37 protein-coding genes (2 of these 37 running past the window's edge) are annotated in these 57,671 nt (G+C 73.3%); 14 read left to right on the top strand and 23 right to left on the bottom strand.

Going from position 1 to position 57,671, the window contains the following annotated elements:
* Positions 1-898, bottom strand: partial view of a tannase/feruloyl esterase family alpha/beta hydrolase gene (locus K8Z49_RS48670; RefSeq protein WP_111833271.1) — the 5' portion only. It extends 764 nt beyond the left edge of the window; only the first 898 of its 1,662 coding nucleotides appear in the window; it begins with the start codon at positions 896-898; its stop codon lies beyond the left edge, outside the window.
* Positions 899-1,175: 277 nt separating this feature from the next.
* On the opposite strand from K8Z49_RS48670, the gene K8Z49_RS48665 reads away from it, so the two are divergent.
* Positions 1,176-1,856 carry a TetR/AcrR family transcriptional regulator gene (locus tag K8Z49_RS48665; protein ID WP_161790940.1) on the top strand — a complete coding sequence of 227 codons (681 nt, stop codon included), beginning with the start codon at positions 1,176-1,178 and terminating at the stop codon, positions 1,854-1,856.
* A gap of 207 nt (positions 1,857-2,063) precedes the next feature.
* Here the strand turns inward: K8Z49_RS48665 and K8Z49_RS48660 are convergent, their stop codons facing one another.
* A complete protein-coding gene (locus K8Z49_RS48660; protein ID WP_412517257.1) occupies positions 2,064-3,065 on the bottom strand; it encodes a non-reducing end alpha-L-arabinofuranosidase family hydrolase in 1,002 nt (333 codons plus the stop codon).
* 394 nt (positions 3,066-3,459) lie between these two features.
* On the opposite strand from K8Z49_RS48660, the gene K8Z49_RS48655 reads away from it, so the two are divergent.
* Positions 3,460-4,878, top strand: a complete 1,419-nt coding sequence (locus K8Z49_RS48655; RefSeq protein WP_412517256.1) for an endo-1,4-beta-xylanase — start codon at positions 3,460-3,462, stop codon at positions 4,876-4,878.
* A 59-nt stretch (positions 4,879-4,937) separates the two neighbouring features.
* Here the strand turns inward: K8Z49_RS48655 and ald are convergent, their stop codons facing one another.
* The 9 genes from ald to K8Z49_RS48610 form a co-directional block, all read right to left on the bottom strand.
* On the bottom strand, positions 4,938-6,059 hold the full coding sequence (ald, locus tag K8Z49_RS48650) for an alanine dehydrogenase (RefSeq protein ID WP_021593880.1): 1,122 nt from the start codon (positions 6,057-6,059) through the stop codon (positions 4,938-4,940).
* A gap of 116 nt (positions 6,060-6,175) precedes the next feature.
* Positions 6,176-7,879, bottom strand: coding sequence for an amidohydrolase (locus tag K8Z49_RS48645; RefSeq protein WP_412517255.1), 1,704 nt, complete (start codon positions 7,877-7,879; stop codon positions 6,176-6,178).
* Between the two features lie 234 nt (positions 7,880-8,113).
* Positions 8,114-9,067: an alpha/beta fold hydrolase gene (locus tag K8Z49_RS48640; protein ID WP_177287831.1), complete on the bottom strand. Its 954-nt coding sequence runs from the start codon at positions 9,065-9,067 to the stop codon at positions 8,114-8,116.
* A 4-nt stretch (positions 9,068-9,071) separates the two neighbouring features.
* Positions 9,072-10,118: an extracellular solute-binding protein gene (locus K8Z49_RS48635; RefSeq protein ID WP_075023231.1), complete on the bottom strand. Its 1,047-nt coding sequence runs from the start codon at positions 10,116-10,118 to the stop codon at positions 9,072-9,074.
* 70 nt (positions 10,119-10,188) lie between these two features.
* Positions 10,189-11,271, bottom strand: a complete 1,083-nt coding sequence (locus tag K8Z49_RS48630) for an ABC transporter ATP-binding protein (RefSeq protein WP_111833267.1) — start codon at positions 11,269-11,271, stop codon at positions 10,189-10,191.
* A complete protein-coding gene (locus K8Z49_RS48625; RefSeq protein ID WP_021593885.1) occupies positions 11,268-12,080 on the bottom strand; it encodes an ABC transporter permease in 813 nt (270 codons plus the stop codon). The genes K8Z49_RS48630 and K8Z49_RS48625 overlap by 4 nt, the downstream gene beginning before the upstream one ends.
* Complete coding sequence (locus K8Z49_RS48620; RefSeq protein WP_021593886.1) at positions 12,073-12,969, bottom strand: ABC transporter permease; 897 nt, start codon at positions 12,967-12,969, stop codon at positions 12,073-12,075. The genes K8Z49_RS48625 and K8Z49_RS48620 overlap by 8 nt, the downstream gene beginning before the upstream one ends.
* Complete coding sequence (locus K8Z49_RS48615) at positions 12,966-14,282, bottom strand: aspartate aminotransferase family protein (RefSeq protein WP_021593887.1); 1,317 nt, start codon at positions 14,280-14,282, stop codon at positions 12,966-12,968. The genes K8Z49_RS48620 and K8Z49_RS48615 overlap by 4 nt, the downstream gene beginning before the upstream one ends.
* Positions 14,283-14,296: 14 nt before the next feature.
* Positions 14,297-15,757 carry an NAD-dependent succinate-semialdehyde dehydrogenase gene (locus K8Z49_RS48610; RefSeq protein ID WP_412517254.1) on the bottom strand — a complete coding sequence of 487 codons (1,461 nt, stop codon included), beginning with the start codon at positions 15,755-15,757 and terminating at the stop codon, positions 14,297-14,299.
* A gap of 239 nt (positions 15,758-15,996) precedes the next feature.
* Between K8Z49_RS48610 and K8Z49_RS48605 the strand changes: the two genes are divergently transcribed.
* The 7 genes from K8Z49_RS48605 to K8Z49_RS48575 all read left to right on the top strand — a co-directional run bounded on the left by K8Z49_RS48605 (position 15,997) and on the right by K8Z49_RS48575 (position 22,887).
* Entirely contained in the window at positions 15,997-16,497 is a 501-nt protein-coding gene (locus K8Z49_RS48605; RefSeq protein WP_052357180.1) for a MarR family winged helix-turn-helix transcriptional regulator, read from the top strand.
* Positions 16,498-16,638: 141 nt separating this feature from the next.
* On the top strand, positions 16,639-17,592 hold the full coding sequence (locus K8Z49_RS48600) for a hydroxymethylglutaryl-CoA lyase (RefSeq protein WP_024933971.1): 954 nt from the start codon (positions 16,639-16,641) through the stop codon (positions 17,590-17,592).
* On the top strand, positions 17,576-18,313 hold the full coding sequence (locus tag K8Z49_RS48595; protein WP_024933970.1) for an enoyl-CoA hydratase/isomerase family protein: 738 nt from the start codon (positions 17,576-17,578) through the stop codon (positions 18,311-18,313). The genes K8Z49_RS48600 and K8Z49_RS48595 overlap by 17 nt, the downstream gene beginning before the upstream one ends.
* Positions 18,310-19,515 carry a CaiB/BaiF CoA transferase family protein gene (locus tag K8Z49_RS48590; protein ID WP_024933969.1) on the top strand — a complete coding sequence of 402 codons (1,206 nt, stop codon included), beginning with the start codon at positions 18,310-18,312 and terminating at the stop codon, positions 19,513-19,515. The genes K8Z49_RS48595 and K8Z49_RS48590 overlap by 4 nt, the downstream gene beginning before the upstream one ends.
* Complete coding sequence (locus tag K8Z49_RS48585) at positions 19,512-20,300, top strand: enoyl-CoA hydratase/isomerase family protein (RefSeq protein WP_024933968.1); 789 nt, start codon at positions 19,512-19,514, stop codon at positions 20,298-20,300. Before K8Z49_RS48590 ends, K8Z49_RS48585 begins: the two co-directional genes overlap by 4 nt.
* Before the next feature lie 5 nt (positions 20,301-20,305).
* Positions 20,306-21,931, top strand: a complete 1,626-nt coding sequence (locus K8Z49_RS48580) for a class I adenylate-forming enzyme family protein (RefSeq protein ID WP_021593895.1) — start codon at positions 20,306-20,308, stop codon at positions 21,929-21,931.
* Positions 21,928-22,887 carry an NAD(P)H-dependent flavin oxidoreductase gene (locus K8Z49_RS48575; protein ID WP_021593896.1) on the top strand — a complete coding sequence of 320 codons (960 nt, stop codon included), beginning with the start codon at positions 21,928-21,930 and terminating at the stop codon, positions 22,885-22,887. The genes K8Z49_RS48580 and K8Z49_RS48575 overlap by 4 nt, the downstream gene beginning before the upstream one ends.
* A gap of 48 nt (positions 22,888-22,935) precedes the next feature.
* On the opposite strand, the gene K8Z49_RS48570 is transcribed toward K8Z49_RS48575, so the two are convergent.
* The 3 genes from K8Z49_RS48570 to K8Z49_RS48560 all read right to left on the bottom strand — a co-directional run bounded on the left by K8Z49_RS48570 (position 22,936) and on the right by K8Z49_RS48560 (position 26,277).
* Positions 22,936-24,588: an ABC transporter permease gene (locus tag K8Z49_RS48570; protein ID WP_021593897.1), complete on the bottom strand. Its 1,653-nt coding sequence runs from the start codon at positions 24,586-24,588 to the stop codon at positions 22,936-22,938.
* Positions 24,585-25,511 (bottom strand): ABC transporter ATP-binding protein, encoded by a 927-nt coding sequence (locus K8Z49_RS48565; RefSeq protein ID WP_021593898.1) that lies wholly within the window; start codon positions 25,509-25,511, stop codon positions 24,585-24,587. The genes K8Z49_RS48570 and K8Z49_RS48565 overlap by 4 nt, the downstream gene beginning before the upstream one ends.
* Before the next feature lie 88 nt (positions 25,512-25,599).
* A complete protein-coding gene (locus tag K8Z49_RS48560; RefSeq protein WP_021593899.1) occupies positions 25,600-26,277 on the bottom strand; it encodes a TetR/AcrR family transcriptional regulator in 678 nt (225 codons plus the stop codon).
* An 89-nt stretch (positions 26,278-26,366) separates the two neighbouring features.
* Between K8Z49_RS48560 and K8Z49_RS48555 the strand changes: the two genes are divergently transcribed.
* The 3 genes from K8Z49_RS48555 to K8Z49_RS48545 are packed head-to-tail and all read left to right on the top strand — an operon-like array spanning position 26,367 to position 28,362.
* A complete protein-coding gene (locus K8Z49_RS48555) occupies positions 26,367-26,915 on the top strand; it encodes a TetR/AcrR family transcriptional regulator (RefSeq protein WP_412517253.1) in 549 nt (182 codons plus the stop codon).
* The gene (locus K8Z49_RS48550) at positions 26,912-27,631 is read left to right on the top strand and encodes an ABC transporter ATP-binding protein (RefSeq protein WP_021593901.1); all 720 of its coding nucleotides are present in this window, start codon (positions 26,912-26,914) and stop codon (positions 27,629-27,631) included. The genes K8Z49_RS48555 and K8Z49_RS48550 overlap by 4 nt, the downstream gene beginning before the upstream one ends.
* Complete coding sequence (locus tag K8Z49_RS48545) at positions 27,628-28,362, top strand: ABC transporter permease (RefSeq protein WP_021593902.1); 735 nt, start codon at positions 27,628-27,630, stop codon at positions 28,360-28,362. The genes K8Z49_RS48550 and K8Z49_RS48545 overlap by 4 nt, the downstream gene beginning before the upstream one ends.
* Before the next feature lie 25 nt (positions 28,363-28,387).
* Here K8Z49_RS48545 and K8Z49_RS48540 read toward each other — a convergent pair whose 3' ends face one another.
* The 9 genes from K8Z49_RS48540 to K8Z49_RS48500 all read right to left on the bottom strand — a co-directional run bounded on the left by K8Z49_RS48540 (position 28,388) and on the right by K8Z49_RS48500 (position 54,392).
* On the bottom strand, positions 28,388-29,173 hold the full coding sequence (locus K8Z49_RS48540; protein ID WP_075023218.1) for a thioesterase II family protein: 786 nt from the start codon (positions 29,171-29,173) through the stop codon (positions 28,388-28,390).
* Positions 29,170-30,258, bottom strand: a complete 1,089-nt coding sequence (locus tag K8Z49_RS48535) for an NAD-dependent epimerase/dehydratase family protein (RefSeq protein WP_412517252.1) — start codon at positions 30,256-30,258, stop codon at positions 29,170-29,172. The genes K8Z49_RS48540 and K8Z49_RS48535 overlap by 4 nt, the downstream gene beginning before the upstream one ends.
* Positions 30,255-35,777, bottom strand: coding sequence for an amino acid adenylation domain-containing protein (locus tag K8Z49_RS48530; protein WP_412517251.1), 5,523 nt, complete (start codon positions 35,775-35,777; stop codon positions 30,255-30,257). Before K8Z49_RS48530 ends, K8Z49_RS48535 begins: the two co-directional genes overlap by 4 nt.
* On the bottom strand, positions 35,774-47,302 hold the full coding sequence (locus K8Z49_RS48525; protein WP_412517250.1) for an amino acid adenylation domain-containing protein: 11,529 nt from the start codon (positions 47,300-47,302) through the stop codon (positions 35,774-35,776). Before K8Z49_RS48525 ends, K8Z49_RS48530 begins: the two co-directional genes overlap by 4 nt.
* A complete protein-coding gene (locus K8Z49_RS48520; RefSeq protein ID WP_412517249.1) occupies positions 47,295-49,634 on the bottom strand; it encodes an ATP-binding cassette domain-containing protein in 2,340 nt (779 codons plus the stop codon). The genes K8Z49_RS48525 and K8Z49_RS48520 overlap by 8 nt, the downstream gene beginning before the upstream one ends.
* Positions 49,631-50,587 (bottom strand): ABC transporter permease, encoded by a 957-nt coding sequence (locus K8Z49_RS48515; protein WP_024933963.1) that lies wholly within the window; start codon positions 50,585-50,587, stop codon positions 49,631-49,633. The genes K8Z49_RS48520 and K8Z49_RS48515 overlap by 4 nt, the downstream gene beginning before the upstream one ends.
* A 43-nt stretch (positions 50,588-50,630) precedes the next feature.
* Positions 50,631-52,223 carry an ABC transporter substrate-binding protein gene (locus K8Z49_RS48510; protein ID WP_412517248.1) on the bottom strand — a complete coding sequence of 531 codons (1,593 nt, stop codon included), beginning with the start codon at positions 52,221-52,223 and terminating at the stop codon, positions 50,631-50,633.
* Positions 52,224-52,341: 118 nt separating this feature from the next.
* Positions 52,342-53,622 carry a serine hydroxymethyltransferase gene (glyA, locus tag K8Z49_RS48505; protein WP_412517247.1) on the bottom strand — a complete coding sequence of 427 codons (1,281 nt, stop codon included), beginning with the start codon at positions 53,620-53,622 and terminating at the stop codon, positions 52,342-52,344.
* Positions 53,619-54,392 carry a TetR/AcrR family transcriptional regulator gene (locus tag K8Z49_RS48500; RefSeq protein WP_412517246.1) on the bottom strand — a complete coding sequence of 258 codons (774 nt, stop codon included), beginning with the start codon at positions 54,390-54,392 and terminating at the stop codon, positions 53,619-53,621. The genes glyA and K8Z49_RS48500 overlap by 4 nt, the downstream gene beginning before the upstream one ends.
* Before the next feature lie 356 nt (positions 54,393-54,748).
* Here K8Z49_RS48500 and K8Z49_RS48495 point away from each other — a divergent pair, with 356 nt between their 5' ends.
* Complete coding sequence (locus tag K8Z49_RS48495; protein WP_412517245.1) at positions 54,749-56,464, top strand: ABC transporter ATP-binding protein; 1,716 nt, start codon at positions 54,749-54,751, stop codon at positions 56,462-56,464.
* On the top strand, positions 56,461-57,671 hold the 5' portion of the coding sequence (locus tag K8Z49_RS48490; RefSeq protein ID WP_412517244.1) for an ABC transporter ATP-binding protein. It continues 532 nt past the right edge of the window; 1,211 of the gene's 1,743 nt are visible here — the first part of the coding sequence; its start codon is at positions 56,461-56,463; its stop codon lies beyond the right edge, outside the window. The genes K8Z49_RS48495 and K8Z49_RS48490 overlap by 4 nt, the downstream gene beginning before the upstream one ends.

Below are 57,671 nucleotides of genomic sequence, written 5' to 3'. Positions count from 1 at the left end.
AGTCGCAGCCGGCCTCATTCGAGATGACCTTGTCCCTGAGCCCGTCCCGGCCGTCGCACTTCGCTACAACGCTGTTGTAGAGGAGCGTCTGCTTTTCGGGCCCCGGGAACGCGCCGGGTCGGGACATCACCTGCGCGAGATACCCGAGATCCAGGATCTCGGCCATGTTGTTCCAGGCAGGGTAGGCGGAGATGACGCCATCGAAGGCGCCGGGCCACCGTTGCGCGACGATGAGGGCCTCGCGACCACCGGTCGACCCACCCGAGAAGTAGGACCGGCCGGGACCTGCGCCGTAGCCATGACGGATGAGGAACATGGCGGCGTCGCGGGTCTTCCTGAGCGCGTCACCGGCGGCGAAGTTCCGCACCGCCTCGTCGTTCACGCCGAAGGACCCGTCCAAAGACCCGGTGGGACCTGCTTGGTGCCCGGAGTCACTTGCGAACGTCGCATATCCGCGAGCCAGCGGCGCCAGCCGATCGGCGCGTCCAAATGGCACGTTCTGCGCGATGTCGGGAATCGTGCCGTTGTATCCGCCGCCACCGAACATCATCGCTTTGCGATTCCAGTCGACGGGCATGCCGATCCGCAGCTTGATGTTCGGCGCCGAGCGATCGACGGGGAGGAGCGCGGCGTCGACCCTGCAGTATTCGACCGTCTCGCCGCTCACGACCTGAGTGACAACACTCGCCGACTCGACACGGCCGCCCTTGGTCGGGAGGCTGATCGCCGACGCCGGGATCTCTCTACCCGCCAACTCTGTACACCTAGGCGTCGTGCCCGCCGCGGCGATGGACGGCGGCGGCGCGAGGACCACCGCCGCGCTCACTGACGCGATGACGAGCCCCAGTCCAGCACGGATCGAGTTCGACGTTCCACGAGCTCGCGGCGCTCGGCTCATTGCGGACACCTCCTGGAGGCTGGCACGCTGTGCCGTAAAATCACAACATGTCCGACACTGGGTGCCAGTGTGTCATGCGTCACAAGGACCCGCAAGTGTCCTGCCGAACCCGCCCCGCCGGGAGGACGAAGCCGGCCACGGTCCTCGCGGCGCCGCGGGGCGACTACCTCGCCTCGGCCGCCCCGGCCCCCGGCACGGCCTTCGTCCTCGCGGTCGGCGACTTTCGGTTACGCGGACTAGACTCGGCGTCACACCACGTCATAATGGGGGCCTGTCGGTGACTTCGCGGCGAGTACTTGAGACCAAGTACCGGATCTCGGAAACGGCAATGGCCTTGTTTCTCGAAGAGGGGTACGAGAACGTTACGGTCGAGGCTGTCGCGGAGGCGTCACGAGTGTCTCGGCGCACCGTATTCCGGCATTTCGAGAGCAAGGACGAACTCGCGTTTCCGGACCACAACGAACGCATCGGTCTCGTCCAGCGCTGTCTCGTCGAGTCCGATCCTGACGCGGATCCGGTAGAGGCCGTCATCGCGGCCACGGAGGAGTCTTTGCATGACTTCCTCAGCCGGCCGGAGCTCGTCCTCCGGCGATACAAGTTGACGCGCGTCGTCCCCGAACTACGGAAGCGGGAGGTCATTGAGCACGAACGATACGTGACGCTTACACGTGCGTTCCTGCGTGAGCGCCTCCCACCGGATACACCACCGTTCCAACCGATGGGCCTCGCGGCCCTCGTGGACGCGATCCACCGATCCGCTCTCGGAAACTGGGCGCGCAGCGGCGGCACGACCGACGCCATTGCCGAAGTGGCGGCGGGAATGGAATGGGTCCGTCGGCTCATGGTCCACGAGACGACTTTCTCCACCACCCCGCTACTTCTCGCGGTGCTCCCTGACGACCCACAAACCCGCCGCGTCCTCAGCTCACTGAAGAACACGGCGGAGGACCTGCTCTAGTACTCCGAGCCGCATTTAGAGATCGGTGAGTTCTCCTTGTCGGTGGTAGTGGCATCTTCGAGCACGGGCTTGGATCTTCATGGCGCTCGTCCTCGCCCCGCCGCCCGGCGACCGAGGGCGTCCTGCCTGCGGTGACCGTGGCGGGCTCGGCTTTTCGTCGTGCCCGCCACGCCAGGTCCACCCCCGAGCCGGACCCGTGTCACGCCGTCAACGCTGCCTCGTCAGCAGACCCGGCCGGTACGGCAGGAGGCCGTAGTCGCCGCCGGAGTTGGGGCTGCGCCCCTGGTAGAGCAACTGCAGATTGCACGGATCGATGGTGAAGGTCTGGTCGGCACTGGTGCGGATCAGTTCGCCATGGCTGATGTCGTTGGTCCAGGTCGCGCCGCTGTTCGCCTTGCCGGCGAAGGGGTTGCTCTCGGTCGCGGCCTGCGGTGTCCACGAGCCGTTCAGACTGGTGGCCGTGAACGAGCGGAAGTAGCGCCCCTGGGAGCCGATCGCCTCGACGAGCATGAGGTAGCGGTTCTGGTCCTGGAGCTTGTAGACCTGAACGGCCTCGAACAGGTTGTTGGTCGAATCGCTCATGACCACTGTCGAGGTCGTGCCGAAGCTGCCCGGGAAGTTCCCGATCGGCATACCGGCCCGGTAGATCTTGCCGTTGTCGCCGGCGAAGAAGAGGTACATGTTCGTGCCGTCACCGATGAGCGTCTGGTCGATGGGTCCCGTCCCGGAGCCGCTGATGCTCCCGGAGAAGAGCACCTGCTGCGATGACCAGCCGTTCGGGTTGGTGGGGTCGCTCGACGTCCGGTAGGAGAAGGCGGTCCCACCCCACTGGTAGGCGAGCACCCAGACGTTCTTCGGCGCGAAGTAGAAGAGCGTGGGAGCGACGGTGGCATTCGACATCCTGTTCTGGCTGGCAGAGGCCATCTCCGACCAGTCGCCGAACAGGCCGAAGTTCATGGAACCCCACGTCGTCCCCGTGTCGTGCGTCGTCGCATAGACGAGATGCCTGCCGTTGTAGGGGGCGACGGTGAAGTCCTTGAGCGAGACCCACCCCGACTTGGGCTGCGCGAGCGGGCCCGTCGACGTCCAGCGGTATGCCGACGGAAGATCACATGTCGGAGCGCGGTCACCGCCACGGGAGTCGACGAGCCGCCATTGCTGCTGGTTCTGGCCATGAGCGGCGCCCGCGCTCATCACGGACAGGAGCACCGACAGCAGGATCGATGCCAGGACCGCACAGGTCCTCACCATGTACTTCCTCCTTCCCTGCAATGTTAGCGCTAACATTTCCCGGCCGGTGAGACCTCCTCTCCATCGGGATCGGGGGGCGGTGGTGGTGGCCCGGAGTAAATACGAGACAGAGCGACATCGTCAAGGACTGCGGACTTCGAAAATGTTTCGGGCATAGACCTGCTGCTAGAACGCACATATGGCCGTCGTATGCGATGAAAACTTTCAAAACTATTGACGAGATCTTCGAGGCCTCGCACACTGAGGCCGCGACGCCCTGGTGGTGAGTGCGTTCCCGTGATGGGGCGCGGCGTCTGTTGCACGGCGGTGTCCCGTGCTTCCCCACCCCTCGTCCATTCACGGAGGAACAGACGTGCGTGCGAACGTCATACCCAAGTCCAGGATCAGGATCCGCAAGCGGGCCATCCTCGCAGGCGCCCTCGGGGTGCTCGCGACCGCGGCTCTGGTGGCCCCGTCTCCGGCGGCCGCCGCGGAGAGCACCCTGGGCGCCGCGGCGGCGCAGAACGGCCGCTACTTCGGCACCGCCATCGCCTCGGGCAAGCTCAACGACTCGGTGTACACCACGATCGCGAACCGCGAGTTCAACTCGGTGACCGCCGAGAACGAGATGAAGATCGACGCCACCGAACCCCAGCGGGGCCGGTTCGACTTCAGCGCCGGCGACCGCGTCTACAACTGGGCGGTCCAGAACGGCAAGCAGGTACGCGGCCACACCCTGGCCTGGCACTCCCAGCAACCCGGCTGGATGCAGAGCCTCGAGGGCGGCACGCTGCGCCAGGCGATGATCGACCACATCAACGGCGTCATGGCCCACTACACAGGCAAGATCGTCCAGTGGGACGTCGTGAACGAGGCCTTCGCCGACGGCGGCTCGGGAGCCCGCCGCGACTCCAACCTGCAGCGCACCGGCAACGACTGGATCGAGGTCGCCTTCCGCACCGCGCGCGCCGCCGACCCGGCCGCCAAGCTCTGCTACAACGACTACAACATCGAGAACTGGACCTGGGCCAAGACGCAGGCCGTGTACTCCATGGTCCGCGACTTCAAGCAGCGCGGCGTGCCCATCGACTGCGTCGGCTTCCAGTCCCACTTCAACAGCGGCAGCCCCTACAACGGGAACTTCCGCACCACCCTGCAGAGCTTCGCCGCCCTCGGCGTCGATGTCGCCATCACCGAGCTGGACATCCAGGGTGCGTCGGCCACGACCTACGCCAACGTGACCAACGACTGCCTGGCCGTCTCGCGCTGCCTCGGCATCACCGTCTGGGGCGTGCGCGACACCGACTCCTGGCGCTCGGAGCAGACACCGCTGCTGTTCGACGGCAACGGCAACAAGAAGGCCGCCTACACCGCGGTCCTCAACGCCCTCAACGGCGGCACGACGACGCCCCCTGACGGCGCCGGAACGATCAAGGGTGACGGCTCGGGCCGTTGCCTGGACGTGCCCAACGCCAGCACCACTGACGGCACCCAGGTCCAGCTGTGGGACTGCCACGGCGGCACCAACCAGCAGTGGACCTACACCGACGCGAGCGAGCTCAGGGTCTACGGCGACAAGTGCCTGGACGCCGCCGGCACCGGCAACGGCGCCAGGGTCCAGATCTACAGCTGCTGGGGCGGCGACAACCAGAAATGGCGCCTCAACTCCGACGGATCCGTCGTCGGCGTCCAGTCCGGCCTCTGCCTGGACGCGGCCGGCACCGCCAACGGCTCCGCGATCCAGCTCTACTCCTGCTGGAACGGCGGCAACCAGCGCTGGACCCGCACCTGACCCGCCACACGCGGAGCGCGGATCGATGAAGACCCGCGATGCCCGGCGCGGGGCTCGCCTCAGACGGTGTCCAGGACGCTGGGCAGCGCCCGGTGGTCGAGGCCGTGAGTCGCGGCGACCGAGGGTTCGATGAGGTCACCGGCGTGGGTGTTGAGCCCGCGGGCAAGGGCTGGGTCGGCGCGCAGAGCGCCTGCCCAGCCCTCATCGGCGATACGCGCGATGTAGGGCAGGGTGACGCCGGTGAGGGCGTGGGTTGAAGTAGCGGGCACGGCGCCGGGCATGTTGGCCACGCAGTAGAAGACCGTGTCGTGGACGCGGTAGGTGGGCTCTGCGTGGGTGGTCGGTTGCGAGTCGGCGAAGCAGCCGCCCTGATCGATGGCGATGTCGACCAGGACGGCGCCCGGCCTCATCCGGGCCACGAGGTCGGTGGAGACGAGTGTGGGGGCCTGCGCACCGGGGACGAGGACCGCGCCGATGACCAGGTCCGCGTCGAGCACCGCCTGCTCGATCCGATAGGCGGTGGAGACCACGGTGCGGACCCGCCCCTGGTACAGCGCGTCGGCGGCGCGGAGCCTGTCGATGTCGACGTCCAGCAGGGTGACGTCGGCGCCCATCCCCACGGCGATGGCGGTGGCGTTCATCCCGGAGACCCCTGCGCCGATCACCACGACCCGGGCGGCGGGTGTACCGGGGACACCGCCGGGCAGGACCCCGCGGCCACCGGCGGAGGACATGAGATGGTAGGCGCCCACCTGGGGGGCGAGGCGGCCGGCGACCTCGCTCATCGGGGCCAGCAGCGGCAGCGAGCCCGTGGCGGTCTTCACGGTCTCGTAGGCGATGGCGGTGACCTTCCTCTCCAGCAGCGCCTCTGTGCATTCCCGGGACGCGGCCAGGTGGAGGTAGGTGAAGAGGATCTGGCCGGGCCGCAGCCGCGGGTACTCGATCGGGACGGGCTCCTTCACCTTGAGGACGAGGTCGCTCTCGCCCCACACGTCGTCGGCGTGAGCGAGGATCTCGGCGCCGGCCGCGACGAAGTCCTCGTCGGTGATCGAGGAACCGGCGCCGGCGGAGCGCTCGATGACGACCTCGTGGCCATGGGCTGTGAGGGTGTGCACACCGGCCGGGGTGACGGCGACGCGGTACTCGTTGTTCTTCAGTTCCCGCGGAACACCGATTCTCATTCAATGCCCTTCCAGTTGTGGGCGGCACGCGACTGCGCACGGCCGTGCCTGCCGTGCCGTTCGGGGACCGGTCGCCCGGGGGAAGGCGCGTTCGGCGCCTCCCCCCGGGCGAGCGGCTAGTCGCGGCTGATCTCGTCGGCGACCTGGCAGCAGCATCGGCCGGGGTCCGTGCAGGTGTGGCCCGGCTTGCCTAGACCGGCGCGGGCGAAGGCCGCGGCGGCCGTCTTGGCCTCGGCGCCGTCTCCCCGCTCGTAGACGACCTTGCCGTCGACGACCGTGGCGGCCACCTTCATGTCGATGAGCTCGTGCGGGTCCCGGGTCAGCACGTCGCCGTCGACGACGCAGACGTCGGCGGCCATGCCGCGTTCCAGCGTGCCCTTCCACTTCTCGGCGTGATCCTGCCACGCGCCGGTGCGGGTGTAGGTCGCCAGCGCCTGCGGCGCGCTGATGCGCTCCGCCGTGCCCGCGACGCTGCCGTCCGCCCCTTCGCGGAGCTGCGCCGACATCACGCCCTGCAGCCAGTGGAACGCCACGACCGGCGCGTCCGACCCGGTGGTCACCCGCACTCCGGCCCCCAGCGCGCTGCGGTACGGCCACTGGTACTCGGTCAGCTCGGCTCCGATGATCTGTTCGAGCACCCGCCCCTGCAGGTACAGGATCTCGGCGTTCATGTTCGCGCCGATCCCGTTGCGCGCCATGGTCCGCAGCGTCCGCGCCGACGGGAAGTTGCAGTGGATCACGTAGTTGCGCAGGTCCTTCCGGCGCCAGTCGCGCCCCGCCGCCTTGACATATCCGGCGACGGTCGCGTCGGTCGTCGCGTCGCCGCACGAGTGCGTGCCGACCTGGAGCCCGGCGTCCGCGGCGAGCTTGATCATCTCGTGCAGGTTCGCGACCTGCTCGTCCGGCGACGCGCCCGCGATGGTCATGCTGCCCCGGGACCCGTCCAGGTAGGGCTCGTTCATCCAGGCCGTCCTGAACCTGGGGATGCCGTCGGCGAACACCTTGACGCCGACCACGTTCAGCATCCGGGGGTCGACGCCCTCCAGCGGCTCGTACGATTCGATCGCCTCGCGCATCGACTGCGGTGAGTTGCCGCCCCGCAGAAGCACGGTGATGCGCATGCGCAACGCATCCGCACGCTCCTTCTCCGCGTAGATGTCCAAGGGGGCCGAACCCGGCTCGGTGGCGCTGGTGACGCCCATGGTGTGGAGGAGGCTCACGGCGGCGTCGATCGCCTGTGAGCGCTCTTCCCGGCTGAAACCTGGCACGACGCGGGTCACCAGACCCTGCGCGGTCTCGCGGAACACGCCCGTGGGCTCGCCGTTCGCGTCCTTGTCGATGACGCCGCCGGTCGGCGGGACGGTGTCACGGGTGATGCCGGCCAGCCGCATCACCACCGAGTTCACCGACACCGCGTGCCCCGAGAAGTCGTTGAGGACCACCGGGTGGTCTCCCGAGACCGGATCGATGTCGGCGGCGACCGGCGCCCGCGGCAGCCGGAGCTCCTGCCATCCCCGGCCGCGGATCCACGAGTCGGAGGACGGCGCCTCCTCCGCCGCCGTGCGGATCACCGCGACCAGCTCCTCGATCGTCGCCGTGTCCACGCCGAGGTTGTAGGGCGGGACACTGAGGCCGAGCGAGGCGACGTGGTTGTGGGAGTCGTTGATGCCCGGCAGGACCGTGCCTCCGCCCGCGTCCAGCAGTTCGGTCCTGCGGCCCTTGAACCGGTCGATCTCCCGCTCGCTGCCGACGGCCAGGATCCGGCCGCCCCGGATGGCGACGGCCTGCGCCTTGCGGAAGTGCTCGTCCAGCAGCAGCACGCGGCCATTGTGAATGATCAGATCCGCGGGGCCCCGGGACGGGGACGCGTGCGCCGCCCCCGCCGGCAGCACCCCCGCCATTGTCGTACCGGCCGCCACAGCGGCGGCCCCACCCAAAACCTGACGACGGTTCATCTCCGGATTCATGCCGAATTCCTCCTTGGGGGCATGGGGAGTCGGAGGCCCCGGATCGGGGCCCCTCTGTGCTGGGGATCGGGGTAGGTCAGCCGTTGGCTAGACCAGGGTGCCGTCCGTGAATCTGGCACCTCGGAGGAACTGCAAGAGCTTGCGATTGAAGACGCTCGGTCGTTCCCACTGAGGGCTGTGACCGACTTCGGCGAAGGTCAGTGAGGAGGCGTTGGGCAGGTGCTCCAGCACCGTCCTGCCGAGCGAAGGGGGAATGTACAGGTCGGCGTCGCCCATGGTGAGCAGGGTCCTGGTACGCATGGTCCGCAGAACGTCCCAGGTGATCCGGTTGGTCAGCTTCGGGAACGGACTCGCCGGCCCGGGCCGCGAGAGTTCCACGATCTCCTCCCACTCGTGCACGCCTTGCGGGTTGGCCGCGCGGTAGGACGGCCCCAGTTCCCGGAAGGAATGCGGCAGCGCGTCGGCTCCCGGCGGCTGCAGCCGCCTGAGCGCGTCCCGGAACTCGGTCTCCTGGATCCCGATCTGGCTGTTGACCAGGGCGAGGCTGCGCAGCCGGCGGGGATGGGAGACCGCGAAGTCCGCGGCGACGAAGCCGCCGAGTGCCGCCCCGACCAGATGGAACCTGCCCAGTTCGAGGTGGTCGGCCAGCGCGAGCAGGTCGGCGACGGCCGGCTGGTCCTGCGGTGTCGCGGGCGACGACCGGTGGTGACCGCGCCGCGAGTAGGCGACCACCCGGTGACCGTCACGGGCCAGGACGGGCTGCTGGTATGGCCAGGCCAGGTCGCTCCCCGTGCCAGGGTGCAGGAGGACGACGGGCGTTCCGCCGCCGCCGGTGTCCCAGTACCAGAGCCTCCCGCCGGGTACTTCCACGAACCCCTCCGTGACCGGCACTTGTGCCGGCACGGGTTCGGGCTTCAGCGGATCCCGGGAGGGGCCCGCCGCCGCGGCGGGCCGCGCCATCAGCGGCACGGCGGCCGGTGCCGCCGCGGTGGCCGCCAGGAGCGCGGCCTTGAGAACGGTACGTCTCTCGGAGGTGGTCACGGGATCAGCCGATCTGCCATTTCGACCAGCGATCCACGACCGCGCTGTGGTTCTTGGCCCACCAGTCGGCATCGTTGTAGACCAGCTTGTCGGCGTGCTTCTTGTCGAACGCGTTGACCTGCTGCTGGAGATCGTTCAGCTGGGGTTCCGCCGTGACATTGGCCGGGCCCGCACCGGAGACCTGGGCGAAGGCCGCCGCCTGCTTCGGCTGGGACGCGAACCGGATCAGCTGCTCGCCCAGCTGCTTGTTGGGGCTGCCCTTGGGGATCACCAGCGCGTCCCAGCTGACCGGGACGGTGTCCCACACCGGCTTCCACTGGGTGCCTCCGGCTTGCAGGACCGAGTACGCGCGGGCGCTGACGACGAGCGTCAGGTCCGCCTGGTCGTCGACCATGAGCTGCTGCTGCTGGCCGTAGGTCTGCGCGAAGGTCAGGTCGGACCGGACGCGGTCGTACACGCCCAGCGCGCGGTCGACGTCCATCGGGTACAGGCGGTCCTTCGGGATGCCGTCGGCCAGCAGCGCGGCCTCCAGGACGCCGATCGCCGGGTCCTTGCCGAAGACGACGCGCTTCCCGGGGAACGCCTTCCGGTCGAAGAAGTCGGCCAGCTTGGTGGGCGGCTTGTCGCCGTAGGTCCGCTCGTTGTACATGAACAGCAACCCGAAGAACGCGGTCGGGACCCCGCACTCGGACAGCGTTCCCGGCGGGAAGGCGCCCTTCAGGTCGCCGACGTCGATCGGCTCGACGAGCTTGCCGCAGAACTCGCGCGGCAGGAACGCGTCGGTGTCCATGACGTCCCACGTCACCCTGCCGGCGTCCACCATGGCGCGAAGCTTGGCGTTGTCCGACGGGCCGTCGATCCTCACCGTTGCATCGGCCGACTTCTCGAAGGGACGCAGGAATCCCTTCTCCTGACCGTCCTGGTAGGCGCCCTTCCCGTACGAGACGAACGTCAGCGACTTACCGGCGCCAGCCCCGCCGGTGCCGCACGCGGTGAGCAAGGTTGCGAGCGCTCCGCCGACCGCGGCCAGCCAGAGCCCGTTTCTGCGCATGACGGCTTTCCCCTTTGATGCTGAAGGATTTCCTGAACTGAGGCGGGGGGCGGAGAGGGCCGACGCGTGGTCAACCGTCGGCGACCGCTCCTACCACGGACTCGGTGGCCGTCTCCTGACCGGCGCGGTGCCGCTGTCCTGGGACGACGGCCTGATCATCCGGATGCCAGCCGGCCACGACGGAGTCGCCCGGGGCGCCCGGCGCCCCGCTCCCGGCGAGCACCATCGCCGATCCGTGCGTGCCGTCCGCGAACCGCAGGCCGACCCGGTGGTGGCTTCCCGCGTAGCGGACCTCGGTGATGACCGCCTCGTGCCGCCGGTGCCCCGCCGGGACGGTGTCGCCGCCCGCGTGCAGCGCCATCCGCTCCGGGCGCACCACGATCGTGTCGCCGTCCCGCCCGGGGAAGGTGTTGGACTCGCCGAGGAACTGCGCGACGAACAGGGTGCTCGGGCGCTCGTAGAGCTCGGTGGGGGTGCCCACCTGCTCGATCTTTCCCTCGTTGAAGACCGCGATGTGGTCGGAGAGGGTGAGGGCCTCGTGCTGGTCGTGGGTCACGAAGATGAACGTCATGCCGAGTTCCCGGTGCATGCGGGCGATCTCGCCCTGCAACTGGTCGCGCAGCTTCTTGTCGAGCGCGCCGAGCGGCTCGTCCAGGAGCAGGGCGCGCGGCTGGTACACGACGGCCCGGGCGAGCGCCACCCGCTGCTGCTGCCCTCCGGACAGCTGCCTCGGCAGGCGGTCGGCGTACGCCTCAAGGCGGACCAGTTCGAGTACCTGCTCGACCTTGGCGGCGATCTCGCCCTTGGGCATCTTCCGCTGCTGCAGGGGGTAGGCGATGTTGCGCCGGACGCTCATGTGGGGGAACAAGGCGTACTGCTGGAAGACCACGCCGAGGTCGCGCCGGTGCGGTTTGACCCTCGACACGTCCCGCCCGTCGATGCTGATCGATCCCTCGGACAGCGAGGTGAAGCCGGCGATCATCATGAGCATCGTGGTCTTGCCCGACCCCGACGGCCCGAGGAAGGTCATGAACTCGCCGGGGGCGATGTTCAGCGTCACGTCGTCGACGGCGGGCCGGTCCTGTCCCGGGTAGACCTTGCTGACACCGCTGACGGCGATCTCATGGCTGCGGGACGTGCGCGGTTGGTTCATGACGTGCTCCGGTGCGCGGAAGGCTGTCGGCGGACGAGCAGGGGGACGAGCAGGACGAGTGTGGTCGCGACGACGATGAGGCTCGCCGCGGCGCCGATCGTGGGATCGATCTCGAGGGTGACCGAGTCGTACATCTGCACCGGCAGGGTCCGGATGTCGGGCGTCTGCAGGAACAGCGCGACCACGACCTCGTCGAGCGAGGTGACGAACGCGAACACGAACCCCGACCCCACGCCGGGCAGCACCAGCGGCAGGGTGACGCGGAAGAACGTGGTCATCCGGCTCGCCCCCAGGCTGGCCGAGGCGGTCTCCACGGTCCTGTCGTATCCGGCGAGGCTGGTGCCGACGGTGGTGACGACGAAGGGGACGGCGAGCACGGTGTGCGCGAGGACGAAGCCCGGCACCGTCCCGTTGAGCCGCCACTGGAGGAAGACGCCGTAGATGGCGATCGCCGTCACGATGCCGGGCACGATCATCGGCGCCATCGCCATCGAGCGCACCATGCCGCGGCCGCGCCAGAGGGTCCGGTCGAAGCCGAACGCGGCGGCGACGCCGATGACCGTGGCGACCACCGCGACCAGCAGGGCCACCTGGATCGACGTCAGCAGCGAGCCGACCCATTCGGGCGAGGAGAAGAAGCTGGCGTACCAGCGCAGCGACCAGTCCTCGGGCGGGAACCGGAAGGTCTCTCCGGCACTGAAGCTCATCGGGATGACCACGAGCGTCGGGCCGAGGAGGAGCACGGCGACGCCGGCCACCCAGATCCGCAGCGTCCAGCCGAGCCCGTGCTCGGAACGGGGGCTACGCACGGTCCACCGCCCCGCTCAGGCTCGCCGCGGGCCGGGCGATCCGGGAGACCGCGAACAGCACGAGCAACGTGACGACGAGCAGGACGCCCCCGAGGGCGCCGCCGCCGGCGAAGTCGGTCAGGTCACTGACCCGTGTCTCGATCACCTGGGAGATCAGCGCCTCCTGCGGCGAGCCGAGCAGCGAGGGAGTGATGTAGAAGCCGAGGGTCAGGATGAAGACCAGGGAGAACCCCGAGACCACGCCCGGCAGCGACAGCGGGATGTAGACGCTACGGAAGGCCTCCCACCTGGGCGCGCCGAGGCTGGCGGCGGCGTCGAGCAGCCTCCGGTCGATGGAGCTCATGGAGCTGTACAGCGGCAGCACCATGAACGGGAGCATCACCTGGACCATCGCCACGGTCACCCCCGTGACCGTCCCGAGCAGCACCACGCCGTCGATCCCCACCGCCGCGAAGGCCTTGTCGATCACTCCGCCGCGCTGCTCCAGCAGGTACCAGGCGAAGTTGCGGGCCATCACGCTGGTCCAGAACGGCAGCAGGACCAGCAGCAGGAGGATGCCGCGCGTCCTCGGCCCCACCCTGGTCAGCGCGTATGCGTACGGATAGGCGATGACCAGGGTGCAGAGACCGACGATCAGTCCGGTCTGCAACGTGCGGAGCAGCACGGTGAGGGACACGCGGTCGTCGAGGAGAGCGAGGTAGTTGTCCAGCCCGAGCTGCGGCTCGCTGACGCTTCGCCACACGATGAAGGCCAGCGGGTAGAAGAAGAAGACGAGGAGGATCGCGGTCACCGGCAGCAGCAGCCAGGACGCTCCCCGGCGCCTTCGCCCGGTTCGCCCGGCCGGAGAGGAGACCTCGGCCGGCCGCGCGGGCACGGTCGCGGTGCTCACGCCGGCGCCTCCTTGACCGACGGCGCTTCCGCGATGGCCGTGACGTGCTTGATCAGCACCCGTGCCAGCGTGTCCACCTGGTCCTCGGTGATCACCAGTGGAGGTGACAGCACGATGTTGGCGCCCGAGGCGCGCACGATGACCCCGTCGGCACGGGCACCGGCCTGCACCTGGGCGGCGTCGCGGTCGAGCTCGACGCCCAGCATCAGCCCGACCCCGCGGACCTCGCGGACGTGGCTCAGCTCTTCGAGCGGCCTGAGCGCTCGCAGCAGCCGCTCCCCCAGCTTCGTGGCGCGATCCAGCAGGCCCTCGCGCTCCAGGATGTCGATGTTGGCGAGCGCGACGGCCGAGCCCACGGGATGGCCGTTGTAGGTGAAGCCGTGGAGGAAGGGGGCGCCCTCGGCGAGCTCCAGCACCCGCCGTCCGATCAGGACGGCGCCCATGGGGATGTAACCGCTGGTGATGCCCTTCGCGGTGACGATCATGTCCGGCTCGATGCCGTACCGCTCGGCGGCGAACCAGTGACCGGTGCGGCCGAACGCCGTGACGATCTCATCGACGATGAGCAGGATGCCGTGGCGGCGCAGCACGTCCTGGACCCGCTCCCAGTAGCCGTCCGGCGGCGGCACCATGCCGCCCACGCCGAGCGCGGGCTCGCCGACGAACGCGGCGATGTTCTCCGCGCCGATCGCCGCGATCCGCTTCTCCAGCTCGGCGACGAGCACGTCGGTCGCGTTCGCGCCGTGCTCCAGCCCGTGGGGCTTGGCGAGGTACTCGACCCCGGGCATGAGCGGACCGTAGCCGGCGCGCAGCCGGTCCATCCCGGTGGCGGACAGGGATCCCGCGCCCATGCCGTGATACCCGCCCGTCCGGGCGAGGATGACGGTCCGCTCCGGGTGACCGGCGTGATGGTGCGCCAGCCGCGCGAGTTTGATGGCGGTCTCGTTGCCCTCCGATCCGCCGTTGGTGAAGAACACCCGCTCGATGCCCGCGGGGGCGAGCCGGAGGAGCCGCTCGGCGAGCCGGATGGACGGCTCGTTCGAGTAGTCCCCGAACGACGAGTAGAACTCCAGCTTCGCGATCTGCTCGGCGGCCACGGAGGCCAGTTCCCGGCGGCCGTGCCCGACCGGGCACTGCCAGAGACCACCGGTGCCGTCGATGAACGTCCGGCCGGTGACGTCCCACAGCGTGGCACCGTCGCCCCGGTCGATGACGAGCGGTTCCAAGGGCGCGCCGATGACGGTATGCGGGTGGATCACCGACCGCATGTCCGCCTGGGCGAGCTCCTGCGCATGCGCGGCGTTCTTGGTCATGGTTCCGCTCCTCCCTACAGCCGCACCGACACGGACTTGGGTTCGAGGTAGGCATCGATGCCCTCGCTGCCGCCCTCCCGTTCCTGGCCGCTGTTCTTCATGCCGCCGAAGGGGAGTTCGGGACGCACCGGGAAAGGCTCGTTGACGCCGATGACCCCGAAGTTCAGCTGGTCGACCGTGCGCCAGACGCGCGTGAGGCCCTGCGAGTACACGTAGGCCGCGAGCCCGTAGTCGGTCTTGTTGGCCCGCTGGACGACCTCGTCCTCATCGTCGAAGACGTACATGGGCAGCACCGGCCCGAAGGTCTCCTCCGAGCTGATCAGCATGGTGTCGTCGGCCCCGGTCAGCACCGTCGGCTCGAAGAACGCGCCCTTGAGGGCGGAGTCGTCGGGTTCCCAGCGGTGCCCGCCGGCGGCGACCGACGCTCCCCGCTCGACGGCGTCCGCGACGTGCCGCTCGACCTTCTCGATGCCGGCGAAGTCGATCAGGGGACCGGTCGTCGTGCGGGCGTCCGCCCCGTGCCCCAGCCTCAGCTGCGCGACCTTGTCCAGCACCAGTCCGAGGAACTCCTCCTGCACGCCGCGGTGCACGTAGAGCCGGTTGATGGAGATGCAGCTCTGGCCGGCGCAGGCGTACTTGGTCGCGACGACGCCCGCCGCCGCCGACTCGAGATCCGCGTCGTCGTAGACGATCGCGGGCGAATGACCGCCCATCTCCAGCGAGACGCGACGGAGCCGGCTTCCCGTGGACCGGACGAGATGCAGGCCGACCTCGGTGGAGCCGGTGAAGCTGACCTTGTTCAGCCTGGGGTCGGCCAGCAGCGCGCCGACGAGCTCGGCGGGCCTGGTGGTGGTCAGGCACTGGAGCACGCCCGGAGGCAGACCCGCGGCGTCGACGATCCGGATGAGCTCCGCGCCGATCAGCGGCGTCTGCTCGGCGGGTTTGACGATCAGCGGGCACCCGGCGGCGAGCGCGAGCCCGACCTTCCGGATGAGCATGCTCGCGGGGAAGTTCCAGGGTGTGATCGCCAAGGCCGGACCGACCGGAGCGCGCAGGACGAGCCCCGGGCCGGTGGCGGTGGACGGTGTCACGCGCCCGTCCGCGCGGCGTCCCTCCTCGGCCGCCCATTCGAGCATCCTCGCGCTGCCCAGGATCTCACCCCGGGCCTCGGCGAGCGGCTTGCCGCTCTCGGCCGTCAGTAGCGCGGCCAGCATGTCGGCCTTCGCCCGGATGCCGGCGGCGCCCGCCCGGAGCAGGCCGGAGCGCTCCTCGGCACCGGTGGCGCGCCAGGCGCCGGCGGCGGCCTCGGCGGCGTCCAGGGCGGCCGGCGCCTCCTCCGTGCCCGCGTCCGCGGCGCGGCCGATGACCTCCAGGGTCGCCGGGTCGACGACATCGAAGCCCGCGGCCCCCAGCTGCCACCGACCGCCGATGAGCAGCGATTCGGGTGTGACCGAGACGGGTGGCGAAGGCGGCATGTCCGGAACCTCCTGAACGGATGACCGTGGCGAGTGGGGACAGTCTCACAGCGGATATTGATAGAGTCAACACTCAATCTCGGTCTTCCACCATGCGAATCGTCAGCCCGCCGCCATCTGTCGTGACCAAGGCAAGGCGCTGACCTGGAAAAATACCTTGGACGCCGACTTCTGTTAACGAACTCAACAAGTCTTGCCGAGGATCGTCCACGCAAGAGCGTTGTCGGTACAGTGAGGGCATGAACCCAGGAACGCCCCCCGTGATCGGCGACGCCACAGGCAGGACGGGCACACGACTCCTCCCCATCACCGAACTCCTCTCCTACCGGCTGAGCCGCGTCGCGAACGCCCTGTCCCGCAGCGCCACGCTGCGGTACCGCAGGCAGTTCGACGTCAGCCTCGGGGAGTGGCGCGCGATCGCCCTGCTCGGCGAGTCGGCGCCGCAGACGCTCAACCGCCTCGCCCGGATGGCCGCGCTCGACAAGGCGCAGATGAGCCGAGTGATCAGCGGGCTGACCGAGCGCGGCTTCGTCCTCAGGGAGCAGGGGCCGCGGCGGACGACCCAGCTCTCGCTCACCCGGCGCGGCAAGACGCTGTACGAGGGCCTGATCACCGCGGCCAACGAGCGCAACGACGCGTTCCTGGTGTGCCTGACCCCGGAAGAACGCGTCGCGCTGGACTCCGCGCTGGAGAAGCTGGCGACCCTCGCACGCGCACTCGAACGCTCCGAGAGCGCCTAGACCGCCGACCGGGCCCGCTCACCCAGGGCCGCCGCTCTCGACATCATGATGTTGTGATTGTCAACACAGCGAGCTATGTTGACTCCTCAACAGCCGATTGCGAAGCTGGCCGCATCAGGTGCGACAGGGGGTTCACGAGACGTGGCAGACCGAGTGACGATCTGCGAGTGCTTCGCCCGTGACGGGCTCCAGCACGAGGAGACATTCCTATCCACGAAAGAGAAGCTCGCGGTCATCGAGGCCATCGCCGACGCCGGCTTCCAGCGGATCGAAGCGACCAGCTACAGCCACCCCGACCATGTGCCCGCCTTCCGCGACGCCGGCCGGGTCCTCGCCGGGCTGCCCCGCCGGCCCGGAGTCGCCTACAAGGCGACGTGCCCCAACCCGAAGGCCGTGCAGCGCGCACTCGCGGACGCCGATGCCGGGTTCGGGGCCGACGAGCTGAGCTTCCTCGTCTCCGCCACCGAGGCGCACACCCGGCGCAATCTCCGGACCAGCCGGGACGGCCAGTGGGAGCGGGTCACCGAGATGGCACGGCTGGCCCGCGGACGGTTCACCATCGTCGGCGTCATCTCCGTCGCGTTCGGCTGCCCCTTCGAAGGCCCCGTTGACGCCGCCGGGGTCGTCGCCGACTTCGAACGGTTCGCCGAACTCGGCGCCGGCCTGGTCACCATCGGGGACACGACGGGGCTGGCGACTCCGCGGACCGCGGCCGCCCTGCTCGGCAGGCTGGCGAAGGACTTTCCCGAGGTGCCGGCCGTCGCCCACTTCCACAACACCCGGGGCACCGCGCTGGCCAACTGCGTGGCCGCGCTGGACGCGGGCTGCCGGCATTTCGACAGCGCGCTCGGCGGCATCGGCGGCCATCCCTCGCAGATCCGGTACGGGCAGGGGATGACCGGCAACGCCGCCACGGAAGACCTCGTGCACCTCTTCGAGGCGATGGGGGTGGACACCGGGCTGGACATCGAGCGGGTCACCGCCGCGTCCCGCATGTCCGAGGACGTGCTGGGCCGGCAGCTGCACAGCTTCGTCGCCCGCGCCGGCCGGGAACCGATCACGAGGACAGGGAGCGGCCGTGACCAGACGGCATGACATGCTCGTAGAGGACCACGGCGCCGTCCGTGTGCTGCGGCTGAACCGGCCGGACAAGCTCAACGCGCTCGACACGGCCCTCACCCGGGAACTGCTCGACGCCCTGCGCGCGGCCGAGGCCGACGACGGCGTCCGAGCCGTCGTGCTCACCGGGGCCGGCCGGGCGTTCTGCGCGGGCGCCGACCTCGCCGAGTTCTCCAGCCTCACCCCGGCCGACCAGGCGGCGGTCCTGCACAGGGCGGAGCTCACCGCCCAAGTCCAGGCCATGCCGCAGGCCATGTCCAAGCCGACCATCTCCGCGGTCCGGGGCGCGGCCGTCGGCGGCGGCGCCGGGCTGGCGCTCGCCTGCGACATGATGGTCGCCGCCGACGATGTGACGTTCGGCTATCCCGAACTGCGGCACTCCATCGTCCCCGCCATCGTGATGACGGGGCTGCAGCGTCATTTCGGGCGGAAGCTCGCCTTCGAGCTCATCAGCACGGGGCGGATGCTCCGCGGCGCCGAACTCGAAGCGCTGGGCGTCGCCAACCGCGTGACGTCCCCGGAGGACGTCCTCAAGGTGAGCCTGGACATCGCCGCCGGGTGGGCGGAGACCAGCCCGCGAGCCATGGCGGCGGCCAAGGGCCTCTTCTACCGGGTCGCCGATCTGCCGTCCGACCAGGCGATGCAGGCGGGCCGCGACGTCAACGCGATCATGCGCGCATTCCCGGAGGAAGGATGAACCTCCTGACCGGTGTCACCGTCGTCGACTTCTCCCGGGTGCTGGCCGGCCCCATGGCCACCCAGATCCTCGCCGAGCTCGGCGCCGAGGTCATCAAGATCGAACGTCCCGGGCAGGGGGACGAGGCGCGCGCGATGGAACCCCGGCTGGAGAGCGGGGAGAGCGCGTACTTCTTCGCCTTCAACCGGGGCAAGCGCTCGGTCGTGCTCGACCTCAAGACCGAAGCGGGCAAGGAGACCGCGAGGAGGCTCGTCGCCAAGGCCGACGCGCTCGTGGAGAACTTCCTCCCGGGCACCATGGAACGCCTCGGCCTCGGCTACCGGAGGCTGGCCGCCGACAACCCCGGCCTGGTCTACGTGTCGAACACCGGCTTCGGGCAGGCGGGGCCGAACGCGCAGCGCAAGGGGTACGACACCATCTTCCAGGCCCTGTCCGGCATCACCTCGATCACCGGCCACCCCGGCGGCCCCCCGGCCAAGGCGGGAGTCCCCATAGCCGACATGACCTCGGCGCTGTGGGCCGTCACCGCCGTCCTCGGCGGGCTGCTGCGGCGCGGGACCACGGGTGAGGGCGGGCACATCGACCTGGCGATGATGGACGTGCAGATCAGCCTCCTCGCCCTCGCGGCCGCGAGGCTGTTCGCCTTGGACGAGGACGTGTCCCGGCCCGGCACCGCGCACCCGGGGCGGGTGCCGTCGGAGGCGTACCAGTGCGCCGACGGGACATGGCTCCAGATCAGCTGCAGTGATCAGCATTGGCCGGCGCTGTGCTCGGTGCTCGACCTGGCGGACCTGGCGGACGACGACGCGCTCGCGACCAACGCCGGCAGGCTGGCCCAGCGGGAGCGGGTCGGCGAAGCGGTGCGCGCCGCCTTCGCCAAGCGTGACCGGGCCTGGCTGGCCGCGGCGCTGCTCGCGGCCGGCATCCCCGCGGGGGAGGTCAACACCGTCCGTGAGGCGCTGGCCGATGAGAACACGGTCGTACGCGAGCTGGTGGGACATTTCCACCATCCGGTCGAAGGGCGGTTCCCGGCGTTGCGCACCCCGTTGCGGCTCCGTGATCCCGGCGGCGAGGGCTTCGCCGCCGTTCCGGTCCGGACCCCGCCGGTGCTGGGGGCGGACACCGCGGCGGTCCTCAGCGAGAAGCTCGGACTCAGCCGGGCCGACATCGAAGCCCTCGAACGGGCGGGAGCATTGGGATGACCACCTCTGGGACGGCGAGCCCCGAACCGGTGGTGCGCACCGATGTCCGCGACGGGATCGCCCGTGTCGTCCTCGACCGCCCGTACGCTCGTAACGGGGTCAACATGGCCATGTGCCTGGAGCTACGGCGAACGTTCGAGGAGCTGGACTGCGCCTCCGACGTCCGGACGATCTTTCTCAGCGGCAACGGACCCGTGTTCTGCGCGGGAGCCGACCTCAAGGAGCGTGCCGGCAAGGACGAGAGGTGGGTCCGCCGCCGCAGGCAGGCGTCCTTCGCCGCGTACGAGGCCATCGAGCGGTGCGGCAAGCCGGTCGTCGCGCTGGTCGACGGCGCCGTCGTCGGATCGGGCGGGGAGATCGCCATGAGCTGCGATTTCATCGTCGCGTCGACCGCCGCCACGTTCCGGTGGCCGGAGCCGCACTGGGGCACCGTCGGCGCCACGCAGCGGCTGCAGCGTGTGATCGGCAAGCGGCGCGCCAAGGAGCTGCTCTACACCGACCGCGTCATGTCCGCGGGCGAGGCCTACCGGGTCGGCCTCGTCACCCGGCTCGTCGAGCGGTCCGAGCTGGCGGCCGAGGAGGCGCGCATCGGCGCCGCGATCGCCGAGGCCCCCGCTCTGGCGATCGAGCTGGCCAAACAGGCGATCGAGCTGGGCGAGGAGACCGATCTGGATCGCGGCATCCGCATCGAGATGGCCGCCATCGAGCGGAGCCTCGCCGACGGGGCATGGCGCGAGGGGATCAGCCGCTTCACGGGCTCCGCCGACCGGGCGCAGGAAGGGTGAGACACATGGGTAAGAACTTCGATCCGGCCGACGCCTGCCCGGTCACCACGGACGCCGTGCTGCGCCGGGCCGCCGCCGTCGGCCCCGATCTCGAAGCCGTCGTCAGCCCCTCCGGACGCCGCACCTACGCGGCCCTCGCCGCCGAGGTGGACCGTGTGCGCTCGGCCCTCGCCGCCGCCGGGGTCCGCCGCGGCGACCACATCGCGGTCTGCCTCGGCAACGGCCCGGAATGGATCACCCTGTTCCTGGCGATCGGGTCGCTCGGCGCGGTGACCGTCCCCGTCAACACCCGTTTCCAGGCCGGCGAGCTCGCCCACGCGTTGCGGCAGTCCCGCGCGTCCATGCTCTTCGTCGCGGACCGCTTCCTGAAGATCGACTTCATCGCGATGCTGAGGGCCGTCTGCCCCGCCGTCGACTCGACGCTGCCGGACCCCGGCATGCCCGATCTCCGGGCCGTGGTGGTTTTCGGCGAGGACGTCCCGGCCGCCGGCCGATCGTGGTCCGACTTCCTCGCCCACGGCACCGAGCCCACCGAACCGTCATGCACCCCGGACGACGTGCTGCTCATCCAGTACACGTCGGGCACGACCGCGTACCCGAAGGGCGTGTTGCTCACCCATCGCGGGATGTGCGCCGACGCGTTCTTCTCGGGTCTGCGCATGGGCCTGCGAACCGGCGACCGGTTCCACAGCGTCCGGCCGTTCTTCCATGTCGCGGGCAGCACGCTCTCGGTCCTGGCCGGCCTCCAGCACGTGGCCACGCTGGTGACCATGGACCGGTTCGAGCCCGGGGAGGCGCTGCGGCTCATGGAGACCGAACGGTGCACCCACTTCTCCGGGAACGACACCATCGCCCTCATGCTCCTCGGCCACCCCGACCTCGGTCAGAGGACGCTGGCACTGCGCGGAGCCTGGCTCGCGGCCTCCCCCACCATCGCCCAGCGGGTCATCGACGAACTCGGCGCGGCGGAGACGGTCGTGGGATACGGGCTGTCGGAGGCGTCGCCGAACGTCGCGCAGTCGGCATGGTGGGAGGACCGGGAGATCAGGGTGTCGGGCAGGATGCTTCCCCAGCCCGGTGTCACGGTCCGGATCCGGGACCGCGAGACCGGCGGGGACCTCCCGCCCGGCGAGGTCGGCGAGATCCAGGTGCGCGGCTGGAACGTCATGCTCGGCTACTTCGGCATGCCCGAGGAGACGGCCGAGACGCTCGCGCCGGACGGATGGCTGTCCACGGGCGACCTCGGCAGGCTCGGAACCGACGGCCGGCTGGAATTCTGCGGACGGGCCAAGGACGTGATCCGGGTCGGCGGCGAGAACGTCTCCCCCACCGAGGTCGAGGACGTCCTGCACCGGCACCCGCGGGTGCGGCAGGCCGCCGTCGTCGCGGTGCCGGACGAGCGGCTGATCGAGGTCCCCTTCGCGTTCGTGGTCCTCACCGAAGGCGGCCCCGTCGAGGCCGCGGAGATCCTGAGCTGGGTGAACGGGAGGCTGGCCCGGTTCAAGGTCCCCCGGCACCTGCACATCCTCGACGGGTTCGAGGAGATCGGGATGACCGCGAGCGCGAAGGTGCGCAAGTCGGGGCTCGCGGAGCACGCGATCGGGCTGCTGCGCTCGGAGACCGTCCGATGAGGATCGAGACCTCGGTGACACGGCTGCTCGGCGTGGACCTCCCCATCGTCCAGGCCGGCATGTCGTGGGCCTCGTCGAACGCCGCGCTGCCGCTCGCGGTGTCGCGGGCCGGCGGTCTCGGCGTCATCGCCGCGGGGCCGATGCGGATCCCGGATCTGGAACGCGCCATCGACGAGGTGCGGGCCGGCACCGACGCGCCGTTCGCGGTCAACCTCCCGCTGAACCGCAAGGGATCGGACGAGGTGATGGACCTGCTGGCGGCAAAGCGCGTCCCCGTCCTCATCGCCTCGCAAGGCGGCCCGCGGCGCTATCTGCCGAGGTTCGACGGCACCGGGACGATCTGCCTGCACGTCGTCGCGAGCGTCGAGCACGCGGCCAAGGCCGTGGACGCGGGCGTCGACGGCCTCGTCGCCGTGGGCGCGGAGGCGGGCGGGCACCCGCCGCCCGACCTCGTCTCCACCCTGGTCATCACCCGCGCCATCGTGCAGGCGGCGCCGAACACTCCCGTCATCGCCTCCGGCGGGTTCGCGGACGGCTCCGGCCTCGCGGCCGCCCTGGCACTCGGCGCGGGAGCCGCCCAGTTCGGCACCCGGTTCCTCGCCAGCTCGGAAGCGACCGTGCACAGCGCCTACAAGGAAGCCGTCCTCGCGGCGAGCGTCGCCGGCACCCGCACGGTCGGCCGCGACCTCGGCATCGTCCGGACCCTCGCGAACGCGTTCACCGAGCGCATGGCCGAGCTGGAGAACGCCGGGGTCGACCTGGAGCAACGGCGCATCGAGTTCGGCAAGGCGACGCTCAGGACGGCCGCGGCCGAGGGCGACACCGCCTTCGGGAAGGTGGAGGCCGGCCAGTCGGCGGGCCTGATCGACACGGTGCTGCCGGCCGCCGAGATCGTCCGCCGCCTGACCAACGAATACCGCAAGGCCCACGAAGCCCTCCCCGCAGTACACGACTGACCGGCGATCACCGCATCGTCTCCTGGCGAGGCCGCCTCAAGCGCGGTGTCACGCCCCTGTCGTAAGGTCGCGGCGGTTGAACGTCCGCAGCGCGAGGGCGGTGAGGGCGGCGGTCAGGAGGATGAGGACGCCGACCGCGGCGGCGCTGACGTGTTCGCGCGGGTATTCGCCGACGTGCGCGAACGGTGAGATGCGGACGGCGCCGTCAGGCAGGTCCAGGACGGGGGCGAACAATCCGGCGACGACGCCGTAGCCGAGGGCCGCCCAGACGATCGGCAGCGCACGGGGCAGTGCCCCGTACAGCAGCCCGGCGGCGGCGAGGAGCAGCCACACGGCCGGTGCGTGGGCGATGTGTCCGAGGGTGGTCTTCCATAGCAGTGCGGCGTCGCCGGTGCCGATGGCCGCGGCGGCCCCGGTGCCCAGGCCGGCGAGGAACAGCAGCCAGGGGACGGCGATCGCGGTGACGGCGAGGTTGCCGCCGAGCCACCCCGTACGGCTGACGGCGGTCGCCAGCACGGGTTCGGTGCGTCCGGCGGACTCCTCGGCCCGTACCGCCTGCGCGGCCAGGACGGCGAACACGGTGACCGCGAACGCCATGGTCAGGCCCATGGTGCCGAGGTAGCCGGCCACGAGGTCCCGGCTGCCGCCCATGACGGCGATCAGGTCTTCCGGGGCGTCGTCCAGGCCGTCGGCCATCGGCTGGGCGAACGCGCCGTAGGCCACGCCCGCGATCAGCAGCGCGATGCTCCAGCCGGCGATTCCGGCGCGCTGGAGGCGGAAGGCGAGCGTGGGCGCGTCGCGAAGCCAGGCGGCGGCGCGGGGCGAACCCGGACGTGGTGGGACGAGTCCCGCGTCCACGTCGCGGCGGGCGGACAGGCGGTACCCGGCGGTGGCCGTCGCGGCGGCGCAGGCCAGTGAGAAGGCCAACGGCCACCATCGGTCGAGCACGTAGGGCGCGGTCTGCTGTGACCAGCCGAGCGGGGACAGCCACGACAGCCAGGAGGGCCCGGTGTCCTGGACGGCGCTCATGTCGCCGATGCCGCGCAGGACGAACGCGGCGCCGAGGACCGCGCCGGTGAGTCCGGAGGCGGCGCGGGGGAAGGCGAAGATCTGCACGGCGATCGCGGCGATGCCGCCGAAGACCAGTCCGACGGCGCCGACGGACGCGCCGAACAGGGCCGACCCGGCGGCGGCGTACCCGGCGGCGAGCATGATGGCGGTGACCAGGACGGCGACGGCGGCGCTCATCAGCGCGGTGAGGATGAGCGCGGCGGTGAGCTGGGCGGACCGTCCGACGACGTTCGCGCGGACCAGTTCGGCGCGCCCCGAGCGTTCCTCGGCGCGAGTGTGCCGGGTGACGGTCAGCAGGGCCATCAGCGCCGCGCCGAGCATGATGTACAGGCCGTACTGCCCCGACAGGAACCGTTCGAGGGTGATGGCGTCGTAGCCGTAGGCGGGTCCACCGAAGATCGCCCCGGCGGGGCTGGTCGAGAATTCGCTGACCGACTCCAGTTGCTCGGTCGTGCTGTAGACGGAGTTCAGCGCGGTGGTGAAGTAGCCCATGAGCAGCGCCACGCCGAGCGTCCAGGCGGGGAACCGCACGCGGTCGCGGCGCAGCATGAACCGCAGCAGCGTGCCCGTGCCCGCCAGCGCTCCCCCGGCGGTGACGCGGGCGGGTGCGGGGAGGGTCGTCGCGGTCATGAGGTCCTCCCGGCGGTCGCGCCGTCGCCGGTGCGGGTGAGGTCGTCGCCGTAGTGCCGCAGCAGCAGCTGCTCCAGGGTGGGCGGGTGCGCGGTGAGGGTGTGGACGTCCAGTTCGCCGAGGCGGCGCACGGCGGCCGCCAGGTGATCGCCGTCGACGTCGAAGCGGAGCTGGCCGTCCTCGGTGCGCAGGTCGTGGACGCCGGGCAGGCCGGCGAGCGCGCGGGCGTCCCGGTCGGTGGTGGCGGTGACGCTGGTGCGGGTCAGGTGCCGCAGCTCGGTCAGCGTGCCGGTCTCCACGATCCGGCCGTGCCGGACGATCGAGACACGGTCGGCGAGGGCCTCCACCTGCGCGAGGATGTGGCTGGACAGCAGGACCGTCCTCCCCGAGTCGCGGGCCTCGCGGATGCACTCCTGGAAGACGGCCTCCATCAGCGGGTCGAGCCCGGCGGTCGGCTCGTCGAGCAGCAGCAGCTCGACGTCGCTCGCCAGCGCCGAGACCAGCGCGACCTTCTGCCGGTTGCCCTTGGAGTAGGTGCGGCCCTTCTTGGTGGGGTCCAGGTCGAACCGCTCGCACAGCTCGTCCCGGCGGGTCCGGTCGGCACCGCCGCGCAGCCGGGCGAACAGGTCGATCGCCTCGCCGCCGGTCAGGTTGGGCCACAGCTCCACATCGCCAGGGACGTAGGCCAGGCGATGGTGCAGTGCGACCGCGTCGGTCCAGGGATCGCCGCCGAGCAGCCGGACCCGTCCGGCGTCGGCGCGCAGCACCCCGAGCAGGATCCGGATCGTGGTGGACTTCCCGGCGCCGTTCGGCCCGAGGAACCCGTGGACGTGGCCGGTCCGCACGGACAGGTCGAGCCCGTCCAGCGCCTTCACTTTCCCGAAGGCCTTGTGCAGGTCGTTGATCTCGATGGCAGGGGTCATTGTTCAGCCCTCGCTGAAAAGCATGAAGAAAGGTGGGGCCGAGTTTGCTCGGCGGACCGTCCGGGGGACGGTTAAATGGCGCGGTGGGTCAATCCCGGGACCGGTCGCGGGGCGGGTCCGGGACGTACAGGAGATACTCCTCCAGGAGTGACCGGTCGGTGTAGAGCCCCTCGGTGAACACTTCGAGCATGGGGACCGTCACCTCCTCCATATAGGCGCGCAGGGCCTTGCCGAAGGACGCCGGGTCGGCGTGCTCCGGGTGCGTCGTGAGCCACATCAGCATGCCGCCCATCGCCTGGTACGCCATCACCCGTGCACGGGCGGCCGGGTCGCGGCTCGGCCGGACCACCCCGGCCTCGACGCCCGCCTCCAAGTACCGCGTCGCGTCCTCGACCATGTCCTCGAACAGGTCGGCGGCCAGGTCGCCGCCTTCGCGCAACGTCCGCACCACGTACAGGACGACGGGGGCGAACCTCTCGACGTCGGCCAGCTGCGCCAGGAGCCCGGCGGCGGTGCCGTCGGTCGCGGCCGCGCGCTTCTCGGTGACGATCACCTCGCGCACCCGCTCGTCGCACGCGCGCCGCAGGCCCTTCTTCGACCCGAAGTAGTGCACGACCAGCCCTGGCGACACCGCCGCGTCCTCGGCGATGGCCCGCAGCCCGACGGAGAACCCGTCGCGGCCGAACCGGTCGATCGCGGCGTCCCGGATGCGGATCGCGGTGGCGGCGTCGCCACTGCCCGCCGAAGGCGCGCTCCTCGTGCTCACGAGAACAATATAAACACTCGTTCAATGATCAGCAATGGATCCAAGAAAGGCTCTTGTGTTAGTGAGTAACACTTGCTAGTCTCTAACGCATGGGCTTGCGGGAGACCAAGCGGGAACGGACGCGCCGGGCGATCCAGGAGCAGGCCATGCGCCTGTTCTGCGAGAACGGCTTCGACACCACCACGGTCGCCGAGGTGGCCGAGGCCGCCGACGTCTCCGCCATGACCGTGTTCCGGCACTTCCCCACCAAGGAGCACCTGGTCATGGCGGACGACTACGACCCGTTGATCGCCGAACGCGTCCGGCGGCGGCCGGCCGGTGAACCGCTCCTGCGCCGCATCGCCACGAGCATCCTGGAGGGCCTGGACGAACTGCCGCCCGACCCGCACCTCCTGCTCACCCGGACCCGGCTGATCCTCGACACCCCCGCGCTGCGGGCCCGGGTCTGGGAGAACAACCGCACCACCCAGCAGGCCATCGCCGCCGCCCTTCCGGACGAGGACCCCTTCGAGGTCCAGGTCGCCGCGAGCGCCTGCCTGGCCGCCGCCACCACCGCGATGACCCGCTGGACCGAGGCCGGCGGCCGTCCCGCCCTGCGCACCGTGATGGCCGAGGCCCTGGAGGTGATCGTCCGATGATCGAGACGCACCGCCTCACCAAGCGCTACCGGCGCACCACCGCCGTGGACGGGCTCAGCCTGCGCGTCGAGCCCGGACAGATCTACGGCTTCCTCGGCCTCAACGGCGCGGGCAAGTCCACCACGATCCGGATGCTGCTCGGCATGACCCGCCCGACGAGCGGCACGGTACGCCTGTTCGGAAGGGACGGGCAGGACTGGAGCCGGGTCGGCTACCTCGTCGACGGCGCCCACTCGTATCCCGGCCTCACCGTCCGCGAGAACCTGGAGCTCGCCCGCCGCCTGCGCCGCGAACCCGACCGCGACGCCGTCGACCGCGCCATCGAGCTGCTCGGCCTGGCCTCCTACCGCGACCAGCGCGCCGGAACCCTGTCCCTGGGCAATGCTCAGCGACTGGGGCTGGCCAAGGCGGTCCTGCACCGTCCCGACGTCCTCGTCCTGGACGAACCGGCCAACGGACTCGACCCGGTCGGCATCGTGGAACTGCGCGGCATCCTGCGACGCCTCGCCGACCAGTCCGGCACGGCGATCCTGGTCTCCAGCCACATCCTCGCCGAGGTCGCCCGCACCGCCGACCGCATCGGCGTCATCGACCGGGGCCGCATGCTGACCGAGTTCCCCGCCGCCGACCTGCCCCGCTGCACCTGCGGCGCCGAAGACCTGGAGGACGTCTTCCTGCGCCTGCTGACCGACGATCGGCGGGAGGCGGCTGCATGAGCGCCGCGCTGCGCACCGAGATCACCAAGTTCCTGCGGTCCCGTGCCCCCTGGGTCACCGCCGCGGCGTTCCTGCTCCCGGTGGCGCTCGCCGCCCTGTTCACCGGCGCCTCCGACACCCCGTCCCTGAGCGGGAAGTCCCAAGCGCTGGGCATCACCCCGGACTGGCCCGGCTTCCGCACCGCCCTCATGCAGATCGACGCCGCGGGCGGCTTCCTGCTCTTCGGCATCCTGGTCACCTGGATGTTCGGCCGCGAGTTCAGCGACCGCACCGTCCTGGACCTCCTCGCTCTCCCCACGTCCCGCACCGCGATCGTCCTCGCCAAGTTCGCCGTCACCACGGTCTGGCTGATCCTGCTCGGTGCCTTCCAGACCGCCGCCTGGGTCACGACGGGGACCCTTCTCGGGCTGTCCGGCACCCCGCACCATGGGGTGTCCGGCCTGGTCCTGCTGCTCGCCCTCACCGTCGCCCTCACGCTCCCGGTGGCGCTCGCCGCCAGCGCGGGCCGCGGTTACCTCCCGGGCATCGCGGCGACCATCGCGCTCCTCGTCTGCGGCGTCGCCGCCGCCACCCTCGGCGCGGCCACCTGGTTCCCGTGGGCGCTGCCCGCCACGGTCGGCGGCCTTACCGGCACAGCGTCCTTTCCGGTCAGTGGTCCGGTCATCGGCGCCGCGACGGCGGCGGCGGGCATCGCCGCCACGGCCTCTTGGTGGCGGCGAGCCGACCACTAGGACGGCGTCGACGGCTTGAGCGGGGTCAGGGGGTCGACGGCCAGGTGGGGGTTTCGGCGAGGCCGAGTGCGTGGAGGACGCGGTCGACGGCGGCGTGGCGCTCGGTGCTGAGGTAGAAGTGGCCGCCGGGCAGGACCCAGAGCTTGAACGCCGCCCGCGTGAGGTGCTCCCATCGCCGTGCCTCCGCTCGCGTCACCTCCGGGTCGCGTTCCCCGATGACCGCGGTGATGGGGCAGCGCAGCGGGCGGGGGTCCGCGCACCGGTACGTCTCGGCCAGCCGGTAGTCGTTGCGCAGGATCGGCACGACCATCTCGCGCAGGGCGGGTTCGGACAGCAGCACCGCCGCCGTCCCGCCGAGCCGTGTCAGCTCCGCGACGAGAGCGTCGTCGTCGCGCAGGTGGACGTCCTCGTGCCGGAAGTCCTGCGGGGCGTGGCGGCCGGAGGCCAGCAGATGGACCGGCCCCGGCCCCGAGTCCTCCAGGCGGCGGGCCGTCTCGTAGGCGACGGCGGCGCCGAGGCTGTGCCCGAACAGGGCGTACGGGGCGCGGACCTGGCGGGAGATCACGCCGGTCAGGGCGGTGGCGAGGTCGTCCATGTCGTCGATGCGCGGGTCGCCGAGCCGGTCCTCGCGACCGGGGTACTGGACGGCGACCACCTCGACGCTGTCGGGCATCAGCCCGGGCCAGAAGCGGTAGAAGCTCGCCGACCCGCCGGCGTGCGGGAGGAGGACCAGCCGCAGGGCGGCGTCCGGCCTCGGCCGGTAGATGCGCAGCCAGCGGTCGTCCTGACCGCCGGGTTCCGTGCCGGTCACAGGTCTCCTTCCTCGACCGTGCGGCCCGCGCCGGCCCTTTCGACGTCGATGAGGTGCAGTTCCGGCCCGGCCTCGGTGAGGGTCACGCCGGGCAGGCCGCCGAGCAGGGCGCGCACCTCGGACGGCTCCAGCACGCCGGCCGCGTAGTGCGTCCCGGCGGGGACGGTCCCGCCGAGGACGGCGGCGGTGGCGGCGACGGTCACGGCGGCGGCCGGCTCGTAGCCGTCGGTGGAGGCGACGACGAGCGTCCTGGTGCCCGCCGGGCCGGACGCCTGGACGACGATCCGGTGGTAGGGGTCGCGCCCGGCGAGGTCGAGCCGGATCGCCTCCATGAGCCGCGCGGCGGCCTCGTCCAGGTCGGGCACGCCGCCGTTCCACAGCGCGCTCAGCACCCGTTCGGCCCGTCCGGTGGGGAAGACGTTGTACCAGCGCGCCTCCCGGACCCCCAGCAGGGCGGCGGCCCGCTCGATCTCGGTCGGCAGGTACGGGTAGGCGGTGGCCTCGCCGGGCAGGAACGGCAGCCGCACGTCCCGGACCGGCCGCAGCGACCGGGGCGCCCGCCGGCCGCCGGACCAGCCGGCGAACGGCTCCCCGATGCCCGCGCTCGCGCTGAGCAGGAAGTCGCGGGCGGCGGCGGGGGTCAGCGGGGCGAGCCCGCCCGCGAACGCGAGCAGTCCGGTGGCCTGCCCGTGCCCGGCGAGCATCCGGGGCAGCAGGCCGCTCAGCCCGGGGAGCAGCCCGGCCGACAGCACCGCGCGCCTGCCGCGCGAGGCGAGGTCGCGCGGGGCGAGCAGGGCGTGCAGCGGGTCGTCCCCGGCGGGGTCGACGTAGTCGGCGCCGGCGTCGAGCGCGGCGCGGGCGACCGTGTCGAGCACCTCGTAGGAGGGGCCCGCGCAGTTGACGACGACCCGGCAGCCCGCGCAGAACTCCGCGAGCCGGGCCGGGTCCCGCAGGTCCACGGCCCACGTGCCGTCGCCGGGGACGGGCGGGCGGCGCGCGGCGCACCGCAGCGGGAGCCCGAGCCCCGCCAGGCCCGGGACGGCGGCGCGGCCCACCGCGCCCGTCGCGCCGAGGACGCCGATCACCGGGCGCCCTCCCCCGCCCGCCGGATCACGCGGGCGACGGCCTCCACGTTGGGCGGCCGCATGCAGCCGAAGTGGTCCCCCGGCACGTCCACGAGCGAGAACCGGCCGGCGCACAGGGTCCGCCAGAAGCCGGACGGCTCGTCGGTGACTCCCGGCAGGAAGGGCTCTCGGGAGATTTGCCGCACGACGGTGATGTCGCCTTCGTACGGTTCGGGCGTCCAGCGGGCGACGGCGTTGACGCTGTGGGTGAAGACGGCGAGCGTGCGTTCCATGCTCGCCGCCGCGCGTCCGGGATCCTCGCCGGGCAGCGCGGCGCGGGCGAGGGCGGCGACGCGTTCGGCGGGCGGACGGGCCCGGTAGGCGGCGATCCCGGCGATCCCGTCCAGAGATCCCTCGGGGACGCGGCCGTCATGCTCGTCCAGGGCGGCGCGGACGGCGCGTCCCAGCGGCCCGGGGTCCGCGGGCAGCCCCGCCGCGCCGGGGTCGGCGCCGAGGACGCGGGCGAGCCCGTACTCGACGAGCGCGGGCTCGTCCACCAGGTACGGGACCCGGTGGCTGCTGACCACGGTGAGGGAGCCCACGTCCACGCCGTGCGCGGGCAGCCGGCGGGCCAGCTCGGCGGCGATCATCCCGCCCATGCAGTAGCCGACCACGTCGACGCGGCCCGGCGCCGCGGCGGCGAGGGCGGCGGCGTACTCGGCGGCGAGATCGTCGATCAGGGACTCCCTGGGGCGGGCGAGGTAGGCGTCCAGGTCGGGCGGTGCGATGCCGGTGAGCGGGCGCGTCCCCGACAGTTCGGCGACGAGCGCCCGGTACGGCAGCAGCGTGCCGCTGCCGTCGTGGACGAGCACGCAGGTCCGCCTCCCCGCGGCGGGCGCCTCGCTGAGCACCGTCACGGGCGAGGCCGTGCGCTTCGCGGCACGCAGCGAGCCGGCCAGGGCGGCGATCGTGGGCCGGGCCAGCAGCGCGGGGACGATGTCCTCCCATTCCAGCGCGGCGGCCTCGGGAAGCTCCTCGCGCAGGAGGCCGGTGAGCCGGGACAGCAGCAGCGAGTCGCCGCCGAGGGCGAAGAAGTCGTCGTCGCGTCCCGGCTCCGGCACGTCGAGGACGCGCGCCCAGATCGCGGCGAGGCGGCGCTCCAGGGCGTCGCGCGGCGGTTCGCCGGACGGTCCGGACGGGCCCGCCGCGCTCGCGGCCCGGCCGGTCAGCGCCGCCCTGTCGATCTTGCCGTTCGCGGTGAGGGGCAGCGCCTCCAGCGGCTCGATACGGCCGGGGACCATGTACTCGGGCAGCCGCTCGGCGAGGTGCCGGGCCAGGTCCGCGCGGTCGAGCCGGAGCCCGGCGGGGTCGCCGAAGCGGGCCGTGAGGACGGTCTGGCCGAAGCGTTCCAGCGGGTCACCGTCGCCGGGCAGGCACACCTCGACCTCGCCGCCGGCGCCGCGCAGCGCGGCCGTCCACTCGGCGCGGTCCAGGAAGATGCGGTCCTTGCCGTGCCGCGCGTCGGCGAAGTCGGGGCGGTCGGCCTCGTCGAAGGTCATGAGGAACTCCATCGAGGTCATGACCTGGTAGTTCTCGCGCGTGGTCTCGATGACGACCAGCCGGCCCCCGGGCGCGAGCAGGTCCCGCAGCCTGGCGACGGCCTCGTCCGCCGACAGCGCGTTGTGCAGGACGTTGGCGCACAGCACGACGTCGAACGAGCCGGGCCGCATGCCCTGCGCGGCGGTGCCGGTGTTCATGTCGAACAGGCCGTACCGCATCCACGGGTACCGGCCGAACGCCTCGCGCGCCTCGTCGAGGAAGAACCGCGACAGGTCGGTGAACAGGTAGTCCACGTCGTGCCCGTCGAGGGCCGGGACGACGTGGGCGGTCGTCCCGCCGACGCCCGCGCCGACCTCCAGGATCCGCAGCGGCCCCGGGTGCGCCTCGGCGATGCCGGCCAGCACGGAGGCGACGGCGCGGTTGGCGTACCGGCTGATCAGGTTGTCGCGGTAGGCGGCGTTGGCGGTGCGCACGTCGCCGCCGGGGAAAAGCAGCGCCAGGGCGCTCTCGCGGCCCTGGACGAGTCCGGGCAGCCGCTCCGCGCAGGCCCGCAGGAACGCGATCAGCGCGGCGCCGTCGTCCAGGCCGCGCTGCGCGTCGGTCAGCCGGGTCCACGCGTCCGCGAGCGTGGCGGTGTCGGTGGGGGTGAGGGCGTGCAGGCGCCCGCGGGGGTCCCGGCGGAGCAGGCCGTTGTCGAGCAGCACCCGGAGCCAGCGGCGCACGACCCGCCGGTTGCGGGGCGCGGCGCCGGTCGCGGCCACCAGCTCGCCGTCGGTGTAGGCGCCGTCGCCGTCGCCGAAGAGGCCGAGGGTGCGGAGCGCGTGCGCCATCGACAGCAGGGCGACCTCGTCCATCGCGTCCGCGAACCGGGTGACCCGGTCCGGGTCGGTGCCCGCGAGCACGCGGGCCGCGTCCGCGGCGGCGGTCTCCTCCAGCTCGGGCGCGGGCTCGCGTTCCGGTGCGGCGGCCGCGGCGGGCACGACGTAGGCGGCGAGCCGCCGGTCACCGCCGGATTCGCCGGCGGCGACCACGGCCGCCGACGCCACCCCGGGATGCGACAGCAGCGCCGCCTCGATCTCCGGCAGCTCGATGCGGTGGCCGCGGACCTTGACCTGGAGGTCCTCGCGGCCGAGGAACTCGATGGCGCCGCCGGGCAGGTAGCGGCCGACGTCCCCGGTCCGGTACAGCCGCCCCTCCTTGCCCGGGACCGTGACGAAACGCTCGGCCGTGCGCTCGGGGTCGCCGAGGTAGCCGGACGCGACGCCCGCGCCGCCGATGTACAGCTCTCCGGGCACCCAGTCGGGACGGTCGCGGCCGTGCCCGTCCAGGACGTGGAAGGTCTGGTTGGTCAGCGGCAGCCCGTACGGGATGCTGCGCCAGCCGTCCGGCACGGGCCCGATCGGGTACGCGATGGACCAGATGGACGCCTCCGTCGCGCCGCCGAGGGAGGTCAGCTCGATGCCGGGCAGCAGGTCCCGGATCCGGTCCGGGAGCGTCACCGGGATCCAGTCTCCGCTCAGCAGCGCGAGGCGCAGCGCGGAGAGGTCCGGCCGGGCGCCGGCCGTTTCGAGGTGGTCGGCGAGCATCCGGAGCTGGGCGGGCACCGAGTTCCAGATCGTGACGCCGTGCGCGGCGGCGGTCCGCGCCCAGTGCGCGGGGTCGCGGCGGCCCGGCTCGGGCAGGACGAGCGCGCCGCCGGCCGCGAGCGTGCCGAAGATGTCGAACACCGACAGGTCGAAGCCGAGCCCGGCGAGGCCGAGGACGCGGTCGTCCGGTCCCAGCCCGGACCTGCGCATGATGTCGTCGACGGTGTTGCGGGCGGCGCGGTGGGTGATGACGACGCCCTTCGGCCGGCCGGTCGAGCCCGAGGTGTAGATGACGTACGCGGTGTCGTCCGGCGCCGCGGAACTCGCGGGGGGCGGGCCGGACGCCGGGTTTCCGGCGTGCACGACGGTGACGCCCGGCGGCAGGTCGCGGCCGGAGTCCGGGTCGGTGATCGCCTCCGTGACGCCGGCGTCCGCCAGGATCGTGTCACGGCGGATCGCGGGCTGGCCCGGGTCGACGGGCAGGTAGGCCCGGCCCGCCATGAGGATGCCGAGCACCGCGGCGATCTGGTCGGCGCCCTTGTCCAGCAGGACGGCGACGGGGGCGTCACCGGAGGGCGGGTGCCCAGAGGACAGGGTGGCCGCGATCCCGGAGGCGCGGGCGGCGAGCTCCCCGTAGGTGAGCGCCGCGCCGCCCGTGACGACGGCGGTGCGGTCGGGCCGCAGCCGGGCGCGGGCGAGGAACGGATCGTGCAGGAGGCCGTCCGGCAGCGGGCCGGCGGTGTCGTTGGCCTCCGCCCGGACGCGGCGCTGCTCGGCCGGCGGCTCGACCGGCGACGGGGAGCGCCACACCGCGGCCGGGTCGTCGCCGGCGAGCCCGGCGAGCAGGGTCGTGAACGCGGCGAACGCGTCCTCGATCACGCCGGCGGGGAAGACGCCGTCGCGGACGTCCCAGTTCACGACCAGCGCGCCACGGTGCTCCATCACCTGGCAGTCCAGCCAGACCTGGGGAGTCTGGCTGATGCCGTACAGCAGTTCGCCGGAACCGGTGAGCGCGCCGCGTTCCGCGCCGTCCCCGGCGAGGCCGAGGGCGCTGGTGAAGACCACCGGCATGAGCGCCTCCGCCCTGCCCCGCCGCCGCGCGACCTCGCGCAGCACCTCGACGCCCGAGCAGGCCCGGTGGTCCAGGTCCTCGAACAGCCGCGCCGCCAGCGCACGCGCCCGCTCGGCGAACGGGACGTCCGCCGAGCCGTCCACCTCCAGCGGGACGACGGCGGTGAAGTCGCCGACCAGCGCGTCCACCTGATCGTGCAGCGGCAGCCGGCCGTTGATCGTGAGGTTCAGCGTGAACCGGGGGCGGCGGCTCCATCGCAGCAGCACCTCGGCGTAGGCGGCGAGCACGGCGCCCGAGGCGGTCACTCCCGCCTCCCTCGCCGCCTCCTTCAGCCGCTCCCACTCCGGCGGCGCCAGCGTGCACGTGTGGCGCCGGAAGCGCGCGGCCGTACCGGCGCGGTCCTCGCCGTCCGTTCCGGGGACCGGGGCTCCGTCGCCGGCCTGCGGCAGTTCGGGCGCGGGCGGGAGGGCGTCGACGCGCGACCACCAGTAGTCGCGGTCCCGCTCGTACCGCCTGCCGTGCCGCAGGCTCCGCTCGGCGACGACGTAGTCGCGGAAGCCCAGCTCCAGAGTGGATGCCGGGGCATCCGGGTCGGTGTAGAAGCGGTCGAGGTCGGCCAGGAGGATCTGCACGCTGACGAAGTCGGCGACCAGCATCTCGATCGACAGATGCAGGACCGCGCGTTCCGGGCACAGCGTGACTCGAAGGTCGAACAGGGGCCAGCGTTCGGGGGCGTACACGCGATGCGCCATCTCCTCGCGGGCCCGTTCGAGGGCGCCGCGCGCCTCGTCCGGTGCGGTGGCCCGCAGGTCGGCGACGGCGACCCGGTACGGCGGGACGTCCGTGAGGACCCGCTGGTGGCCGTCCCGGTGGACGACGGCGCGCAGCATCGCGTGGCGCTCGACGACCCGCCGCCACGCCGCCTCCACCCGTCCGGCGTCGAGTTCGGGGAACGCCAGTTCGAGGTAGCTGTGGCAGCCGACGCCGCCGAGGTCGAAGGCGTCGTGCCGGCCGATGAGGTAGGCGGCCTGCACGTCGGTCAGCGGGAACGGCTCGTGCCGGGAGTCCGGGTCGGGCACCGCGGCGGGCAGCGCATCGCGCCGCAGGTGGTCCAGGACGGCGGCGCGCCGGTCGCGGACTGCGGCGCGCCGCTCCTCGGTCATCACGCCCTTGGGGGCGCGGAACCGCAGCCGGTCGCCGTCGGCCCACAGCCGGACGCCGGCGTCCTCCAGCTCGGCGATGAACCGGCCGACGTCCTGGCGTGCGGTGTCCGGTGTCTTGGTCGTGTCCGGTGTCTTGGTCGTGTCCGGTGTGGTCGTCACAGCTCCCCCTCCTCGGTCTCGGCGGGCGCCAGGGGCGCGCACAGCGCGGCGGCCTCGGCGATCGTCGGGCCGGCGAAGAACTCCCGCAGGGTCAGGTCGGTGTCGAGGCGGCGGTGGACGGCCGCCAGCATCCGGGTGGCGAGCAGGGAGTCGCCGCCCAGGACGAAGAAGTCGTGGAAGCGGCCGATGTCGCGGACTCCGAGCAGGTCGCGCCAGATCTCCGCGAGCACCCGTTCGGTCTCGCCGTCGGGTGGCGCGTCCCGTTCGGCGGCCGCTTCGGGCACGTGCCGGTCCTCGGGCGGGACGGCCGGGATCGCCGCCCGCGCGGTGACCCCGGCGGACGGGCCGGGCTCCGAGCCCGCCCACGCGTCCGTCGCGGCCAGCTCGATCAGCTCGCGGTAGGCGCCGAACATCGCGTCCACGGTCCCGGCGTCGAACAGGTCGGCGACGCAGTCCCAGTTCACGACGAGGTCGCCGGACGCGGCCTCCGACACCTGCTGGTCCAGCCAAACCTGCGGGGTCTGCGACACGCCCCAGATCCGCGCCGGGAACCAGGGCGGCGGGTCGATGGACCGGCCGCCGGCGATCCCGAGCCCGCTGGTGAACACGACCGGGGCGCCGCCCGCGGCGGTCCCCGGCGGGGTGCCGCCGCGCCGGGCCAGCTCCCGCAGCACCCAGACCGCCGACACCTCGCGGTGGCCGAGGTCGCGGGCGAGCCGGTCGCGCAGCCGGTGCGCGCGGGCGAGCCGGGTGTCGCCGGGGCGGGTGCGGTACTCCAGCAGGAGCAGGGAGGTGAAGTCGCCGAGGATGGCGCCGATGTCGGGATGGACGTCGCGGCGGTCGAACAGCGTCAGGTTGACCGTCAGGTCGGGGTGCGCGCTCCACCGCGACAGCACCTCGGCGTAGCAGGCGAGCAGCAGCGCCGCGGGGGTGAGGTCATGGGCGCGGGCGCGGTCCTTGGCCGCGCCCCACACCCGGGCGGGGACGCGGACCTCGCGGCGGACGAACCGGGGCCGCTCTATGGCGGACGGGTCGGCGCGCAGGGGCAGGAGCGGGCCGGGCGGCAGGTCGTCCAGGCGGTCCAGCCAGTACTCGCGCGCCGCCCGCTCCGCGCCGGGGTCGGGCCGGACCTGCGTCCGGTAGTCGCGGAACGTCAGGGCGCGCGGGGGCAGCTCCGCCGCCGGGTCCCGGTACAGCTCCTCCAGCTCGGAGAAGACGATCATCATGCTGAGCCCGTCGAGCACGATGTTGTCCAGCCCGACCGCGACGCGGGTGCGGACCCGGCCGCCGCGCCGGTAGCGGACGGCGCGCACGTCGAACAGCGGCCACCGCTCGGGGTCCATGACCTGGTGCGACATCCATTCCCGCAGTCCGTCCAGGACCGCCTGGACCTGCGCGTCCGAGGCGTTGTCGGCGACCCGGTGGGTGCGGACGACCAGGGGCGGGACGGAGCCGGCGGGCAGGAACCGCTGGCGGCCGTCCGGGGTGAACACCGACCGCAGCTCGGCATGCCGGGCGATCAGCAGGTTCCAGGCGCGTTCCAGGCGCGGGACGTCGACGTCCTCGCCGTCGAACTCGCTGTAGTAGTGCGCGCCGACGCCGCCGAGCGCGAGGCCGGGGCGGCGCCCCACCCAGTACGCCCGCTGCACGTCGGTCGCCTCGAACGGCTCGTGCTCGCGGGCGGGATCGGGCACGACCTTCGGCGGGGCCGCCGGGCCGACGCCGCCCGACCGGGTCAGCCCGGCGCAGAAGTCGCGCAGGACGGGACGTCCGAACAGGTCGGCGAGCTCGGCGTCGATGCCGTGCTCGTGCAGCCGCCCGAGCAGGCGGGTGCCGAGCAGCGAGTCGCCGCCGAGGGCGAAGAAGCCGTCGTCGCGGCCGACGCCGGCCACGCCGAGGACCTCGCTCCACAGCGCCGCGACCAGCTCCTCGGTCGCGCCCCGCGGCCGGGCGGAGCCGGGGGCGGTCTCCCCCGCCGTCCGGTGGAGCGCGGCACGGTCGATCTTGCCGTTGGCGGTGACCGGCCACGCGTCGACCGGGACGATCGCGGCCGGGACGGAGTGCGCGGGCAGGCGTCCGGCGAGGTGGTCGCGCAGCTCGGCGGGTTCCGGGAGGTCGGCGCCGTCCGCGGCCCGGACGAAGGCCACCAGCCGCCGCGCGCCCCGTTCGCCGGGCGCGGTCACGACGGCCTGGCCGACCGCCTTGTGCGTACGCAGCGCGGCCTCGATCTCGCCGAGCTCGATGCGGTGGCCGCGGACCTTGACCTGGTGGTCGGTACGGCCCAGGAACTCCAGCAGCCCGCCGGGACGGTAGCGCCCCAGGTCGCCGGTCCGGTACCAGCGACGGCCATCATGCAGCGGGAACCGCTCGGCCGTCCGCACCGGATCGTTGCGATACCCCCGTGCCACCCCGGCACCACCGATCCACAACTCGCCCGGCACCCAGTCGGGACAGTCACGGCCATGCGCGTCCACCACCCGGAAACACTGGTTGCGCAACGGCGTCCCGTACGGAACCGAGGGCCAGCCTTCGGGGAGGCCGTCGGAGATCTCGTGGTGGTTGGACCAGATCGCGGCTTCGGTGGCGCCGCCGAGCGCGATCAGCCGGCAGTCCGGTGCCAGTGCCCGGAGACGTTCGTGGAGGTCGACGGCGACCCAGTCGCCGGAGACCAGGACGAGCCGGAGGCCGCCGGGTGCGGCGGGCTGCCAGGCGGCGGCGGTGAGGAACATCTCGAACAGCACCGGCACGGTGTTCCACACCGTCACCTGATGCAGCGCCACCAGCTCATGCCAGCGCTCAGGATCGCGCCGCGCCTCCTCCTCCACCAACACCAACGCCCCACCGGAGCCCAGCAGACCGAACACGTCGTACACCGACAGATCGAAATCCAGCGCCGACACCGCCAGCACACGGTCCTCCGAGCCCACCCCGTACCGGGCGCTGATGTCCTCCACCGTGTTCAACGCCGCCCGGTGCGTCATCTCCACACCCTTCGGCTCACCCGTCGAACCCGACGTGAACACCACATAGGCCAGGGAGTCGGGGTCCACGGGCGCGGGCGCCTCCAGCGGGCCGTGCCCTTCGGTGAGGCGGACGACAGTGACGTGGTCCGGCGGGTCGGCGAAGTCGTCCGCGACGACATGCCGTACTTCGGCCGTGGCCAGGATGCGGTCGCGGCGGGCGGGCGGCTGATCGACACCGACCGGCAGATACGCCGCCCCGGCGGCCAGCACCCCCAACACCGCCACCACCTGATCCGGACCCTTCGGCAAGCACACCGCCACCGTGTCGCCCGGACGCACACCAAACCCCCGCAGCACACCCGCCACGCCAAGCGCCCTCGCCGACAACTCCCCGTACGTCATCGACCCCGACTCACCCCACAGCAGCGCCACCCGCTCCGGACCCCTCGCCGCACACCGGAAGAACCCGCCATGCAACAACCCCTCCGGCACCGGACCAGCCGTCGCGCTCACCCGCTCCCGCACCTCGACCTGCCCGGCCGGGAGTGCGATGGCGGTGCCCGGGACGCCGGAAGGCGCCGTGATCAGGGTGGCGACGAGGTCCTGGTAGGCGGCGAACATGTCGTCCAGGAGCCCGTCCGGGAACAGCTCGTCCACCGCGTCCCAGTGGAAGACGAGCGCCCCGCGCTGCTCCATCACCTGGTGGTCCAGCCACACCTGCGGCGTCTGGGAGGCACCGCCGGTGAACGCGGGGAAGCTCGCGGGCATCCGGTCGAAGAGGTCGTCGGACATGCCGAGCGTGCTGGTGAACACCACGGGCATCGCGGCCTCGGCCGGGCTCTTCGCGCGGGCCAGCTCCCGCTGCACCCACACGGCCGACACGGCGCGGTGGTCCAGGTCCGCGGCGAGCCGCTCCTGGAGCCGGCGGGCGCCCGCGCGCAGGTCCTCCCCCGCGGCCGGGCGGTGTTCCAGCAGGGTGAGGGAGGTGAAGTCGCCGAGGACGGCGCCGATGCCGGGATGGACGTCGCGGCGGTCGAACAGCGTCAGGTTGATCGTCAGATCCGGTTCGGCGCTCCACCGCGACAGCACCTCGGCGTAGCAGGCCAGCAGCACCATGGACGGGGTGACGCCGTGGTCGCGGGCCCAGGTCTTGACCGCCGCCCAGCGGGCGGGGGCCAGCCGGCCCTCGCGGCGGCTGAAGCGCGGCCGCGTCACCGTGGCCGGGTCCTTGGCCAGGGGCAGCCTCGGCGCCGGCGGGAGCGTGCCCAGCCGTGCCCGCCAGTACCGCTCGGAGTCGGTGCGCTCGGCGTCGGACGGCCGGACGCCCAGCACGTAGTCGCGGAACGAGACCTCCAGCGGCGGGAGCGCCGCGTCCGGGTCGTCGTAGAGCGCGGCCAGCTCGCCGAGAAGGATGTGGACGCTCAGACCGTCCAGGACGAGGTAGTCCACGACGATGCCGAGGGACGACCCGGCGCCGTGGTGCACGACCATGCTCGCGTACAGCGGCCAGCGGGACGGGTCGAACGTGCGGCCCGTCAGGGAGCGGCGCAGCAGTTCCGACGCCGAACCTGCGTCCGCGGCCTCGGCGGTGCGGACCTCGCACGCGGTGACCGCCGAGTGCGGCAGGACGCGCTGCGCGCCGTCCTCGACGACCACGCGGAGCATCTCGTGCCGTGCGATCAGCGCGTTCCAGGCGTCCGACAGCCGCCGCGTGTCGATCCGCTCGCCGGTGAACTCCAGGTAGTAGGTGGTGCCGATGCCGCCGAGCGGCATCCCGTCGGCGCGGCCGAGCAGGTAGGCGTGCTGCACCTCGGTGAGCGGGAAGGGCTCGTGCCGGGCGGCGGGGTCGGCGGACAGCGGCTCGGCCCCGGCGGACGGGCCGTCCAGGCGCAGCCCGGCCGCGAAGTCGGCGAGGACGGGCCGCTCGAACAGGGCGCCCACGGACGCCCCGCGCACGCCGACGCGCGGCGACAGCAGGTGCCCGACGACGCGGGTCGCGGCGAGGCTGTCGCCGCCGAGGAGGAAGAAGTCCGCGGTGCGGTCGGGGCGCTCGCGGCCGAGCACCTCGGCCCAGGTCTCGGCCACGACCTCCTCGACGGGCCCGCGCGGGGCCGTGCCGCCCGCCCCGTCCGGCACCGCGTGCTCCAGCCGGCGCGCGAGCGCGGCCCGGTCGACCTTGCCGTTGGCGGAGGTCGGCAGCTCGGGCACGACGATGAGCTGCTCGGGCAGCATCACGGCGGGCAGGAGGGCGGCGGCGTGGGCGCGGACCTGTTCGGGGTCGAGGACGGCGCCGGCCGCGTTCGGCACCAGGACGGCGCCGAGGCGGGCGGTGGCGGAGCCTGCGACCACGGCAACGGCCGTCCGGACCCCGGGGTGGGAGCGCAGCGCGGCCTCGATCTCGCCGAGCTCGATGCGGTGGCCGCGGATCTTGACCTGGTGGTCGGTACGGCCCAGGAATTCCAGCAGCCCGCCGGGACGGTAGCGCCCCAGGTCGCCGGTCCGGTACCAGCGACGGCCATCATGCAGCGGGAACCGCTCGGCCGTGCGCACCGGATCGTTGCGGTACCCGCGCGCCACCCCGGCACCACCGATCCACAACTCGCCCGGCACCCAGTCGGGACAGTCACGGCCATGCGCGTCCACCACCCGGAAACACTGGCTGCGCAACGGCGTCCCGTACGGGACCGACGGCCAGTCCGGCATGAGGTCGGTGACCTCGTACTGGTTGGACCAGATCGCCGCCTCCGTCGCGCCGCCCAGCGCCACGAGCAGGCAGCCGGGTGCGAGCGCCGAGAGGCGGGCTCCGAGGTCACGGGCGACCCAGTCGCCGGAGACCAGGACCAGGCGCAGGGTGTCGAACGGTTCGGCGGGCTGCCAGGCGGCGGCGGTGAGGAACATCTCGAACAGCACCGGCACGGTGTTCCACACCGTCACCTGATGCAGCGCCACCAGCTCATGCCAGCGCTCAGGATCGCGCCGCGCCTCCTCCTCCACCAGCACCAGAGCACCACCCGCGCCCAGCAGACCGAACACGTCGTACACCGACAGATCGAAATCCAGCGCCGACACCGCCAGCACCCGGTCCTCCGAGCCCACCCCGTACCGGGCGCTGATGTCCTCCACCGTGTTCAACGCCGCCCGGTGCGTCATCTCCACACCCTTCGGCTCACCCGTCGAACCCGACGTGAACACCACATAGGCGGTCATGTCGGCGGAGACCTCGACCGGTGCCTGGAGGGCTGGGGCGTTCCGGGTCTCGCCGACGCTGATCGGTTCGACACCGGGCGGCCATTCCGAGGAGTCCTCGGTGAGCGCCCAGCGGGCATCGCCTCCGGCGAGGATGCGGTCGCGGCGGGCGGGCGGCTGATCGACACCGACCGGCAGATACGCCGCCCCGGCGGACAGCACCCCCAGTACCGCCACCACCTGATCCGAACCCTTCGGCAAGCACACCGCCACCGTGTCGCCCGGACGCACACCACGCCCCCGCAGCGCGCCCGCCACCTCCAGCGCCCTTGCCGACAACTCCCCATACGTCATCGACCCCGACCCACCCCACAGCAGCGCCACCCGCCCCGGAGCCCTCGCCGCACACCGGAAGAACCCGCCATGCAACAACCCCTCCGGCACCGGACCAGCCGTCGCGTTCACCCGCTCCCGCACCTCGACCTGCCCGGACGGACGCAGGTCGGGGACGGGCCGCTTCCAGGCGTCCGCGGTCGCCGGGTCGGCGAGGAGGTCCAGCAGCGCGAGGTAGGCGGCGAACATGTCCCCGATCAGGCCGTCCGGGAACAGCTTCTCGACGACGTCCCAGCTCAGCAGCAGGTCGCCGTGCTGCTCGACGACCTGGTGGTCGAGCCACACCTGCGGCGTCTGCGAGCCGCCGCCGACGAACGCGGGGAAGTCGCCGCCGGCGCCGTCGAACAGGCCGCCGCCCGCGCCGAGCGTGCTGGTGAACACGACCGGGGCGACCGCCGCGCCGACCCCGACCCGCCGCGCGAGGCGGCGCTGCACCTCCACGGCCGACACCGCGCGGTGCTCGATGTCGCGGGCGAGCTGCTCCTGCGTCTCGCGCGCGAGGTCGAGCCAGGTGCCCGGCCCCGGCCGGTAGGCCAGCAGGATCAGCGAGCTGAAGTCGCCGACCACCCGCTCGATGTCGGGATGGACGTCGCGGCGGTCGAACAGCGTCAGGTTGAGGGTGAGGTCCGGTTCGGCGCTCCACCGCGACAGCACCTCGGCGAAGCAGGTCAGCAGGACCGACGAGGGCGTCAGCCCGTGCTCGCGGGCCCGGTCCTTGATCCGCGCCCACGCGTCGGCCGGGAGCGTGCGGGCGTGCCGGGTGAACCGGGGAGGGCCGAGCGTCGCCGGGTCGGCCGCGAGCGGCAGCATCGGCCCGGGCGGCAGCTCGTCCAGGCGGCCGTACCAGTACGCCTCGGCCGCCGTGCGCTCGGCGGCGCCGGGACGGACGCTGAGCACGTAGTCGCGGAACGACGGCCCGATCTCGGGAAGGGCGGCGTCCGGGTCGGCGTAGATCCGGGCCAGCTCGGCCATGAGGGTCTTGACGCTGAGCCCGTCGAACACGATGGGGTCGAGGTTGATGCCGACGCGGACCCGTCCCGTCCCGTACCGGACGACCTCGGCGGCGAACAGCGGCCAGCACGCCGGGTCGAACGTCCGGTCCCGCAGGGGCCGCAGCAGCCGCCGGGCCGCGTCGGCGTCGGCCGCCGCCCAGGTCCGCACGGTGAGGCCGGGCACCTCCGGCACCCGCAGGATGCGCTGGCGGCCGTCGGCGACCACGGCGCGGAGCATCTCGTGCCGGGCGATGAGCCGGTCCCACGCGCGGGTGAAGCGCGCGACGTCCAGCCCGGCGCCGTCGAGTTCGAGGTAGAAGTTGGCGCCGATGCCGCCGAGCGGGAGGCTCGCGTCGCGGCCGAGCAGGTAGGCGTGCTGGACGTCGGTCAGCGGGAACGGCTCGCCCCGGTTCGCGGGGTCGGCGACGAGGGCCGGGGCGGGCGCGGCGCCGTCGCCGGTCTCGGGGCGCAGCGTCGCGGCGAACGCGGCGACGGTCCGGGTGCGCAGCAGGGCGCCGAGTTCCACACCGCCGATCCGGGCCCCATCGGGCAGGACGCGTTCGCGCAGCCGGGACACCGAGCGGGTGGCGGACAGGCTGTCGCCGCCGAGCCGGAAGAAGTCGTCGCCGCGGGCGACGGGACCGGTGCCGAGCAGGTCGGCCCACAGCGAGGCCACGGCCTCCTCGATCGGCCCCCGCGGCGCGTCGAACCGGTCGTGCCGGTCGCCGGCCCGCAGGGCGGGCGGCGCGGCCAAGGCGGCGCGGACGGCCCGCCGGTCGACCTTCCCGCCCGGCGTGAGGGGGAGCTCGGCGACCGGCAGGACCAGTTCCGGGAGCATCGCGGGCGGCAGCGACCGGGCGCAGCCGGCCCGGATCTCCTCGGCGAGGTCCCCGGTGGCGGGGGCGTCGCCGATCGCGGCCATGGCGCGCAGCCGCGGCGTGCCGCCCTCGTCGGCCACCACGGCGGCGACGGCGCCGCGCACCGCCGGGTGGGCGCGGACCGCGGCCTCGACCTCGCCGGGCTCGATCCGGTTGCCGGCGATCTTGACCTGGAAGTCGGTGCGGCCGAGGATCTCCAGGTTCCCGTCCGGGAGCCGGCGGACCCGGTCGCCGGTCCGGTACCAGCGCTCGCCGCCGTGCTCGACGAACCGGTCGGCGGTCAGCGCGTCGTCGCCCCGGTAGCGGCCGTGGACGCCGGCGCCGCCGATCCACAGCTCCCCGGGGACGAGGTCGGGACGGTCGCGGCCCTGCGCGTCGGCGACCCGGACGCGCTGGTTGCGCAGCGGCCGCCCGTACGGGATGGAGCGCCAGCGCGGGTCGACCTCGCCCACCTCGTACAGCACCGACTGGATGGACGCCTCGGTGGCGCCGCCGAGGACGGTGCAGCGGCAGTCCGGTGCCAGGGCGCGGAGCCGTCCGGGCAGGTCGAGACCCACCCAGTCGCCGCCGAGCATCACCAGCGCGAGCCGCCGCACGGCGCCGCGCGGCGCGCCCGGGGCCTCGGCGGCGGTGAGCAGCATGTCGAACAGCACCGGCACCGTGTTCCAGACGGTGACGCGGTGCCGGTCCATCAGCCCCAGCCAGCGCTCGGCGTCGCGGCGGTCGTCCTCGCCCGGGACCACGACGGCTCCCCCGGCCGCGAGCAGCCCGAAGACGTCGTAGACCGACAGGTCGAAGGTCAGCGACGACACGGCGAGCACCCGGTCGTCAGGGCCGACGCCGAAGCGGTCGTTGAGGTCCTCGATCGTGTTGGCCGCGCCCCGGTGGGTGATCTCCACGCCCTTGGGGACCCCGGTCGACCCGGAGGTGAACAGCACGTACGCCGGATCGTCCGGGGAGACGTCGGCCGGTGCGGGCGCGGGCGGGACGGCGAGGCAGGCGGCCAGTTCCAGGACCCGCGGCGATCCGGGCAGGTCATCCGGGATCCGCGCGGCGTCGTCGGTCAGCACCCAGCCGATGCCGCCGGAGGCGTGCACGGCGGCGCGCCTGGCGCCGGGCTGCTCGACGCCGACCGGGACGTAGACGCCTCCGGCCGCGAGCACGCCGAGGACGGCGACCGCCTGGTCCGGGCCCTTCGGCAGGGTGACGGCGGCGGTTCCGCCGGGGCGCAGGCCGGCCGCGTGGAGGGCGGCGGCGATGCTCAGCGCCCGTCCGGCGAGGTCGCCGTAGGTCATCTCGCCGCCGTCCCACAGCAGCGCCGGGCGGCCCGGGTGTGCGGCGGCGCCGTCGAAGAGGCCCTCGTGCAGGAGCGTCCGCCGCTGCGGCGCGGCGGTGTCGTTGGCGGCGTCGCGGACGGCGCGCTGCCCGGCGGGCAGCGGGTCCGGGACGGGCCGGGTCCAGGCGGCCTCGTCGGTGGCGAGCAGGTCCACGAGGTCGCGGAACGCGCCGAACATCGCGTCGATCACGCCCGGCGGGAACGCCTCGTCGCGGACGTCCCAGTTGACCAGGATGCCGCCGTCCAGCTCGGTGACCTGGGCGTCCAGCCGCACCTGCGGGCCCTGCGAGATGATCCAGGCCGGGTCGCCGAAGCAGCGCCGCACCCCGTCGGCGAACAGCTCGCCGAGGTTGAGGGCGCTGGTGTAGACGACGGGTGCCAGCACCCGCTCGCCGCCGGAGAGGCGGGACAGGTCCCGCAGCACCTCGATGCCGGGGTAGGCGGCGTGGGCGATGGCCCGCCGCAGCTCGTCCTGGAGGGCGCTCGCGCGCTCGGTGAAGGTCGCGGGGGCGGAGACGTCGGCGGCCAGCAGCAGGGAACTGGAGAAGTCGCCCACCAGCAGCGGCACGTCCGGATGGAGCTCCTCGCGGTCGAAGAGCGGCAGGTTCAGCAGGAACCGCGGCTCGGCCGACCACGCGCCGAGCGTCTCGGCGAACACCGCCGCGAGCGCCATCGCGGTCGTGATGCCGTGGGCCCGCGCCCGGTCGGTCAGCCGCGCCTTGGCGTCCGGTCCGAGCCAGTGGTGGCGGCGGGTCACGCGGGGGCGCGGGCGGCCCTCGGCGGTCCCGGCCTCCCTGGCGAGGTCCCCGGCCGGAAGCTCGGGCGGGCCGGGCAGCTCCGGCAGCCGGGCGCGCCACCAGTCGCGGGCGCGGGCGCGCTCGGCGGCGCTCTCGCCGTCCGGGTCGGCGTCGCGGGCGCGCCGGTCGGCGAGATAGCTCGGGTAGCCGTAGCTCAGCGGGGGGAGGGACCGGCCGGGATCCTCGTAGAGGGCCGCGAGGTCGGCCGTCAGGGTGCGGAAGCTGACCGCGTCGGCGGCGAGCATGTCGAGGTTGACGTGGACGCGGGTGCGCCCGCCCGGCAGCAGCGACAGCCGGACGTCGAAGACCTCCCCGTCGGCGATGCGCAGCATGCGGTGCGACAGCGCGTCCCGGATCTCCTCCAGGCGCGCGGTGACGGCCTCGTCGCGCAGGTCCCGCAGGTCGTGCACGGTCAGGCCGGGCCACGGGCTCGCCGGCAGGATCCGCTGGCGGCCGTCGTCGAGGAACGACACGCGCAGCATGGCGTGCCGGTCCAGCAGCGCCCGGACCGCTCCCTCCAGCCGGCCGGGGTCGACGCCGCGGCCGTCGAACTCGTTGTAGAAGTGGGTGGAGACCCCGCCCAGCTCCTGCTCGTCGGCCCGGCCGACCCAGTACGCGTGCTGCATGAGCGCCAGGTCGAACGGCTCCGACTCGTCCACCTCCACGTGCCGGACGCGGGGCGGTGCGGCGGAGCCCGGCCCGGCGCGCTCGGCGACGAGCGCGGTCCACTCGCCGAACGTGCGGCGCTCGGCCAGCTCCGCGAACGTCACCCGGACGCCGCGCCTGCGGCACGCGCCGACCAGCGCCATCGTCGTGATCGAGTCGAATCCGAGCATGATCGGGTCGGCGTCGTCGCCGAGGTCGGCGGGCGCCAGGCCGAGGCGCCCGGCGGCCGTGTCGCGGAACCAGGCGGCGTGGTGCGCCGGCGCGGTCGTGTCCTGCGCGGGGGCGAACTGCTGGTCGAAGGTCGCTTCAGCCATGGGGTGTCTCCTTCGCGAGCACGGCGGCTGGACCCAGCCGGACGATCCGGCCGGAGTCGAGCACGGCGACCCGGTGCGCCAGCCGCCGGGCCACCGCGAGGTCGTGCGTGACGACCAGCAGGGCGAGGCCGTGGCGGGCGCGGGCCGCGTCGAGCAGGGCGCAGATCCCGGCGGTCGTGCCGGGGTCGAGCGCGGAGGTGACCTCGTCGCAGACGAGGACGTGCGGGCGGGCGGCGAGGGCGCGGGCGATGGCGACGCGCTGCCGCTCGCCGCCGGACAGCTCGGCCGGCCGGCGGTGCCGGTGGCCGCGGGGCAGCCCGACCTCGTCGAGCAGCGCGATCGCCTCGGCGGCGCCGTCCGCGCCGCGCAGCGCGGCGGGGCGGGCCAGCAGCGCGCCGACCGTGTGCGCCGGGTTGAGGCTGGTGTCGGGGTCCTGGAAGACCAGGGCGATGCGGCGGCGCTGGCCGGGCGGGCGGCGGGCGGCGGTCCCGGCGAGCGGCCGCCCGTCGAGCAGCACCGTCCCGGATTCGGGCGGCAGCAGCCCGGTGACGCAGCGGGCGAGGGTCGTCTTGCCCGCGCCGGACGGGCCGAGCACCGCCACGCACTCGCCGGCCGCGACGTCGAGGTCGACGCCGCGCAGTGCGGCGCCGCCGGAGCGGGTGTAGGAGGCGCCGAGAGCGCGGACGCTCAGCAGGGCGGGGCCGTCCCCGTTCCGGGGCGCGGAGGACGGGCCGGTCACGGGCCCCGCCGCCGGAGCCTCGGCGAGGATCGCGGTGCGCCCCGCCCACAGGCCCACGGTCCGCTCGCACAGCCGGGCGGCGGCGAGCGGGTCGTGCGTGATCATGACGAGGGCGCAGCCGGTCGCGGCCCGCACCCGGCCGAGTTCGGCGAGCACCTCGTCGCGGGTGCGCGGGTCGAGGCCGGCGGTCGGCTCGTCCAGCACGATGAGCCGGGGGCGCCCGGCGAGGGCCATGGCCAGCGCGAGCCGCCGCCGCTGCCCGCCGGACAGCTCGTGCGGGCGCCGCCGCAGGAAACCGCGGCCGGTCGGCAGCCGGACCAGATCGAGCAGCGCCTTCGCGGCGGCCGGGGACGCGTCGGCGCCGGTGCCCTCCAGCGCTTCGGCGAGCAGCCGCCCGGCGCGCATGGTGGGGGTCAGCGCCGCCGCCGGGTCCTGGGGGACGTGCCGGACGGTGCTCCGCCGCACCGCCCGCAGTTCCGCCGGGGACGCGCCGATCAGGTCCGTCCCGTCCACCGTCACCGTTCCGGCCGTGACGCCGAGACCGGCCCGGACGTGTCCGAGGAGCGCCAGGCCGAGCGTGCTCTTGCCCGCCCCGGACGGTCCGACGATGGCGACGGCGCCGCCGCGGGGGACGGCGAGGTCGGCGGCGTCCAGGACCGCGCGGCCCCCGGCGTCCACGACGGTGAGGCCGCGGATCTCCGCCACCGTCCCGGCGCCGGCGGGCCGCGCGGCGGCCGGTACGGGCGCCGGCACGGGCGCGGACGCGGAGAGGGGGCGCCCCGGACGTCCCCCGGTGCGGGCGACGCCGTGGTGGGCGAGCAGGTTGGCGCCGAGCGCGAAGCAGGCGATGAGCAGCGCGGGCGCGATCACCGGCCAGGGCTGCAGTCCCATCGTCGCCCGCGCCTCGAAGATCATCAGTCCCCAGTCCGGCGCGGGCGGGCGCGGCCCGAAGCCGAGGAAGCCGGCCGTGGAGACCATGAACACGGCGGTCAGCAGGCGGATGCCGGCGTCGGCGGCGATCACCGGCCACAGGTTCGGCAGCAGTTCCCGGCGCAGCAGCGCGCCGCGCCGCTCCCCCGCCAGCAGCGCGGCCAGCGCCCACGGCCGCCCCGCGAGCGCCGTGGTGCGCGTCGCGATCACCGGGATCAGCGAGGGCACCATCACGATGACCGACGCTGCGAGCAGCAGGGTCCAGGACCGTCCGAACCCGGCGACCAGGGCCGCGAGGAGCAGCAGCGACGGGACGGCGAGGAACACCTCGGCGACGCCGAGGACGGCGGCCCGGCCGGCGCGGCGGGACTGCCCGGCGGCCAGGCCGAGGGCCACGCCGATCACCTCGGCCACCGCCAGGGCCCCGAACGCCACGCCGACCGGGCCGCGTCCTCCGGCCAGCACGCGGCTCAGCACGTCCCGGCCGAGATGGTCGGTGCCGAGCCACGCGCCGGCATGCGGCGCCGCCAGCACGTGCGCGGACGTCGCGACCGGATCGTGCGGCGCCAGCCACGGCCCGGCCACGGCCACCGCGACCGGCACGGCCAGCAGGACCGTTCCGGCGGCGGGGGCGGAGCACACCACGCGCCTGCGCGGCCTCATCCGGCGGCCCGCCCGCGCCCGGCCGGGTCCAGCAGCCGGGCGCACAGCTCGCCGAGGACGTTCGCGACGACCACGACGAGCGCCAGCACGACGGCGATGCCCTGCACGACGGGCATGTCCCGGTCCGCCGTGGCGGTCCGCAGCAGCGACCCCGCGCCGGGGAAGGTGAAGACGTTCTCCACCACCACCGTCTCGGTGACCAGCCCGATCGCCGACAGCGCGACGAGCTGCGCCGCGACGGGCAGCAGGCCGGGCAGCAGGTGCCGGCGGACGAGCCGCGCCGGCCGCACCCCGCGCAGCCGGGCGGCCTCGACGTACTCGGCCGCGGCGACCGTCACGACCTGCGCGCGGACGACCTGCACGAGGTATCCGGCAAGGCCGAGCGCCAGCACCGCGACGGGCAGCGCCAGCAGGGCGGGCTGCGCGGGCAGCGGCCGGGCCGGGTCCGGGCTCGACAGCGCCGGGAACCAGCCGAGCCGGACCGCGAACACGAGCGACACCCCGATGCCGACCACGAATCCGGGCACCGCGACGCCCAGCGCGCAGACGGCGAGGACGGCGCGGTCGACCAGGCCGCCGGGCCGCAGCCCGCACCACAGCGCGAGGCCGAGCGCGAGGGGCACCGTCACCGCCAGCGTCGCGGCCATCAGCCAGGCGGTGTTGCCGAGCGCGCCGCCCAGCATCGCGGTGACCGGGCGCCCGCTGGTCCAGCTGTGCCCGAGGTCGCCGTGCAGCGCGTCCGCGAGCCAGCGGGCGTAGCGCTCGAGGACTGGCCGGTCCAGGCCGAGCCGGGCGCGCTCGGCCGCGACCTGCGCGTCCGTCGCGGTGGCGGGCAGCCGCCCGCCACGGATGCCGTCGCCCGGCAGCCAGTACATCGCCATGAACACCGCGAACGACACGGCCAGCACCACCGGCGGCGCGGCGGCCAGCCGGCGCAGCGCGAAGTCCCGCATCTCCCCGTCCCCTCTCGGCCGTCCCGGTCCGGCCCGGTCGCGCCTACCCGGCCAGCCACACGCCGCCGAGGTCGGGAGCGGTCGGGTCGATCACCGCTCCGGCGCCGCCCACGCCCGGGGACGTCGCGCTCTGCTTGGGCACGAGGCCCCACACCAGGTCCGTGCCGGAGTCACACAGCTCCCGCTGGAGCCGGTCGTAGGCGCGCTGCCGTGCCGCCGCGTCGAACTCGCCGGCGGCGTCCTGGAACCGCTCGGCCCAGGACGGGTCGTTCCAGCCGAAGTTGTAGGGGGCCTTGGGGATGTACAGGTACTGGGCGATCTCCGGGAACGGAGCGGTCCAGCTGAACGTCACCGCCGAGTAGTCGTAGTACTTGGACGGGTCCGCGTAGAACTGATCGACCGGCATCTCGGTCACCTGGACGTCGAACCCGGTGTCCCTGACCTGGTCGACGACGAGGCGGCTGGCCTCGACCAGGCCGGGCGCCATCGCCGAGGCGAGGATCCTCACCGTGACCCTGTCCTTGCCGGCCTCCTTCAGCAGCGCGGACGCGCGCGCGGTGTCGCGGGAGCGCTGCGGCAGCCCGGTCGCGTACCAGGGCAGGCCCACGCCCCACAGGTCGTTGCCGACCTTGCCGAGGCCGAACGTCGTCGCCTGGACCAGCGCGTTCCGGTCGACGGCCAGCCGGAACGCCTGGCGGACGCGCGGGTCGTCGAACGGCGGACGGGTCGCGTTGAGGAACCAGCCGAGCCCGTCGGGGGCGGGCGCCGGGTGCAGCACCACGCGGGCGTTGCCGCGCTGGGCCCGCGCGTCGGCGAACGCGACGTTGTCGGCCCAGTCCACCTGACCGGCCAGCAGGGCGTTCATCCGGGCGGACGGGTCGGGCACGGCGAGCATCTCGATGCGGTCGGGGTGCCCGCGTCCGGCGCCGCCCCAGTAGTCCTTCCTGCGGACGAGGACGCTGCGGCCGCCGGGCGTGAACGACTCCACCCGGTAGGGGCCGGAGCCGTTGAGCCGCTCGGCCTTGGTCGCGGTGCGGCCGTCCGGCATCACCGTGAAGTAGCCGGACGCGAACCGCGCGTCCAGGTCGGCGGTGGGCGAGGTCAGGACGAAGCGGACGGTCCGCGCGTCCGGCGCGGACGACCGGCCCGCGTCGATCATCGCCAGCGACGCCGCGGCCTGGGTCCGCGACTGGGTGACGTAGGAGGCCAGCACGTCGGCGGCGGTCATCGCCCGCCCGTCGGCGAACTTGACGCCCTCCTTGAGGGTGAACGTCCACTCGGTGCCGTCGGGGTTGTGCGCGACCCGCTCGTACAGGAGCGGCCGCACCTTGCGTCCCGGGCCGAGCAGGCCGAGCTTCTCGTACACCTGGAGCAGGCGGGCGTTGGACAGGTAGTCGCTCGTCTTGAGCGGGTCGATGCTGTCGGCGGCGGTGCTCAGGTACGCGATCCGCAGCGTCCCGCCCCGCCGGGGCGGCCCCGCCGGGCCGGTGGCGCGGGCCGTGCCCGGGGCGCCCCCGGAGCCGCAGGCGGCCAGGGCCGGGGCGGTGAGCGCGCCCGCTCCGGCCAGCGCGCCGGAGCGCAGCAGCGTCCGCCGTGTCAGCGCCCGCCGCGTCAGGGGGAGGCTGGTCTGGGGCATGGGGGTCCTCTCGGCTCGGTCTGCTCGGTCGGGAGGCGGGGGGCACCGGCCACGCCGGGACGCGCGGGAGGGGAAGGGACGCGGGACCCGGCCGGGAGCGGACCGGCCCGCGGAAGGCTCAGGGGTAGAGGGGGTGCGCGGCGGCGAGTTCCGCGGTGCGCCGCCGCAGCTTCGGGACGTCCGCCGCGGTGAACCCGGAGGCGAGGGTCTCGGCGATGATGTCGGCGACGGCGGCGAACGCCTCGGCCCCGAAGCCGCGGGTGGCGAGCGCGGAGGTGCCGATGCGCAGCCCGGACGGGGTCCGCGCGGGCCGCGGGTCGAACGGGACGGCGTTGCGGTTGACGGTCACGCCGGCCCGCTCCAGCCGCTCCTCGGCGGCGAGCCCGCCGGCGGGGCCGCCGGCGGCGGCGCAGTCGCGCAGGTCGAGCAGGACCAGGTGGACGTCGGTGCCGCCGGTGGCGACCCGGACGCCGGCTCCGGCCAGGTCGGGGGCCGACAGCCGGGCCGCGATGATCCGGGCGCCCTCGACGGCGCGCCGCTGCCGGTCCGCGAACCCGGGGGCGGCGGCGAGCCGCAGCCCGACCGCCTTGGCGGCGATCGCCTGGTTGAGGGCGCCGCCCTGCTGGCCGGGGAAGACGGCGGCGTCCACCGAGCGGGCGTGCTCGGCGCGGCACAGGATGAGCCCGCCGCGCGCGCCGCCGAGCGTCTTGTGGGTGGTGGCGGTGACGACGTCGGCGTGCGGGACGGGCGAGGGGTGCAGCCCGGCGGCGACGAGCCCGGCGAAGTGCGCCATGTCCACCAGGAGCCGGGCTCCGGCGGCGTCGGCGATCCGGCGGAACGCGGCGAAGTCGAGGTGCCGGGGGTAGGCCGACCATCCGGCGATGACGACGCCGGGCCGGTGCTCGCGGGCGAGCGCGGCGACCTCGTCCATGTCGACCAGGCCGGTCTCCCGGGACACGTGGTAGGCGACCGCCTCGTACAGCCTGCCGGAGAAGTTCATCCGGGTGCCGTGGGTGAGGTGGCCGCCGTGCGCCAGGTCGAGGCCGAGGATCCGGCCGCCCGGGGCGAGCAGTGCGGACAGCGCGGCGGCGTTGGCCTGGGCGCCCGAGTGGGGCTGGACGTTGGCGTGCTCGGCGCCGAAGAGGCGGCGGGCGCGGTCGATGGCGATCTGCTCGATCACGTCGACGTGCTCGCAGCCGCCGTAGTAGCGCCGCCCCGGGTAGCCCTCGGAGTACTTGTTGGTGAGCACCGACCCCTGGGCCTGCAGAACGGCGCGGGGCGCGAAGTTCTCCGAGGCGATCATCTCCAGCGTGGTGGCCTGCCGCTCCTCCTCGGCCGCGATGACGGCGTGCACGCGCGGGTCGGCCTGGTCGAGGGTCCAGGTCAGCGGGCCGCTCATCCCGCCGCCCCGCTCTGCTCGATACGGGCCTGGACGCCGTCCAGCGCCCGGTCGATGGTGTAGGCGTAGAACTGCTCGGTGAACGCCGCGCGCGCCTCGTCGCTGCTGTTCAGCCGGTCGAGCGAGCCCGCGAACAGGCACAGCCCGGTGCCGTCGCAGTCGTCCGGCCCGGGGCAGCGGTCGCCGTCGCGGACCATGAGCAGCAGGTCGCGGTCGTCGGGGTGGGCGTCCAGGCGGACCCGGTCGTCCTCCAGCGCGAGCGGCATCAGCGCGCTGTTGAACAGGACGCCGTAGGCGGCGGTGGCCTCGTCGCCGAGCCCGGCGGCGTGCAGCAGCCGGACGCCCCGGTCGATGATCGGCAGCGCGGACGGGACGGTCGGCCCGTAGAGGGCGAGCCGGCGCGCGACGCCCCGGTGGGCGGTCAGCACCGGCCGGATGCCGAGCAGCAGGTCGCGGAACCAGTCGCGCCAGTGCAGGCCGGGCGCGGGCACGGGGAACAGGGCGACGACGCGCTCCACGACCTCGTGGACGACCGCCTCGCGGCTGCCGATGTGGTGGTAGACGACCTGCGGCCAGGAGTCCAGCCGGGCGGTGAGGTCCCGGATCGTCCAGCCCTCGATCCCGGACTCGGCGGTCAGCGCGACGGCGGCGTCGACGATGGCGTCCGGGCGGATCGCCGGACGGCGGTCCGCCGAACGGCGCGGTCCCGGCCGGGCCGGGGGCCTGGCCGGCGGTCTCGGCCCGCCGGCGTGCGGAGGTGAGGTGGCCAAGGCCCGCTCCCTGGTGCTCGTGCGGGTCCGGACACCGGGCTCCCGCGGTTTTCCGATCAATGGTTCGCCCCAACCCCTGGCGGGCGAATTTAGGTAAGGCTAACCTAATTGATCAGCGTTCAACAAGGGCCGATGATCATTCCGGATCTCCGCGGGCAGCGGACGTTCCGGGGTGGCCGGCGGCGTTCGCGCCCGCCCACCGGCCCCCGAGCAGAAGGGACAGCGCCTTGGCGACGTCCACGACGGATACGGCACCCCGCACAGGGGGCCCGGACGGTACCGGCCGGGACGCTCCGGCCCAGGCCGAGGCCGGAGCGAAACGCTCGGGGCCCGGCCTCGGAGCGATCCTGGCACCCGTGCGCGGTCGTGTCACGGCCGCGGCGCTCCTCCGGGTCATCGGCGCCCTCGCCACGCTGGTGCCCTATGTCGCGGTGGCCGAAATCGGCCGCGTCCTGCTGCGGCCGGGCCCCGCCGACGAATCCGCCGTGTGGCGGTGGGTGGCCATCGCGGTCGGCGGCCTGCTGGCCGGCACGGCGTGCAGCGGAATCGCCTACACCCTCACCCACATCGCCGACGCGGACGCCGGCCTGCACCTGCGCCGCCGCGTCGCGGCCAGGCTCGGCCGGGTGCCGATGGGCTGGTTCACCGACCGGGGCTCGGGGCGGGTGAAGCGGGTCCTGCAGGACGACGTGCACGCCGTCCACCACCTGGTGGCGCACGCGCTCAACGACCTCGTCGGCGCCGTCGTCACGCCGGTCGCGATCCTCGCCTACCTGTTCTGGGTCGACTGGCGGCTCGCGCTGGTGTGCATCGCGCCACTGCTGCTGTACGTGGTCGCCTACGGCTGGATGATGCGGGACGCCGCCGCCCAGATGGCCAAGTGGAGCGAGGCGCTGAGCCGCCTCAACGCCGCCGTCGTCGAGTTCGTCGCCGGGATCGCCGTCGTCAAGACGTTCGGCCAGACCCACCGCGCCCAGGACCGCTACCGCCGCGCGGGCGACGACCTCGCCGACTTCTTCGGCCGCTGGGTGGGCCCCATGCTGCGCGTCGAGGCGGTCTCCTCGCTGATCATCGCGCCGCCGGTGATGCTGCTGGTCGCCGCCGGCGCGAGCGCCTGGTTCGTCGGCGAGGGCTGGATCGGGCCGGCGGAGGCGCTGCCGTTCCTCATGCTGGCGGTCGGCCTCGGCACCCCGGTGATGACGCTCGGCTTCGGCGCCCAGGCGATGCGCACCGCGACCGAGGCCGCCGGCCGGCTCGGGGAGCTGCTGAGCACCGCCGTCCTCACCTCCCCCGAGGAGCCGCGCGCCCCCCGGGGGTCGCGCGTGGAGTTCGACGGGGTCGGCTTCTCCTACGACGGCCGCACCACCGTGCTGGACGGCATCGACCTGGTGCTGGAACCCGGCACGGTCACCGCGCTGGTCGGGGCGTCCGGCTCGGGCAAGTCCACGCTCGCGCGGCTCCTCCCCCGCTTCTGGGACCCCGGCACCGGGCACGTGCGCATCGGCGGGGTCGACGTGCGGGACATGGCGGAGACCGACCTGTACCGGCAGGTCGGCTTCGTCTTCCAGGAGACGTCGCTGCTGCGCGCGAGCGTGCGCGACAACATCCGGCTCGCCCGTCCCGACGCCGCCGGCACCGAGGTCGAGGCCGCCGCCCGCGCCGCCCAGATCCACGACCGGATCGCCCGCCTGCCGCGCGGCTACGACGCCGTCGTCCACGAGGACGCGGAGCTGTCCGGCGGCGAGGCGCAGCGGGTCGCCATCGCCCGCGCCCTGCTCGCGGACGCGCCCGTCCTGGTACTGGACGAGGCGACCGCCTTCGCCGACCCCGAGTGCGAGGCCGCCGTGCAGGACGCCCTGTCCGAGCTGGTCGCGGGGCGCACCCTGCTGGTCATCGCGCACCGCCTGCACACGATCACCGGCGCCGACCAGATCGTCGTCATGGACGGCGGCCGGATCGCCGAGACCGGAAGGCACGCCGACCTGCTGAGGGCCGGCGGGGTCTACACCCGGCTCTGGAACGCCCAGTCCGCCGCATCCCCCGAGACCACCGGCACCGAGGAGACCCGATGATCCGCCGACTCGCCCGCCTGATCGACCCGGCCGACCGCGGCCGCTTCCGCCGCTACCTCGCGGCCATGGCCGGATACGGCGTCCTCCAGGGCATCGCCATCATCCTGCTCGTGCCGGCGCTGCGGCCGCTGCTGCGCGGCGACGCCGGCGACGCCGTCCCGTGGCTGTGGGCGCTCGCCGGTGCCACCGCCCTCGCCTGCGCCGCGTACTACGTCCAGGCGATGATGGGCTTCACCATCGCGCTCGCGCTGCTGCGCGGCCTGCACCACCGGGTCGGCGACCACCTGGCCGCGCTGCCCCTCGGCTGGTTCTCCACCGACCGGACCGGGCGGCTCACCCACTCGCTGTCGCAGGGCACGTCCATGATCACCGGGGTGCCCGCGCACCTGCTGACGCCGCTCGTCACCGGCGTCGTCACCCCGGTCACGGTCGCGCTCGGCATGTTCTTCTTCGACTGGCGGCCCGCGCTGGCGATCCTCGCCTGCTCCCCGGCGCTGCTGGTGGTCTACCGGTGGGCCGGGACGCTCGCCGACCGGTCCGCCCACGCCGTGGACGCCTCCGCCGTCGAGTCGTCCTCGCGGGTCGTGGAGTTCGCGCGGGCCCAGCCGGTACTGCGCGCCTTCGGCCGCACCGCCGAAGGGCACCGGCTCCTGGACGAGGCCCTGGTCTCCCAGCGCGACGCCGGACGCGCCATGATCCGTACCGGCGTGCCGGGCATCGCCGGCTTCGCCATCGCCGTCCAGGCCGTCTTCACCCTCGTCATCGCCCTCGGCGCCGCCCTCGCGCTGAGCGGGTCGCTCGCCACCGCCGAGCTGATCGCGCTGCTGGTCATGGCCACCCGGTTCACCGGCCCGCTGATCGAGGTCGCCGACCTCGGCGCCGCGCTGCGGCTCGCCGCGCACGACATCGAGCGCATCGACGACGTCCTCGCGGTCTCACCGCTCCCCGAGCCCGCGGACCCGAAGAGCACGGCCCGGGACGGCCTCGGCGTCGAGTTCGACCGGGTGACCTTCGGCTACGGCGACGAACCCGTCCTGCACGAGGTGTCCTTCACCGTGCCGCCCCGCACCATGACCGCGCTCGTCGGGCCGTCGGGCTCCGGCAAGACCACCATCGCCCGCCTGGTCGCCCGCTTCTGGGACACCGGCTCCGGAACCGTCCGCGTCGGCGGCGAGGACGTCCGCGACCTCGCCACCGACGACCTCAT

Source organism: Actinomadura madurae, assembly GCF_047130825.1.
Lineage (GTDB): Bacteria > Actinomycetota > Actinomycetes > Streptosporangiales > Streptosporangiaceae > Spirillospora > Spirillospora madurae.
Note: the sequence above shows the minus strand (reverse complement) of the source record. Positions and strands in the feature narration are given on the sequence as shown.

What these genes read in the sequence shown, in the direction of transcription:
- ald (WP_021593880.1), bottom strand. Translation starts at nt 6,059, where the DNA reads ATGAGAATCGGTGTTCCGCGGGAACTGAAGAACAACGAGTACCGCGTC.
- K8Z49_RS48635 (WP_075023231.1), bottom strand. Translation starts at nt 10,118, where the DNA reads ATGCGCAGAAACGGGCTCTGGCTGGCCGCGGTCGGCGGAGCGCTCGCA.
- K8Z49_RS48630 (WP_111833267.1), bottom strand. Translation starts at nt 11,271, where the DNA reads ATGAACCAACCGCGCACGTCCCGCAGCCATGAGATCGCCGTCAGCGGT.
- K8Z49_RS48615 (WP_021593887.1), bottom strand. Translation starts at nt 14,282, where the DNA reads ATGACCAAGAACGCCGCGCATGCGCAGGAGCTCGCCCAGGCGGACATG.
- K8Z49_RS48610 (WP_412517254.1), bottom strand. Translation starts at nt 15,757, where the DNA reads ATGCCGCCTTCGCCACCCGTCTCGGTCACACCCGAATCGCTGCTCATC.
- K8Z49_RS48605 (WP_052357180.1), top strand. Translation starts at nt 15,997, where the DNA reads ATGAACCCAGGAACGCCCCCCGTGATCGGCGACGCCACAGGCAGGACG.
- K8Z49_RS48590 (WP_024933969.1), top strand. Translation starts at nt 18,310, where the DNA reads ATGAACCTCCTGACCGGTGTCACCGTCGTCGACTTCTCCCGGGTGCTG.
- K8Z49_RS48585 (WP_024933968.1), top strand. Translation starts at nt 19,512, where the DNA reads ATGACCACCTCTGGGACGGCGAGCCCCGAACCGGTGGTGCGCACCGAT.
- K8Z49_RS48580 (WP_021593895.1), top strand. Translation starts at nt 20,306, where the DNA reads ATGGGTAAGAACTTCGATCCGGCCGACGCCTGCCCGGTCACCACGGAC.
- K8Z49_RS48575 (WP_021593896.1), top strand. Translation starts at nt 21,928, where the DNA reads ATGAGGATCGAGACCTCGGTGACACGGCTGCTCGGCGTGGACCTCCCC.
- K8Z49_RS48570 (WP_021593897.1), bottom strand. Translation starts at nt 24,588, where the DNA reads ATGACCGCGACGACCCTCCCCGCACCCGCCCGCGTCACCGCCGGGGGA.
- K8Z49_RS48565 (WP_021593898.1), bottom strand. Translation starts at nt 25,511, where the DNA reads ATGACCCCTGCCATCGAGATCAACGACCTGCACAAGGCCTTCGGGAAA.
- K8Z49_RS48555 (WP_412517253.1), top strand. Translation starts at nt 26,367, where the DNA reads ATGGGCTTGCGGGAGACCAAGCGGGAACGGACGCGCCGGGCGATCCAG.
- K8Z49_RS48550 (WP_021593901.1), top strand. Translation starts at nt 26,912, where the DNA reads ATGATCGAGACGCACCGCCTCACCAAGCGCTACCGGCGCACCACCGCC.
- K8Z49_RS48545 (WP_021593902.1), top strand. Translation starts at nt 27,628, where the DNA reads ATGAGCGCCGCGCTGCGCACCGAGATCACCAAGTTCCTGCGGTCCCGT.
- K8Z49_RS48525 (WP_412517250.1), bottom strand. Translation starts at nt 47,302, where the DNA reads ATGGCTGAAGCGACCTTCGACCAGCAGTTCGCCCCCGCGCAGGACACG.
- K8Z49_RS48520 (WP_412517249.1), bottom strand. Translation starts at nt 49,634, where the DNA reads ATGAGGCCGCGCAGGCGCGTGGTGTGCTCCGCCCCCGCCGCCGGAACG.
- K8Z49_RS48515 (WP_024933963.1), bottom strand. Translation starts at nt 50,587, where the DNA reads ATGCGGGACTTCGCGCTGCGCCGGCTGGCCGCCGCGCCGCCGGTGGTG.
- K8Z49_RS48510 (WP_412517248.1), bottom strand. Translation starts at nt 52,223, where the DNA reads ATGCCCCAGACCAGCCTCCCCCTGACGCGGCGGGCGCTGACACGGCGG.
- glyA (WP_412517247.1), bottom strand. Translation starts at nt 53,622, where the DNA reads ATGAGCGGCCCGCTGACCTGGACCCTCGACCAGGCCGACCCGCGCGTG.